Origin of the sequence: Niveibacterium sp. 24ML (assembly GCF_026586805.1) — a bacterium.
Lineage (GTDB): Bacteria > Pseudomonadota > Gammaproteobacteria > Burkholderiales > Rhodocyclaceae > Niveibacterium.
In genome coordinates this window covers 1-48,623 of the sequence record NZ_JAPFHA010000028.1, presented here as the reverse complement: position 1 = coordinate 48,623, position 48,623 = coordinate 1, and the positions used below count along the sequence as shown (strand labels likewise).

The 48,623-nt window shown below is 64.0% G+C and carries 50 protein-coding genes; 16 read left to right on the top strand and 34 right to left on the bottom strand.

What is annotated here, in order from left to right; translation table 11 throughout:
* Positions 1–313: 313 nt before the first annotated feature.
* On the bottom strand, positions 314–1,339 hold the full coding sequence (locus OPU71_RS18990) for a hypothetical protein (protein WP_267729641.1): 1,026 nt from the start codon (positions 1,337–1,339) through the stop codon (positions 314–316).
* A gap of 282 nt (positions 1,340–1,621) precedes the next feature.
* Entirely contained in the window at positions 1,622–2,446 is an 825-nt protein-coding gene (locus tag OPU71_RS18985) for a GNAT family N-acetyltransferase (protein ID WP_267729640.1), read from the bottom strand.
* A gap of 96 nt (positions 2,447–2,542) precedes the next feature.
* Here OPU71_RS18985 and OPU71_RS18980 point away from each other — a divergent pair, with 96 nt between their 5' ends.
* Positions 2,543–4,711, top strand: coding sequence for a UvrD-helicase domain-containing protein (locus tag OPU71_RS18980; protein ID WP_267729639.1), 2,169 nt, complete (start codon positions 2,543–2,545; stop codon positions 4,709–4,711).
* A gap of 53 nt (positions 4,712–4,764) precedes the next feature.
* Here the strand turns inward: OPU71_RS18980 and OPU71_RS18975 are convergent, their stop codons facing one another.
* The 6 genes from OPU71_RS18975 to OPU71_RS18950 all read right to left on the bottom strand — a co-directional run bounded on the left by OPU71_RS18975 (position 4,765) and on the right by OPU71_RS18950 (position 8,283).
* Positions 4,765–5,094: a hypothetical protein gene (locus OPU71_RS18975; protein ID WP_267729638.1), complete on the bottom strand. Its 330-nt coding sequence runs from the start codon at positions 5,092–5,094 to the stop codon at positions 4,765–4,767.
* A gap of 110 nt (positions 5,095–5,204) precedes the next feature.
* A complete protein-coding gene (locus OPU71_RS18970; RefSeq protein ID WP_267729637.1) occupies positions 5,205–5,837 on the bottom strand; it encodes a helix-turn-helix transcriptional regulator in 633 nt (210 codons plus the stop codon).
* 321 nt (positions 5,838–6,158) lie between these two features.
* Entirely contained in the window at positions 6,159–6,638 is a 480-nt protein-coding gene (gene bfr / locus OPU71_RS18965) for a bacterioferritin (RefSeq protein ID WP_267729636.1), read from the bottom strand.
* A complete protein-coding gene (locus OPU71_RS18960; RefSeq protein WP_267729635.1) occupies positions 6,592–6,843 on the bottom strand; it encodes a (2Fe-2S)-binding protein in 252 nt (83 codons plus the stop codon). Before OPU71_RS18960 ends, bfr begins: the two co-directional genes overlap by 47 nt.
* Positions 6,844–7,054: 211 nt before the next feature.
* Positions 7,055–7,693, bottom strand: coding sequence for a BON domain-containing protein (locus OPU71_RS18955; RefSeq protein WP_267729634.1), 639 nt, complete (start codon positions 7,691–7,693; stop codon positions 7,055–7,057).
* Positions 7,690–8,283 carry a phosphoheptose isomerase gene (locus OPU71_RS18950; protein WP_267729633.1) on the bottom strand — a complete coding sequence of 198 codons (594 nt, stop codon included), beginning with the start codon at positions 8,281–8,283 and terminating at the stop codon, positions 7,690–7,692. Before OPU71_RS18950 ends, OPU71_RS18955 begins: the two co-directional genes overlap by 4 nt.
* Positions 8,284–8,417: 134 nt before the next feature.
* Between OPU71_RS18950 and OPU71_RS18945 the strand changes: the two genes are divergently transcribed.
* Genes OPU71_RS18945 through ubiD form a run of 3 tightly spaced genes read left to right on the top strand, consistent with a single transcriptional unit; the run spans position 8,418 to position 11,375 of the window.
* Entirely contained in the window at positions 8,418–8,981 is a 564-nt protein-coding gene (locus OPU71_RS18945; protein WP_267729632.1) for a chorismate--pyruvate lyase family protein, read from the top strand.
* The gene (ubiA, locus tag OPU71_RS18940) at positions 8,978–9,859 is read left to right on the top strand and encodes a 4-hydroxybenzoate octaprenyltransferase (protein ID WP_267729631.1); all 882 of its coding nucleotides are present in this window, start codon (positions 8,978–8,980) and stop codon (positions 9,857–9,859) included. The genes OPU71_RS18945 and ubiA overlap by 4 nt, the downstream gene beginning before the upstream one ends.
* Positions 9,860–9,893: 34 nt before the next feature.
* Entirely contained in the window at positions 9,894–11,375 is a 1,482-nt protein-coding gene (gene ubiD, locus OPU71_RS18935; protein WP_267729630.1) for a 4-hydroxy-3-polyprenylbenzoate decarboxylase, read from the top strand.
* Positions 11,376–11,503: 128 nt separating this feature from the next.
* Here the strand turns inward: ubiD and OPU71_RS18930 are convergent, their stop codons facing one another.
* A complete protein-coding gene (locus OPU71_RS18930; protein WP_267729629.1) occupies positions 11,504–11,968 on the bottom strand; it encodes a thioredoxin family protein in 465 nt (154 codons plus the stop codon).
* An 82-nt stretch (positions 11,969–12,050) separates the two neighbouring features.
* Between OPU71_RS18930 and OPU71_RS18925 the strand changes: the two genes are divergently transcribed.
* Complete coding sequence (locus OPU71_RS18925; protein ID WP_267729628.1) at positions 12,051–13,016, top strand: potassium channel beta subunit family protein; 966 nt, start codon at positions 12,051–12,053, stop codon at positions 13,014–13,016.
* A 6-nt stretch (positions 13,017–13,022) separates the two neighbouring features.
* Here the strand turns inward: OPU71_RS18925 and OPU71_RS18920 are convergent, their stop codons facing one another.
* The 4 genes from OPU71_RS18920 to OPU71_RS18905 form a co-directional block, all read right to left on the bottom strand.
* Positions 13,023–14,045, bottom strand: coding sequence for a CobW family GTP-binding protein (locus OPU71_RS18920; RefSeq protein WP_267729627.1), 1,023 nt, complete (start codon positions 14,043–14,045; stop codon positions 13,023–13,025).
* Positions 14,046–14,126: 81 nt separating this feature from the next.
* The gene (locus tag OPU71_RS18915; RefSeq protein WP_267729626.1) at positions 14,127–14,324 is read right to left on the bottom strand and encodes a YbdD/YjiX family protein; all 198 of its coding nucleotides are present in this window, start codon (positions 14,322–14,324) and stop codon (positions 14,127–14,129) included.
* A 16-nt stretch (positions 14,325–14,340) separates the two neighbouring features.
* The gene (locus tag OPU71_RS18910; RefSeq protein WP_267729625.1) at positions 14,341–16,404 is read right to left on the bottom strand and encodes a carbon starvation CstA family protein; all 2,064 of its coding nucleotides are present in this window, start codon (positions 16,402–16,404) and stop codon (positions 14,341–14,343) included.
* A 343-nt stretch (positions 16,405–16,747) separates the two neighbouring features.
* On the bottom strand, positions 16,748–17,278 hold the full coding sequence (locus tag OPU71_RS18905; protein WP_267729624.1) for a PEP-CTERM sorting domain-containing protein: 531 nt from the start codon (positions 17,276–17,278) through the stop codon (positions 16,748–16,750).
* A 237-nt stretch (positions 17,279–17,515) separates the two neighbouring features.
* On the opposite strand from OPU71_RS18905, the gene OPU71_RS18900 reads away from it, so the two are divergent.
* Positions 17,516–18,880: a cache domain-containing protein gene (locus tag OPU71_RS18900; protein WP_267729623.1), complete on the top strand. Its 1,365-nt coding sequence runs from the start codon at positions 17,516–17,518 to the stop codon at positions 18,878–18,880.
* Between the two features lie 4 nt (positions 18,881–18,884).
* Positions 18,885–19,526 (top strand): response regulator, encoded by a 642-nt coding sequence (locus tag OPU71_RS18895; protein WP_267729622.1) that lies wholly within the window; start codon positions 18,885–18,887, stop codon positions 19,524–19,526.
* A 33-nt stretch (positions 19,527–19,559) separates the two neighbouring features.
* On the opposite strand, the gene dacB is transcribed toward OPU71_RS18895, so the two are convergent.
* Complete coding sequence (dacB, locus tag OPU71_RS18890) at positions 19,560–20,984, bottom strand: D-alanyl-D-alanine carboxypeptidase/D-alanyl-D-alanine-endopeptidase (RefSeq protein ID WP_267729621.1); 1,425 nt, start codon at positions 20,982–20,984, stop codon at positions 19,560–19,562.
* Between the two features lie 164 nt (positions 20,985–21,148).
* Between dacB and OPU71_RS18885 the strand changes: the two genes are divergently transcribed.
* The gene (locus OPU71_RS18885; RefSeq protein WP_267729620.1) at positions 21,149–21,730 is read left to right on the top strand and encodes a hypothetical protein; all 582 of its coding nucleotides are present in this window, start codon (positions 21,149–21,151) and stop codon (positions 21,728–21,730) included.
* A gap of 138 nt (positions 21,731–21,868) precedes the next feature.
* Here OPU71_RS18885 and OPU71_RS18880 read toward each other — a convergent pair whose 3' ends face one another.
* The 10 genes from OPU71_RS18880 to OPU71_RS18835 form a co-directional block, all read right to left on the bottom strand.
* Positions 21,869–22,309, bottom strand: a complete 441-nt coding sequence (locus tag OPU71_RS18880; RefSeq protein WP_267729644.1) for an NnrS family protein — start codon at positions 22,307–22,309, stop codon at positions 21,869–21,871.
* A gap of 87 nt (positions 22,310–22,396) precedes the next feature.
* A complete protein-coding gene (locus tag OPU71_RS18875; protein WP_267729619.1) occupies positions 22,397–23,230 on the bottom strand; it encodes a caspase family protein in 834 nt (277 codons plus the stop codon).
* 116 nt (positions 23,231–23,346) lie between these two features.
* Positions 23,347–23,793 carry a phosphate-starvation-inducible protein PsiE gene (locus tag OPU71_RS18870; RefSeq protein WP_267729618.1) on the bottom strand — a complete coding sequence of 149 codons (447 nt, stop codon included), beginning with the start codon at positions 23,791–23,793 and terminating at the stop codon, positions 23,347–23,349.
* Positions 23,794–23,912: 119 nt separating this feature from the next.
* On the bottom strand, positions 23,913–24,977 hold the full coding sequence (gene fba / locus OPU71_RS18865; RefSeq protein ID WP_267729617.1) for a class II fructose-bisphosphate aldolase: 1,065 nt from the start codon (positions 24,975–24,977) through the stop codon (positions 23,913–23,915).
* Between the two features lie 238 nt (positions 24,978–25,215).
* Positions 25,216–26,292 carry a class II fructose-bisphosphate aldolase gene (fbaA, locus tag OPU71_RS18860; protein WP_267729616.1) on the bottom strand — a complete coding sequence of 359 codons (1,077 nt, stop codon included), beginning with the start codon at positions 26,290–26,292 and terminating at the stop codon, positions 25,216–25,218.
* 39 nt (positions 26,293–26,331) lie between these two features.
* Positions 26,332–27,768, bottom strand: a complete 1,437-nt coding sequence (gene pyk / locus OPU71_RS18855) for a pyruvate kinase (RefSeq protein ID WP_267729615.1) — start codon at positions 27,766–27,768, stop codon at positions 26,332–26,334.
* 170 nt (positions 27,769–27,938) lie between these two features.
* The gene (locus OPU71_RS18850) at positions 27,939–29,123 is read right to left on the bottom strand and encodes a phosphoglycerate kinase (protein WP_267729614.1); all 1,185 of its coding nucleotides are present in this window, start codon (positions 29,121–29,123) and stop codon (positions 27,939–27,941) included.
* Between the two features lie 228 nt (positions 29,124–29,351).
* On the bottom strand, positions 29,352–30,350 hold the full coding sequence (gap, locus tag OPU71_RS18845; RefSeq protein WP_267729613.1) for a type I glyceraldehyde-3-phosphate dehydrogenase: 999 nt from the start codon (positions 30,348–30,350) through the stop codon (positions 29,352–29,354).
* Positions 30,351–30,465: 115 nt separating this feature from the next.
* On the bottom strand, positions 30,466–32,469 hold the full coding sequence (gene tkt, locus OPU71_RS18840; protein ID WP_267729612.1) for a transketolase: 2,004 nt from the start codon (positions 32,467–32,469) through the stop codon (positions 30,466–30,468).
* Positions 32,470–32,651: 182 nt separating this feature from the next.
* Positions 32,652–33,527 (bottom strand): phosphoribulokinase, encoded by an 876-nt coding sequence (locus OPU71_RS18835; protein WP_267729611.1) that lies wholly within the window; start codon positions 33,525–33,527, stop codon positions 32,652–32,654.
* A 110-nt stretch (positions 33,528–33,637) separates the two neighbouring features.
* Here OPU71_RS18835 and OPU71_RS18830 point away from each other — a divergent pair, with 110 nt between their 5' ends.
* The gene (locus tag OPU71_RS18830; RefSeq protein WP_267729610.1) at positions 33,638–33,877 is read left to right on the top strand and encodes a hypothetical protein; all 240 of its coding nucleotides are present in this window, start codon (positions 33,638–33,640) and stop codon (positions 33,875–33,877) included.
* Between the two features lie 14 nt (positions 33,878–33,891).
* Here OPU71_RS18830 and OPU71_RS18825 read toward each other — a convergent pair whose 3' ends face one another.
* Positions 33,892–34,692: an inositol monophosphatase family protein gene (locus OPU71_RS18825; RefSeq protein WP_267729609.1), complete on the bottom strand. Its 801-nt coding sequence runs from the start codon at positions 34,690–34,692 to the stop codon at positions 33,892–33,894.
* Positions 34,693–35,334, bottom strand: coding sequence for a thioredoxin family protein (locus tag OPU71_RS18820; protein ID WP_267729608.1), 642 nt, complete (start codon positions 35,332–35,334; stop codon positions 34,693–34,695).
* Here OPU71_RS18820 and OPU71_RS18815 point away from each other — a divergent pair.
* The 5 genes from OPU71_RS18815 to OPU71_RS18795 all read left to right on the top strand — a co-directional run bounded on the left by OPU71_RS18815 (position 35,290) and on the right by OPU71_RS18795 (position 39,200).
* Positions 35,290–36,012 carry a 16S rRNA (uracil(1498)-N(3))-methyltransferase gene (locus tag OPU71_RS18815; RefSeq protein ID WP_267729607.1) on the top strand — a complete coding sequence of 241 codons (723 nt, stop codon included), beginning with the start codon at positions 35,290–35,292 and terminating at the stop codon, positions 36,010–36,012. The two genes, OPU71_RS18820 and OPU71_RS18815, sit on opposite strands and share 45 nt — an antisense overlap.
* 119 nt (positions 36,013–36,131) lie before the next feature.
* Positions 36,132–37,451, top strand: a complete 1,320-nt coding sequence (argA, locus tag OPU71_RS18810) for an amino-acid N-acetyltransferase (protein WP_267729643.1) — start codon at positions 36,132–36,134, stop codon at positions 37,449–37,451.
* 102 nt (positions 37,452–37,553) lie between these two features.
* On the top strand, positions 37,554–37,826 hold the full coding sequence (locus OPU71_RS18805) for an oxidative damage protection protein (RefSeq protein ID WP_267729606.1): 273 nt from the start codon (positions 37,554–37,556) through the stop codon (positions 37,824–37,826).
* Positions 37,827–37,851: 25 nt separating this feature from the next.
* On the top strand, positions 37,852–38,868 hold the full coding sequence (locus OPU71_RS18800; RefSeq protein WP_267729605.1) for a phospholipase A: 1,017 nt from the start codon (positions 37,852–37,854) through the stop codon (positions 38,866–38,868).
* A 71-nt stretch (positions 38,869–38,939) separates the two neighbouring features.
* Positions 38,940–39,200: a hypothetical protein gene (locus OPU71_RS18795; protein ID WP_267729604.1), complete on the top strand. Its 261-nt coding sequence runs from the start codon at positions 38,940–38,942 to the stop codon at positions 39,198–39,200.
* A 167-nt stretch (positions 39,201–39,367) separates the two neighbouring features.
* Here OPU71_RS18795 and OPU71_RS18790 read toward each other — a convergent pair whose 3' ends face one another.
* The 8 genes from OPU71_RS18790 to OPU71_RS18755 all read right to left on the bottom strand — a co-directional run bounded on the left by OPU71_RS18790 (position 39,368) and on the right by OPU71_RS18755 (position 47,019).
* Complete coding sequence (locus OPU71_RS18790; protein WP_267729603.1) at positions 39,368–40,159, bottom strand: sugar nucleotide-binding protein; 792 nt, start codon at positions 40,157–40,159, stop codon at positions 39,368–39,370.
* A 20-nt stretch (positions 40,160–40,179) separates the two neighbouring features.
* Complete coding sequence (locus OPU71_RS18785; RefSeq protein WP_267729602.1) at positions 40,180–41,106, bottom strand: sugar phosphate isomerase/epimerase family protein; 927 nt, start codon at positions 41,104–41,106, stop codon at positions 40,180–40,182.
* Positions 41,103–42,917 carry a putative bifunctional diguanylate cyclase/phosphodiesterase gene (locus OPU71_RS18780; protein WP_267729601.1) on the bottom strand — a complete coding sequence of 605 codons (1,815 nt, stop codon included), beginning with the start codon at positions 42,915–42,917 and terminating at the stop codon, positions 41,103–41,105. Before OPU71_RS18780 ends, OPU71_RS18785 begins: the two co-directional genes overlap by 4 nt.
* A 154-nt stretch (positions 42,918–43,071) precedes the next feature.
* Positions 43,072–43,470: a YidB family protein gene (locus OPU71_RS18775; protein WP_267729600.1), complete on the bottom strand. Its 399-nt coding sequence runs from the start codon at positions 43,468–43,470 to the stop codon at positions 43,072–43,074.
* A 31-nt stretch (positions 43,471–43,501) separates the two neighbouring features.
* Positions 43,502–44,683, bottom strand: a complete 1,182-nt coding sequence (locus OPU71_RS18770; RefSeq protein WP_267729599.1) for a glycosyltransferase family 4 protein — start codon at positions 44,681–44,683, stop codon at positions 43,502–43,504.
* A gap of 9 nt (positions 44,684–44,692) precedes the next feature.
* Complete coding sequence (locus OPU71_RS18765) at positions 44,693–45,061, bottom strand: diacylglycerol kinase (protein WP_267729598.1); 369 nt, start codon at positions 45,059–45,061, stop codon at positions 44,693–44,695.
* Positions 45,028–46,236, bottom strand: a complete 1,209-nt coding sequence (locus OPU71_RS18760) for a glycosyltransferase (RefSeq protein ID WP_267729642.1) — start codon at positions 46,234–46,236, stop codon at positions 45,028–45,030. Before OPU71_RS18760 ends, OPU71_RS18765 begins: the two co-directional genes overlap by 34 nt.
* A gap of 3 nt (positions 46,237–46,239) precedes the next feature.
* Positions 46,240–47,019 carry a UDP-2,3-diacylglucosamine diphosphatase gene (locus tag OPU71_RS18755; RefSeq protein WP_267729597.1) on the bottom strand — a complete coding sequence of 260 codons (780 nt, stop codon included), beginning with the start codon at positions 47,017–47,019 and terminating at the stop codon, positions 46,240–46,242.
* A 93-nt stretch (positions 47,020–47,112) separates the two neighbouring features.
* Here OPU71_RS18755 and rpiA point away from each other — a divergent pair, with 93 nt between their 5' ends.
* Positions 47,113–47,787, top strand: a complete 675-nt coding sequence (gene rpiA, locus OPU71_RS18750; protein ID WP_267729596.1) for a ribose-5-phosphate isomerase RpiA — start codon at positions 47,113–47,115, stop codon at positions 47,785–47,787.
* A 48-nt stretch (positions 47,788–47,835) separates the two neighbouring features.
* On the top strand, positions 47,836–48,513 hold the full coding sequence (phoU, locus tag OPU71_RS18745) for a phosphate signaling complex protein PhoU (protein WP_267729595.1): 678 nt from the start codon (positions 47,836–47,838) through the stop codon (positions 48,511–48,513).
* Positions 48,514–48,623 lie beyond the last annotated feature (110 nt).

The window sequence follows — 48,623 nt, the reverse complement described above, 5'->3', positions numbered from 1 at the left end:
ACGGCGAGGACTGTCTGAGGCCCGCAGGGCCGAGTTCCGCAGCCGCCCGACTGCGCGAGCACGCGAGGGAAGTCAGGTGCGCAGCGCCTGACCGCGAACGCCGGGTCGTCTTTTTTTGGTTACTTCTTTTGACGAAGCAAAAGAAGTAACACGCCCGCCGGGGCGGGACCCGGCTTGAACGGGAAGGCCGGAGTAATGCGTCGCGGCCCTTCGCACGCCGACGCGTTGGGTTTCGTTGGGCTCAGCCCAATGACTGCCAATCTGTTAGAAGAGAAAGTTTGGGGGCGCCAACTTGCGCGCCGTTATAGAAGGTTCAGGACTTCTCGGTGACGCGTTCGAAGAAAAACCGAAGCATGTCCCATTGCCCTTGTTCCGAGGAGGCTTCTTTGGCTTTAGGGCAGACGGCCTGCCTATCCAGTATCGACTGAAAGCCGACGTACTCTGCCAGCACGTCGGACGTTCTGGCATCACTTAATCGCATGCGTCCGCGTGCCACCCAGTGCTGGCGGTCATCCATAGTAGAAATGTCGTCTACTTCGAATACGTACTGCGCGAGCGCCTCCCAAATTGGGATAGGCATCACAATTTTGTTGTCGGGCCAATTCTCAAACTTGCGCTCGTCGATATGAGTCTCGGTGAAACCTTTTGCGTGGAAGCTATCACCGTCTTTGTCCCACCGCTGCTTGGTGGCGAATCGAAGGTACTTCCAGTTACCGGATGGGTCCCAGTTGTTGGTTTCAACAAGATCTGAGTGAAGAATCTCGGCAATGTACTCAGGCCGATCAGCATTGCCGATCCAGATGATTGGGTTGACATACTGCTTACGGTTGTCGCTGGGCGGAAACGATTCGCCGAACCTCTTCTGTTGCGACTTCATAGCCTCGGTTGGGGTAACCGTTGGTGCTTCAATCGCTGTGGGTGATTTCTGCTCCGGGTTGACGTTGACGAATACGCTGGAGCCTACCTTGATGGGTTTGAATACTTCGAAGCGCTCTTGAGCTTCACACTGTTTCTGCACTTCTGCGACACTCTTTTCTGCAGCAGTCTTCCGGTCAGCGCGCATTGCATTGAGCTCGCGTTCATGTTTGTCGCCAGAAAAGATGATCAGCACAAGCATGGTCACCATGAGCCCAAGAAACAAGACTACGCCAAACAAAGCTCCCTTCGCTCGGCCCGCAGCGGCCCAGCCAAGTCCCGCGAAAACAAGCCCGACTCCTCCGATTAGCGACCAGATCAATTCAACGACGCCGTAGTCGGGCGCCATAGCGTTGCAATTAGAAGAGCACCCGAAAAGGAGGATGCCTGCAACGAGGCTTCGTGTATTGCTTAGGCGATGCATGATCTGTGAGTTCTTTCAGGCGATCTAGGCTTTGGGTCTCCGGGCATCTTAAAGGGGGCCAATGAATACTCGTGTGACCTTTCGCTTTTCCGTCCGACAAATTGCTCGGGTTGATGCGTGGCCCAACAAATTGCCAATGCCACCGCGTATGGTTGCCGATGCCCCGCAGGGCGGGTACGTCGACGGCGCGTCCGCGCGAATCTGGCGATGGAGCGGGCTTAGTTCCCTGAAATGTGGGTTACGCGTGTGGCTAACCCGCCCAACCGCAACCGCGTGATGCAATCACCGCACGCTCCAGCGCATTTCCCGCTGCGCATTTGCGACCGCAAGCCCGCCCGCGCACAGTGCGTCGGCCAGCGGCCCTTCGGGTTCGTTGACCACCCGCAGGCGGCGCCCCTCCGCCGCCGCGGCGAGGGCGGCGAGCAGGGCGTCGGTCGCGTGCGGCGTGCTGGCGATGTCGATGATGCGCAGCCATTCGCCGTCGACGCGGGTGAGGGCGACGCCGGTTGGGGAGGTTTCCGGGCCGACGCACACCGGCACCAGGTCGGACTGTGCGCGCAGTGCCGGCAGGTCGCGCTGCCAGCAGGCGGGGGCGCGTGGCAGGGTGGCGAGTGCCTGCAGGGCGGCGTCGAACGAGAGGGTGTGGCCGGTGACATGCGTGCAGGTCATCGCCCCTTCGAGCACCAGCAGGCGCCGGGTATCGACGAAGCCGGCGGCGGCATAGGTGCGCAGCGCCCAGTTCTGTTCGAGCGCTTCGAGGGCGATTTCGCGTGCGCCGGCGGCAACTTGCGCCTGCATGAAGTCGCGCACCAGCGGCAGCGAATGCCGTTTGCCCCGCCAGTCCGGCGCGATGCCCCAGCCACCGAGCCAGGCGCGCTCGCCGCGCACGCCGGCCAGCGCAACGGCCATCGGTGTGTCGCTGTCGTACCAGACGCAGGAGCGATCGAGGTCGATGCTGCCGAGCGCGATGTGACGCTGCAGCATCGCTGCATCGAACTGGAAGGGGATGAAGTAGCCGCGGTAGGCCTCGTTCCAGATCGCGAGAAGTGCCTCGGCGCTGAGCGTGCTGGCGGCGGCCCGCGTGAAGGGGTGATCGGTCGTGTGCATGGTGCGAAAGGCTAGCGTCGACGGCGCGCCTTGTCCCGGCACAGTCGGGCGGGGGCGGGCCGGTACAATGTCGGCTTTCCTGCCCGGCCGTGCCTCATGACTTCGCTTCTCGACAACCTCAACCCCGAACAGCTCGCCGCCGTGACGCTGCCGCCGCAGCCGGCGCTGATCCTGGCTGGCGCGGGATCGGGCAAGACGCGGGTACTGACGACACGCATCGCCTGGCTGATCTCCACCGGGCAGACCACGCCGCATGGCTTGCTGGCGGTGACCTTCACCAACAAGGCGGCGAAGGAAATGCTCGCGCGCTTGTCCGCGATGCTGCCGATCAACACGCGCGGCATGTGGATCGGCACCTTCCACGGTTTGTGCAACCGGCTGCTACGTGCGCACTACCGCGATGCCGGCCTGCCGGAAACCTTCCAGATCCTCGATTCGGCCGATCAGCTTTCGGCGATCAAGCGCCTGCTCAAGGCGCTGAACGTGGATGACGAGAAATTCCCGCCGCGCGACATGCAGCACTTCATCAACGGCAACAAGGAAGCGGGTCTGCGTGCGAACGCCGCCGAGGCATGGGACGACTGGACGCGCAAGAAGGTCGCGATCTACGCCGAGTACGAGCGCCAGTGTCAGAAGGAGGGCGTGGTCGATTTCGCCGAATTGCTGCTGCGCGCCTACGAGCTGTTGACGCGCAACGAGCCGCTGCGCGCGCACTACCAGAGCCGCTTCCGTCATGTGCTGGTGGACGAATTCCAGGATACGAACCGCTTGCAGTACCTGTGGCTCAAGCTGCTGGCCGGTCATGGCGGCGCCGAGCCGGCGGCGGTGTTCGCGGTGGGGGATGACGATCAGTCGATCTACGCCTTCCGCGGTGCGGACGTGGGCAATATGCGCGACTTCGAGCGCGAGTTCGCGGTCAAGAGCGTGATCCGGCTGGAGCAGAACTACCGCTCGCACGGCAACATCCTCGATGCGGCCAACGCGATCATCGCCAACAACAGCCGCCGCCTGGGCAAGAACTTGTGGACTGATGCCGGCTCGGGCGAACCGATCCGCGTGTTCGAAGCGCTCAGCGACAACGACGAGGCGCGTTGGATCGTTGAAGAGATCCAGCAGTTGATCCGCGATGGCGCGTCGCGTTCGGACATCGCGCTGCTCTACCGCAGCAACGCGCAGTCGCGTGTGCTGGAGCACCAGCTGTTTTCAACCGGTATTCCGTATCGGGTGTACGGTGGCCTGCGCTTTTTCGAGCGGCAGGAAATCAAGCATGCGCTTGCCTACCTGCGCCTGATCGCCAACCCGGATGACGACACCGCCTTCTCGCGCGTGGTCAATTTTCCGACCCGCGGCATCGGCGCCCGCTCGCTCGAAGCGCTGGCTGATTCGGCGCGCACCTACAACACCAGCCTCTACGCGACGGTGCCGCATCTGGCCGGCCGGCCGGGGCTATCGCTCGCGGTGTTCGTCCGCCTGATCGAAGAGATGCGCAAGGCGACGCGCGAATTGCCGCTGCCCGAGGTGATCGACCATGTGCTCGACCATTCCGGCCTGCGCGCGCACTACCGTGCCGAGCGCGAGGGCGAAGAGCGCTTGGCCAACCTGGATGAATTGCTCAACGCCGGCGCCAACTTCATTTCGGAAGCGGAAGACCCGTCGCTCGCGGGCTTCCTCGCGCATGCCTCGCTGGAGGCCGGCGATCATCAGGCCGATGCCGGGCAGGACGCGATCCAGCTGATGACGGTGCACGCCGCCAAGGGGCTGGAGTTCGACGCGGTGTTCCTGTCGGGCGTGGAGGAGGGCCTCTTCCCGCACGAGAACAGCATCCAGGAGCAGGACGGGCTGGAGGAAGAGCGCCGCCTGATGTACGTGGCGGTGACGCGGGCGCGCCAGCGGCTTTATCTGTCTCTCGCGCAAAGCCGCATGCTGCACGGCCAGACGCGCTACTCGATGAAGTCGCGCTTCATCGACGAGATCCCGCCGCAACTGATCAAGTGGCTCACGCCGCGCGTGCAGGCGTCTCAGCCGCGGTACTACGATCCGGCGCCTTCAAGCGCCGCCCGCCCGACGCCGCGCTCGGCCGCCGCGCAGGTGCGTGATCTGGGCGGCTTTCGCATCGGCCAACTGGTGCGTCACGCAAAGTTTGGCGAGGGCGTGATTGTGTCGGCCGAAGGGGCCGGCAGCGACGCCAAGGTGCAGATCAACTTTGGCGGTGGGCACGGCATCAAGTGGTTGATGCTGGGAATGGCGAAGCTGGAGGGGGTCTAGCCGCAAAAAAGCCGCCCGCGGGCGGCTTCTTCGTTGTCTTAGATGTGTTGAGGTCAGTTGTTCTTGTCTTCCTCTGCCTTCATCTTCGCGACCCACTCGTTGAATGCCTTGATCGCGACGTTGCCCGCTTCGATCTCGACCTTGTGCAATTCGCTGATGCGCGCGGCGGCATCCTGGCGATCCTTGATATAGGTTTGCATACACTGCTTGTAAGTGGAGATGCCCTTGTTATAGGCCTTGATCTGGGTGTTTGACGGCTGAAGGCCCAGCATGTCGGGCTGGACACACTCAATTTTCGGCGGCGGATTGATCGTGACGGGTTCTGCGTGGGCGATGGTGGCTGAAAGTGCCAGCGTGGTCGCGGCGATCAGGCGGATTTTCACGGACTGTCTCCTCGTGAGAGCGAAAAACCGCATGCTACTCCTCGTGAAGTGTGTCGCACTTGCGCCAAGTCGGCAGTTGATTGCTTGCAGGCGACTTGCTCAAGGCCGGTTCAGTGCTTGATCGCGCATGCGGCCGGCGTGGTGCCGTACCTGTCGCGGAAGGCGTGGTTGAAAGAACTTTGCTCGCGATAGCCGAGCAGGAACGCCACTTCGCTCATCGTCAGCCCGGGCTCGCGCAGATATTGCTCGGCCAGTTCGCGGCGGGTGGCGTCCAGCACGGCCTGGTAGTGGGTGCCTGCTTCGGCCAGTTTGCGTTGCAGGGTGCGGGGAGTGCAATCGAGCCCGGCGGCGACTTCTGCCAGACGCGCGTTGCCGTGCGCCAGCAGCGCAACGATCTGGCGGCGCACCGTGTTGAGGATGGCCGCCTGGTGCGATTCGCGCTCTCGCGCAGCGAGCAACTGCTCGGCATGCCGTTCTAGTGCCGGGAACAGGCTTACGTCGGCGTTTGGTGCCGGCAAATCGAGAATCGCGCTGGGGAATCGCGCGCAGTTTTGCGGGGCGTTGAAGCGTACCGGTGCGCCGAAAGACTGCTCGTAAGGCGGCAGCATCTGCGGTTCCGGCTGCGCATTGGCAGAGCGTACCTCCTGCAGCGGCATGCGGGCGTGCGCCAGCCAGTTGGCAAAACTCAGGAAGCCCGCCATCACGATTTCTGGCCGGTGCCGGCAGGGCAGGGGTTCAAGCATGGGCGACACCCAGATGTAGTGGGCGGCCGCGCCGACCTTCCTCCGGTCTCATTCTTGCGCGACGTCTGGACTTCGTGCGCGGGGGGACTACGTGGCGCGGCTGGGCCAGCATCCCGACTTCAACACGGCCGCGGCCACGATGACCCGCGTGGCGCGCAGCTTCGCGCGAATTTCAATCTCTGCGAGATGCGTATACGCGCGTCTATCGGCACATCTAGCAGCGTTTCGCGCCGCCGATACACCGGCTGTCTCACGCTGGATTGAGCGCCCAAACAAAAACGCCCCGCAGCAAGCGGGGCGTTCGATGCGGCGTCGGGCAGCTCAGGAGTCTGCCGGTTTCATCTGCGACTGCAGGTAGTTCTGCAGGCCAACCTTCTCGACCAGTTCGAGCTGGGTTTCGAGGTGGTCGATGTGTTCTTCGGTGTCGTCGAGGATTTCTTGCAAGATGTCGCGCGAGACAAAATCGCGGACCGATTCGCAGTGCGCAATCGCTTCCTTCAGGTCACCATGCGCGCCGGTTTCCAGCTTCAGGTCGCCCTGCAGGCATTCGACGACGTTTTCGCCAATCATCAGCTTGCCCAGATCCTGCAGATTCGGCAGGCCTTCGATCATCAGGATGCGTTCGATCAGCTTGTCGGCGTGCTTCATTTCCTCGATCGACTCGTGATACTCGTGCGAGCCGAGGCGGTCAAAGCCCCAGTTCTTGTAGATCCGGGCGTGGAGAAAGTACTGATTGATTGCGGTGAGTTCGTGCTTAAGCTGCTTGTTGAGCAGTTGGATGACTTTCTTGTCGCCTTTCATGGGGGGCTCTCCGTTCGTTGGTGCCGCTCTGGGCATTGGGGCAGGCATCACAGCTGCGCAAGCAAGTCAGCGCATGCGACGCGCAACGGCCGCACTGCGTCGCAACGCCGAGCGTATCGCTCAGATCGCGCAAGCGCCGGGCGCCATTGCTCGCGGCTTGCCGAACCTGACGTTCGGTTACTGCATGGCAAACGCAGACATACATAGCCTAGCCCTTCGGAGTGCCTTGCCACAAGCGCATTGTTACATCGCGCCTCGGCATGGCAACGACAATAAGAATGGTTCGCATTCTGCTATGGGGGGCCAGTGGCGTCAAGCCCGGATCGCATTGCCGTCCGCTGCAGTCAAAACAAAAGGGCCGCATGACGCGGCCCTTGTTCCTCTTGTTCGATGGGTACCCGGTCAGACTGGGCTGCTCAGGGTGCCTTGCTTGCGCTGTTGGCAGCGCTTGAACTTTGCAGGATGTCAATCTGCTTGATCTGCTCCGGCGACATTACCTCGAACAGGCGAACCACCTTTCGCACGCCGCTGGTAGTGGTTGCAACATAGGTCGCCACTTCCTGTTCGCGCGGCGAGACGATGCCCATCAGGTAAGCGGTGCCGGTTTCGGTCACCACCTTGACCTGCACCGATGAAACTTCCTTCATCTCGACCAGGCGGCTCTTGATCGCCGAGGTCGTGAAGGCGTCGGTGCTTTGCTGCGAGAACGATGCGCGCGCGCCAACCGTCAGTTCATTGTGGATGCCGCGAAAGCCGTTGGGAATCGTCGCAACCTGGCGTTCCGCTTCTGCTTTGGCCGCTTCGGTCGGGACTTCGCCGGTCAGCAGGATCACACGGTTGTAGCTGGTGACCGATACGCGTGCCTCGGGCCCCAGCTTGGCCGATATCGCCGATGCGGCTTTTGTTTCGATGGTTGAGTCTTCAATCTGCACGCCGTAGGAGCGGCGATCAAGCGTTGCGGATACGCCAACCGCCGCGCCGGTCGCGATGATCGGCACACAGGCGGGCAAGCCGCTTGCGATGGCGGCAAGCAGGATCAGGCTGCGCAGCGTCATGCCTCGGACCCCAGCAGCAGGCAGTCGATGCCGTCGCAGATGCAATGGATAGTGAGCAGATGCACTTCCTGGATCCGCGCCGTGCGGTCGTGCGGAACACACAGGTGTACGTCGCTATCGCGCAGCAACCCGCCAATCTTGCCGCCGCCCTTGCCGGTCAGTGCGATCACGCGGATGTCGCGCTGATGCGCTGCCTCGATCGCGGCGATGACGTTGCCCGAGTTGCCGGAAGTGGAGATCGCAAGCAGTACATCGCCGGCCTGACCCAGCCCCCGCACCTGCTTGGCGAAGATCTGCTCGTACGAGTAATCATTGGCGATGGCGGTAATCGCCGAGGTATCGGTGGTGAGCGCAATCGCGGCCAGCTCCGGGCGCTCGCGTTCGAAACGGCCGATCAGCTCCGCGGCAAAATGCTGGCAGTCCGCGGCCGAACCGCCGTTGCCGCAGGCGAGGATCTTGCCGCCGTTCATCAGCGCGTGAGTCATCGCTTCGATGGCGCCGGCAATCGGCGCGGCCATTGAGTCGACAGCCGTGATCTTCGCGTTGGCACTGTCTTCAAATTGTTGGGAGATGTGCGCGATAAGGTCCATCGGGGGCCTCTCATTCCTGACGTTCGGGGCGTGCGCCCAAGATATCCGACCAGTTTACCACGCGGTCGAAAGCCCCTTTCCCGCAACTGCAACAGGATGAAAACGGCGCGGGCGGGTATCATCCCGCGCCTGTCATGACGATCCGAAACATGCACAGCCCGCGCCACGAACGCTGGCTGCCCCACCCCGCCTTGGCCGAGCGTGCGTTGATCCGCCCCTGGCTGACCGATCGTGGTTCACTCACCGCGCGAATCCGCGCGCGCTGCGATCGCTTCGAGGTGCAAGTGCTTCAGCAAAGGCTCGCGCTGCCCCTGGTTGACGAGCGCGCCTTGCTCGGGCGCGTACGCCCGTCTTCGGCGCTGGTGCGTGAAGTGCTGCTGTGCGCCGATGGGGTGCCGGTGGTCTTTGCGCATTCGGTGGTGCTGCCGCGCCACCTGCGCGGCGCGTGGCACCTGGTCGCCGGGCTTGGGGCCCGTCCGCTGGGTGCCGTTCTGTTTGCGGACGCCTCGGTCAAGCGCGGGCGATTACACTTCAAACGCCTGGGCCCGCGCGATCCGCGCTGGCAACGCGCCATCGGCAGTGCGGCGCTCTCGTCCCCAGGCCCGCTCTGGGCGCGCCGCAGCGTCTTCTTGCGACGTGACCTGCCGCTGCTGGTGACTGAAGTGTTCTTGCCGACCATTGCGAGCCTCAAAAGATGAGCTTGATCGAACGACTCGGGATTTACGAGAAGCTGATGCGGCTCGACAAGCCGATCGGCATTCTCTTGTTGTTGTGGCCAACCCTGTGGGGCTTGTGGTTTGCCGGCTATGGCAAGCCGAGTCTTTGGGTGGTCTGGATCTTCGTGCTCGGGACGGTGCTGATGCGCTCGGCCGGCTGCGTGATCAACGATTACGCCGACCGTGATTTCGATGGCAAGGTGGAGCGCACGAAAGACAGGCCGCTCGCGACCGGTGCCGTCAGCGGGCGTGAGGCGCTCTTGCTGGCGGCCGCGTTGGCTTTGATGAGCTTTGTCCTGATTCTGCCGCTGGATCGACTGGTTTGGGCGATGTCGGTGCCTGCGGTGCTGCTGGCGGCGAGCTATCCCTTCACCAAGCGCTTCTTCGCACTGCCTCAGGCTTACCTTGGCGTGGCCTTCGGTTTTGGCATCCCGATGGCTTTCGCCGCCTTGTGGGGCGAGGTGCCGACGGTTGCATGGATTTTGCTGCTGGCCAACATGTTCTGGTCGATCGCCTACGACACCGAATATGCGATGGTCGACCGGCCGGACGACCTGAAGATTGGCATCAAGACTTCTGCGATCACCTTTGGCCGCTTTGATGTGGCGGCAGTGATGATCTGCTATGCGGTGTCACTGGGGCTGCTGGCCTGGGTGGGCGTGCAGTTTGCGCGCGGTTGGTTTTACTTTTGTGGTTTGGCGCTTGCGGCCTTGCTTGCGGGTTACCACTACACGCTGATTCGCGGCCGCGATCGGGCGCTCTGCTTCAAGGCCTTCCTGCACAACAACTGGCTTGGGGCTGCGGTGTTTGCGGGCCTTGCGCTGGATTACTGGATCTACCCCGGACTGTTCGGGCGCTGAGGCCTAGGCGGCCTGCCGTTGAAAGAGGGATTGGATGCGTTACAAGGATCTACGTGAATTCGTCGCGCAACTCGAAGCCCGTGGCGAACTCAAGCGCATTGCGGTGCCGGTGGATACCCACCTAGAGATGACCGAGATCGCCGATCGCGTGTTGCGCGCAGGCGGCCCGGCGCTGCTGTTCGAGAAGCCGACGACTGGGGGCAAGCTCTGCGACATCCCGGTGCTCGCCAACCTGTTCGGCACACCTCAACGCGTGGCCTACGGCATGGGCGAGGAGGGCAACTGGCAGACCACGCTGCGCGAGGTCGGCAAGCTGCTGGCCTTTTTGAAGGAGCCTGAGCCGCCCAAGGGGCTCAAGGATGCGTGGGAGAAGCTGCCGATCCTCAAGCAGGTGATGAACATGTCGCCCAAAGTGGTGAGCTCGGCGCCGTGTCAGGAAGTGGTGTGGCAAGGCGCCGATGTGGATCTCGCGCGGCTGCCGATTCAGCACTGCTGGCCGGGCGATGCCGCGCCGCTGATCACCTGGGGCCTCGTCGTGACGCGTGGCCCGCACAAGCAGCGGCAGAATCTGGGCATCTACCGCCAGCAGGTGCTCGGGCCCAATCGCGTGATCATGCGCTGGCTCGCCCACCGTGGCGGCGCGCTGGACTTCCGTGAACATCAGCAGGCCAATCCCGGCCAGCCTTTCCCGGTTGCGGTGGTGCTGGGTTGCGACCCGGCCACGATTCTCGGCGCGGTGACGCCGGTGCCGGATAGCCTTTCGGAATACCAGTTCGCCGGGCTACTGCGCGGCGGGAAGACTGAGCTGGTGAAGTGCATCGGCTGCGATCTGCAGGTGCCTGCGTCGGCCGAAATCGTGCTCGAAGGCGTGATCCACCCCGACGACATGGCACCCGAGGGTCCCTACGGCGACCACACCGGTTACTACAACGAGGTGTCGGACTTCCCTGTGTTCACGATCGAACGCATCACGATGCGCCGTAACCCGATCTACCACAGCACCTACACCGGCAAGCCACCAGATGAACCCGCGATGCTCGGCGTGGCGCTCAACGAAGTGTTCGTGCCGCTGTTGCAGAAGCAGTTTCCCGAAATCACCGATTTCTATCTGCCGCCCGAAGGCTGCTCCTACCGCCTCGCGGTGGTCAGTATCAAGAAGGCCTACCCGGGCCACGCCAAGCGGGTGATGTTCGGCATCTGGAGCTTCCTGCGCCAGTTCATGTACACCAAGTTCATCATCGTGGTGGATGACGATGTCGACATCCGCGACTGGAAGGAAGTGATCTGGGCGATGACCACGCGGGTCGACGCCACGCGCGACACCACGCTGGTCGACAACACCCCGATCGACTACCTCGACTTCGCCTCGCCGGTGGCGGGCTTGGGCAGCAAGATGGGCCTGGATGCGACCAACAAGTGGCCGGGCGAAACCCAGCGCGAATGGGGTACGCCCATCGTCATGGACGCGGCGGTCAAGCAGCGGGTCGACGAGATGTGGAGCACGCTGGGCTTGTAGGCCGCCGGGGGCGGGCCGGTCGATTGCGCCGTGCCGGGTTTCCCCCTGCAGGAACAAACCCCCAACCGAACTTGCCTGCTCGATCAATCCGAAGCGCACGCCAATCTAGCGCGGTGCGGGCGCGTACCTCACTTCGCCAGCTGTTCAAACACGGCCATCAACTCTGCCTCGCCCATGTCGCGCGCCGAGGCCAGCTCGCCGGCCGAGGTCGCTTTGCGGAGTTTGCCGTCGGCGCCGAGCACGGCAACGGCGGGGATGCCCTTCTTGCTCGGGTTGCCGCAGTCGGCGGCGATGTCCTGGTTGCGGTCCCAGTTGCCGATGTCGACCTTGGTGACGACGTATTGCTTCGCGACATGCTGGGCGACTGTGCCTTCGGCCATTTTTCGGGCAAGTTCGCGGCAGTCCTTGCACCAGTTGGCGCCGAATACCACCAGCACGTGTTTCTTCTGCGACTTGGCCTGCGCAATCGCGGCCTTGAGCTCGGCGCGCGCGTCGGCGGATTCGTTGTAGGGCAGGGGCTCGGCCGCGAAGGCGGATGCGGTGAGCGTTGCGAGGATCAGGGCATTCAGGGCGGGGCGAAGGGCGCGTAGCATGGTGTGTTTCCGTTGATCGGGTAAGCCGGCAATCTAGCATTGCGGCGAGGCCCGTGCTGCTTTGCACAGGGGGGTGTGAAACATGGAATACCGTCGTCTGGGCCGCTCTGGCTTGCAAGTGAGCCAGCTTTCGCTCGGCTCCTGGGTGACTTACCACAACCAGGTTGATACCCGCGCCGCGCGCGAGCTGATGGCTGCGGCCTTCGATCAGGGCGTGAACTTCTTCGACAATGCCGAGGCCTACGCGGGCGGGCAGTCGGAGACCATCATGGGCGCCGCACTGCGCGAACTGGGCTGGTCGCGCAGCAAGTACGTGGTTTCGACCAAGTTCTACTGGGGGCTGTCAGAAGGGCCGAACCAGCGCAACACGCTCAACCGCAAGTACCTGCGGCAGGCGATCGATGGCTCGCTGCAGCGCTTCGGTCTCGAATACGTTGATCTGGCCTACTGCCACCGTGCCGACCCGAACACGCCAATCGAAGAGACGGTATGGGCGATGCACGACATGGTCGAGCAGGGCAAGGCGCTGTACTGGGGCACCTCGGAGTGGGCGGCCGACGAGATCCGCGCCGCGTGGGAAGTTGCCGAACGCCACCACCTGCACAAGCCGGTGGTTGAACAGCCGCAGTACAACCTGTTCCACCGCACACGGGTGGAGAAGGAATATGCGCGCCTCTACGAGGACATCGGCCTTGGACTGACGACCTGGAGCCCGCTCGCTTCCGGGCTGCTGACCGGCAAATACCGCAGTGGCGTGCCGGAAGGCAGCCGTGGCGCGCTCGAAAGCATGGCCTGGTTGCGCGATGCGCTGACCGACCCGGCGAAGAACGCAATCGTCGGCCGTTTCGTGGAGATCGCTGCGGCGCTGGGCTGCACGCCGGCGCAACTGGCGATTGCGTGGTGCAGCGCCAATCTGCACGTATCGAGCGTGATCACCGGCGCCTCGTCGGTCGCGCAACTGAGCGACAACCTCGGAGCGCTGGCGGTGATCCCGAAACTCGACGCGGTGGTGATGAAGCAACTTGCCGAGCTGTTCGGCGCGGGCTGAGCGTGGTCAGGCGCTGGCGGTTTCGGCGGCCAGCGCCGCGAAGCGATCCTGAAGCGCCGCGAAGGGTAAGTTGCGCCCGATCAGCACGATGCGGTTGTCGCGCGTTTCGTCCCGCGCCCACTCGCGGCCGAAGTTGAACCCTGCAATGCGATGCACCCCCTGGAAGATCAGTCGCCGCGCTTCACCTGCGATCGACAGGATGCCCTTGTAGCGCAGCAGGTCGTTGGCATGCGCTTCGATCAGCGATTCGACAAAGTCGGATACCGCATCCAGGTCAAGCGCGCCGTCGGCCTCGAGCACCACCGAGCCGATCGCAGCGTCGTGACGCGGCGCCTGAATCCCCTCCGTACTGGCGGCGCTGTGCACGAAACGAGGTGCCGGCTTGCGTGGCGGCAGGCCGCGTTCGTCGAGCGAGAAGCCGCCGATGTTCAGCAGATCGCGCCAGTCCTCGTCGGCCGAGTTCGCCTCTAGCAAGGGCGCGCGGGCGTTGATGGCGCGCAGCCGCGGCAGCAGGGCCTCGTGCGCCGCCGCATCGGCGCAATCGTGCTTGGTCAGCAGCAAGCGATCGGCGTAAGCCACCTGCGCACTCGCGACGCGCTCGCGATCAAGCTGCGTGAGGGCGTGGCAGGCATCAACGAGGGTAATCACGCCATCCAGCGCGTAGACCTCGCGCAGCGCCTCGTCCCAGAAGAAGTTCTGGATCACCGGGCCGGGGTCGGCGAGGCCGGTGGTTTCGATGATCAGCTGGTCGAATGCGATCAGGCCGGATTCGCGCCGCGTTGCCAGATCCAGCAGCGCAGCGGCGAGTTCGCCCTGCACGCTGCAGCAGATGCAGCCGTTGGAAAGCTCCACCACGGTGGTCGCTCCGGGGCCGACCAGGTCGCCATCGATGCTCTCGGCGCCGAACTCGTTCTCCACCACGGCAATGCGCTGCCCGTGTGGCGCCGCAAGCAGGCGGTTGAGCAAGGTGGTCTTGCCGGCACCGAGGAAGCCGGTGAGCAGGGTGACGGGGATGGGCTGGGTGGTCATGGCGGGGTCCTTCACGGAGTGCGCGTGGGCTTGCATCGCAGCCGGTGCAGGCCCCCGAGCACTCGGGGGGTGTTCAGCGGATCAGCAACACTTGCCGTTGCTTTTCGCGCCAAAGCGGGCGTCCTGACGTTCGCGGAAGAATTCCTCGTAGCTCATCGGCGTCTGCTCAGGATGCGTCAGACGCATGTGCTGAACGTAGGTGTCGTAATCGGGCTGACCCACCATCAGGCGGGCTGCCTGACGGAGGGTCTGACCCATGCGAGCGAGGTCGCGGAACATCGTTTGCCCGGTTCGCTCAGGCGGCGCTGGCCGGCAGCGGCTGGTAGGCCGTTTCCTGCGCTGTGGGGTGGCTGACGCGGTAGGCCCGCAGTGCGGCGCGCGTGCCGTAGACCAGCACGGTCAGCAGCACGAAGATGAACAGCGCGCACAGCCCGGCGTCCAGATAGTCGTTGAAGATCACGCGTTGCATCTGGTCGATGCTCTTGGCCGGCGCCAGCACTTCACCGCGATCCGCCGCGTTGCTGAACTTGGCCGCGTGGGCGAGGAAGCCCACTTTCGGGTTCTCGCTGAAGATCTTCAGCCAGCCGGCGGTGAGTGTGCAGGCCAGCAGCCAGACTGTGGGGACCACGGTGACCCAGACGTAACGCTCGCGCTTCATCTTCACCAGCACCACCGTCGCCAGGATCAGTGCCACCGCAGCGAGCATCTGGTTCGCCACACCGAACAGCGGCCACAAGGTGTTGATGCCGCCGAGCGGATCGACCACGCCCTGGTACAGGAAGTAACCCCAAGCGCTGACACACAGGCCAGTGGCCAGCAGGTTCGCAAGCAGCGACTCGGTGCGCTTCATCGACGGCACGAAGGTGCCCATCAGGTCTTGCAGCATGAAGCGTCCGGCGCGGGTGCCGGCATCAACCGCGGTGAGGATGAAGAGCGCCTCGAAGAGGATCGCGAAGTGGTACCAGAAGGCCATCATCGCCTGGCCGCCGATTGCGCCAGAGAGAATCTGCGCCATACCGACAGCAAGCGTCGGTGCGCCGCCAGCGCGCGAGATGATGGTGTTCTCGCCCACATCTTTTGCCACCTGGGTCAGCATTTCAGGCGTAACCACGAAACCCCACTGCGAGATCGCCACGGCGGCGGTTTCGGCTGTCTTGCCCAGCACCGCGGCCGGGCTGTTCATGGCGAAGTACACGCCCGGTTCAACGCAGGCGGCGGCCACCAGCGCCATGATCGCGACGAAGGATTCCATCAGCATGCCGCCGTATCCAATGAAGGGGGCGTGCGTCTCATTTTCGAGCAGCTTGGGCGTCGTGCCCGACGAGATCAGCGCATGGAAGCCGGACACCGCGCCGCAGGCGATGGTGATGAAGAGGAAGGGGAACAGCGGCCCCGCCCAGACCGGCCCGGTGCCATCGACGAACTGCGTCAGCGCCGGCATCTTCAGCGTTGGGGCGACGAAGGCAATGCCGACCGCCAACCCCATGATCGTGCCGATCTTAAGGAAGGTCGAAAGATAGTCGCGCGGCGCCAGCAGCAGCCACACCGGCAGCACCGAGGCGACGAAGCCGTAGCCGATCAGCATCCAGGTGAGGGCTTTGCCGTCGAAGTTGAACATCGGCCCCCAGGTGGGGCTGGCCGCCACATCGCCGCCAAAGACAATTGCCGCCATCAGCAGCACGAAGCCGATGATCGATATCTCACCGATCCGGCCCGGGCGGATGAAGCGCAGATAGATGCCCATGAAGATCGCGATCGGGATCGTTGCGGCCACCGTGAAGGTGCCCCAGGGCGAGTCGGTCAGGGCCTTCACCACGATCAGCGCGAGCACCGCGAGGATGATCACCATGATCATGAAGGTGCCGAACAGCGCCACCACGCCGGGGATCGGCCCGAGTTCGGACTTGATCAGGTCGCCGAGCGAACGGCCGTCGCGGCGCGTGGAGATGAACAGCACCATGAAGTCCTGCACCGCGCCCGCGAAGATCACGCCGGCGAGAATCCACAGCATGCCCGGCAGGTAGCCCATCTGCGCTGCGAGCACCGGGCCCACCAGCGGGCCAGCGCCGGCAATCGCCGCGAAGTGGTGGCCGTAGAGCACGTACTTGTTGGTCGGTACGTAGTCCAGACCGTCGTTGTGCCGCCAGGCGGGTGTCATGCGGGTGCCGTCAACCTGCAAGACCTTGTGGGCGATGAACAGGCCGTAGTAGCGGTAGCCGATCAAGTACACCGAGATCGCGGCGACGACGACCCAGAGGGCATTGATGGATTCGCCGCGACTGAGCGCAACAACGGCGAGGGCAGTGGCGCCCAGCAAGGCGAGGGCCGCCCAGCCAAGATGTGGAAGCAAGCGTTTCATGGTCTCCTCCAACGCTGGCCGGGTCAGCGGCCGCATGGGTTATCGATATCGGACGACGTCTGCGCTAGAACTGCGACGTTGCGTGAAGTATCGATAAGCGGATTTGATCGCACATCCGCGGGACTACCGAGAATCGCTCCGTGGTACTACGTAAGGAATTACCCGCACAAGATTCGAACTGAGCTGGCGGTGATTGCGCGAATCGGATGGCGTTCGACCTTGTGCGCACGCCAGCCGAACCCGGCGCAGGCGCGGCGCTGCGTTCGCTGTGGATCATGGGCGCCGCAGGCCCAGAAGCAAAAGAGGCGCCCTAAGGCGCCTCTTCATGCCGCTGTTTCCGGCGTCAGGCTTGCTTGCGACGGCGGCGGGCGGCCATCGCGGTGATGCCCAGACCCGCAAGCATCATTGCGTAGGTTTCGGGTTCGGGCACGGCAGGGGTGATGCCTGCGCCGGTCACATCCAGCACGTAAAGCGTTGACAGTTCATGCGAGTACGCTGAACTCCAAGTGACAAGGTCGAGGTTGGTCCAGTTGAGTGTCGCTGTTCTGATTTCCCCGTATTTGATGTCGCGAGTGTCAATCGACTTGACTCGGAGTCCGTTCCGAAAGGCGTAGATCGTGTAGGGCGCGTCGGTCTCGTCAACGCTGGTCAATGGATTGTCGGCCAGGGGCGACCCGAACCATTCGATCCAGAAGGTGGTTGAGGTGAGGTCAAAAGGCGTTGCGGGGTCGGACCACAGCGCACCGTCCACCTGCCCAACCCAAACACCATTGACATATTCCTGGTAAGGCGAACCGAAGGTCGTTCCTGCGTGTGCGCTGCCGACGAATGCGCTGGCCACGGCCAGCGCGATTGCACCAAGTTTGGCTTTCATGGGGGGTACTCATATTGGATCAGGGAAGCCCGGATTCTATCCCGATAGCATCGTGGGCCTTCTTGACCCGCGTTGCGGCGCTGCCAAACTTTGCACAGTGCATCCGCAAATGGGCGTCGCAAGCACACGCCGCGGGTCACGCAGGCGGGCCCTGAGTTGCCTGGCCTGAACAATTGATTTGCTGGCGCGCTGTGCGTACCGTTGTGAGCTCGTGCTCCAGCGGTGTTGACGCGTCAGATGCAGCTTCGCCTGAAAGTCCTGATCCTCGCGGTTGCGCCGCTGTTGCTCGCCATCGCAGCGGTGGCGGCGGTGGTGCGTATCGAGTCGCGTGCGCTGGCTGAGGCGGAGCTCGCTGCGGTCGAACCCGTCCTGATCGCCGCCCGCAAAGCGGAGTTGCAGCACTACGTGCAGCTTGCGCTAGGCGCTGTCGAGCGCCTGCATCGTCAAGGCGACGATGGGGCGGCACGTGCCGAAGCCTTGGCCACGCTGGCAAAGCTTGACTATGGCCGTGACGGCTACTTCTTCGTCTACGACCTGGGCGGCCGTAACCTCATGCACCCACGCCAGCCAGAATTGGTGGGGCAGGATTTGTGGAATCTGCGTGATCCACAGGGTACGCCGACGATTCAGCGCCTGATCGCGCAGGCCAGATCAGGCGGTGGCTTCGTTGAGTTCATGTGGCAACGCCCATCCACCGGCAAGCTCGAACGCAAACTGGGTTTTGTTGCACTGGAACCCAAATGGGGCTGGATGATCGGTACCGGGATCTATCTGGACGACCTTGCCGAGGCGCGGGCGCGGATCGATCGTGAGGCCTCCCACGCCATCAATGCAACGCTGGGCCTGATCGCGGCGATCGCAGTGGTGGCGGCAATGCTGGTTGCGATGGGCGGTTTGGCGCTCAACCTGTCTGATCAGCGCGATGCCGAAGCGCGGATGCGGGCGCTGGCGCAGCAGGTGGTGCGCTCGCAGGAGACCGAACGTGCGAGGGTGGCCCGCGAGCTGCACGACGGCGTCAGCCAATGGCTGGTCTCGGTGAAGTACATGTTCGAATCGGTACAGGTGCGGCTGGAGGCGCTCCGGCACGACGATCTGGGGCCGGCCGCTGAATCGCTGGCGCGCGGCATCACGCGAATGAACGAAGTGCTGCGCGAGATCCGCCGCATCTCGCATGGTTTGCGCCCGGCCCTGCTTGACGATCTGGGCCTCGCCCCCGCGCTGGAACAAATGGCTGGCGAATTCTCTGCGCGCACGCAGATCGCAGCCCTGGTTGAAGCCGATCGCAGCATCGACTTCCCTGAAGTGCTCGCAACGGCGCTTTACCGCGTGGCGCAGGAAGCCCTGGCAAACGTCGAGCGCCATGCCGGCGCCCACTCTGTTTCGATATGCCTTGAAAAGCATGGTGCAGGTATCCGCATGCGCATCCGCGATGACGGCCACGGTTTTGATCCCGCGCTGGCGCAGGACCAGCCGCGCGGCGGGCTGGGGCTCTCAAGCATGCGCGAGCGGGTTGAAACCTTGGGCGGGCGCTTCGACTTGCGTTCCGGAGCGCAGGGCACCACGATTGAAGCCCAATTTACCGACGCTGCCCTGCGGCGATAGCGCGATGATGCACAGCCCGGTTTCTTCAAACGTCCGGATCATGCTGGTGGACGATCACCCCTTGGTGCGCGACGGCGTTCGTGCGCGGCTTGAGGCGGTGCCAGGTTTCCGCGTGGTTGCTGAGGCCGGTTCGGCGGCCGAGGCGCTGGCGGCCATTGCGCAGCACGCGCCCGATGTTGCGCTGATGGACATCGGCCTGCCGGGGACTAGCGGCGTCGAGCTTGCGCGGCAGTGCCACGAGCGCTTTCCCGCGGTTCGCATCGTGATGCTGACGATGCACGATCAGCCTCAGGTGGTGCTCGAATCGTTCCGGGTCGGCGCTCGCGCCTATGTCCTGAAGGATTGCCCGGCGCAGGAGATCGTTGCCGCGATCGAATCGGTGATGGCCGGCCGGCGCTACTACTCGGCCGGCGTTGCCGACGCGCTGGCGCAGGCCAGCGTGCCCGAGGAGCAGTTGTCGGTACGCGAAAAGGAAGTGCTGGGCTTCATCGCGGATGGGCTCTCAAGCAAGGAGATCGCCCAGCGGCTTGATCTTTCGGTGCGCACAGTTGAAACCCATCGCCTCAACATCAAACGCAAACTTGATCTGGATGGCCCCGCCGCGCTGGCGCGATTTGCGGTGGAGCGCAAGTGGGCGGGCAGTTGAGCGGCGGGCGTCCGGGCATGGCGCGCTGATCGGCTACTCGTTTTCGTAAAGACTGCGGAGCAGTGCTTCAAGTGCGCTGTCCGTCCCGTCCGCATTGGCGTGGTTGACCAGCCAGGCGAAGGCGATCCAGCGCCCACGGGTATCGAGCAGGTAGCCCGCTGCGGCCCGCACGCCATCGAGCGTGCCTGTCTTGACGTAGCCGCGGCCGGCGATCGGTGTGCCGGGCAGGCGCCGCTTCATCGTGCCGTCGATACCCACGATCGGCTGCGCGGCCACAAACTCGGGCATGCGCGGGCTTGTCCAGGCCGCACGTAGCAAGGCCCCCAGTTGCGACGCGGTGCTGCGCTCCTGGCGCGAGAGGCCGGAGCCGTTTTCAAAGGTCCACTGTTTCGGATCGAGGCCGCGCTCGCTCATCCAGTCGCGTGCCCGCTCGGCGGCCAGCTCGGGTGTGACCGGCGTGCCGCTGCCATCGAGGGCCAGGCTCAGGAAGATCTGCCGAGCCATCAGGTTGTTCGAGTACTTGTCGGTTTCGCGCAGGACCTCACCCAGCGGTGCCGACGCCCAGCTGGTAAGCAGCGTGGCGTTTGCGGGCACCGCTGCGCTGCGGACCCGGCCGGTGAACTGGCCACCCAGTTCCGCCCAGAGCGCGCGGAACACCCCGCCGGCCATGATGGCAGGGTCGGGCACCGCAAGGTTGAGGTGCTTCTCGCCACACGCCAGCGGAAAGCGGCCGGGGAGCCGGACGGCAAGCGTCTCGCCGGTGACAGCAATCTCGGGCGCGGCCATGTCGCGCCAGCTCGGGCAGGTGTCGCCGGGCAGCGCGCGCAGTTTGTTGTCGATGCTCAGGCCGCTGAATGGCACGGTCGGGGTGATCGTGATGCGGCCATCGGCGGTGGGCGCGATGCGCAGGGTGATGGCATTGAAGTTCACTGCCAGCGCATCGGGCGCCGCGTTGTAAGCGCGCGCGGCACGCCCATCGAAGGCCGCGGCGTCATGCGGTGGCAGCGCGAACAGGCTGCGATCGAGCAGCAAGTCGCCTTCAATCTTGGTCACGCCCCGCGCGCGTATGTCTCGCAGCAGGGCGCCGAAGCGATCCCATGTCAGGAAGGGGTCGCCGCCGCCGCGCAGGATCAAGTTGCCCTTGAGGGTGCCGCCTTCGATCGTGCCATCGGCGTAGACCTCGGTCTTCCATGTCCAGGCCGGTCCCAGGGTTTCGAGCGCGGCCAGGCTGGTCAGCAGCTTCATCACCGAAGCCGGGTTGCGCGCAGTGTCCGCATGGTGTTGCCAGCGTGGCTGGGGCGCGTCCAGCGGTGCAGCCCACAGTGATACGGCAGACTCCGGCACGGCGGCGGACTTGAGCGCGCGGGCGACGTCGTCTGGCATGGCGGCGATGGCGGCAGCGCAGAAGAGCTTGGACGTGCACAGCAGGGCGAGGATTCGGAGGGTTTGACGAGTCATGCGGCGAAACCTACCACGATGCTTACAAACCGTTGCAATGGCTCACGCGTGCGATACGCCTCGGGCACGCCGCTGCGGCAGAGTGCAGCTCAAGCGATGGCCGGCACGAAGCGGGCTGTGCCAGCGAAGACGAACCGGCTTCGCCCAGGGCTCTGGAGGAACAGATGAACACCACGATTCGGAACATGGCTGCGATCCTGATGGGCTTGCCCGCCGTCGCCATGGCAGCGGAAACGACGGCGCGGGACCGCAACGTCAATCAGCAAACGCGCATCGAGCAAGGTTTGGAGCGCGGCACGCTGAATGTGCGCGAGGCAGCGCGTCTTGAGAACATGCAGAGCAATGTCGAGCGCATGCAGGCGCATGCCGCGCGTGATGGCTTGGTCACCGGCAAAGAGGCTGCCCGCATCGACCAGGCGCAGGATGCAGCCAGCAATTCGATCTACACGCAGAAGCACGACGCGCAGCGTGGCAACCCGAACACCGCATCGAGCCAGCGCATGCAGGCGAGCGTTGAGCGCAACATCAATCAGCAAACACGGATTCGTAACGGCGTGGCCGACGGCAGCATGACGCTGCATGAAGCGAGCCGTATGCAGGGCCAGCAGGCGCACGGCAATCGCGTGCTTGCTCGCACCGGGGCCGATGGGCATCTTGGTCGATACGAGCAGCAGCGTGTCGCGAGTATCGACGATCGGCAATCTCGGCATATCTGGCGCCAGCGCCACGACGCACAGGGCAAGTAAACGGGCGTGCCGCCCCGGGGTGGGCCTTGCCAAGTCGCAGCACAGCGCTTTGGCAAGGCTTGCCCGCAGCGGCGCAGAGTGACTCTCCAATCCTTTGACGGGGGAAGGGTTCGGCTCCTCGCCCAACCCCCGATTTTTTCAGCCCTTGCGTCCGTCTATTCTTGGCCGGACCAGCATCGGGGCGTACTTCCACAGATACAGCGCAAACGCGCCGCTCCAGCGAAGCGCGGCGAGGCCGAGCACCACGTGGGGATGCGCGGGCAGCGCCAGGCTGCCGAACACGCGTAGCAAGGCGCCCCCCAGTATCAGCGCATAAGCCAGGGGTTCGAGGCGGGCTGCCTGCAGCAGGCGCCCGGTGTGGCCCAAGGCGGTGCGTGTCATCATCCCGAGAATCAGGCTACCCATTGCGCCCACGGCAAAGGCGTGCCAGGCGAGTGTCGGCGCCGTCAAACCCAGCGCGGCGAGCGCAAGCAAGACAAGCCCGACGATGATCCAGGCGTGCCCGAGGTGAAGTACCCACAACAGCGGCATTGATCGGGTTGCCCAAGGGTTCCAGCCCCAGGTGCGGGCCGCTTGCAGGGCCGCTGCGAGCTTCCCCGAACGGCGTGCTGGGCGCCTTGCCTGCCATCAAGCGGCGGGACGCCGGCGGTGGCGCCCCGGGGCTGTTCAGCCGCCGATGGCCTTTGCTTTCTGGCCGCGCTCGGCGTTCAGTTGTGGGATCTGCGTGTAGCGGTTTGCTTTCAGATCGTCGCGCACCAGCTTGAGCAATTCGCTGCGCTTGATCTGGCCTTTGGCGGCCTTGACCCGTGCGGTGAGGTAGTAAGTGAATGCGCCGGCCCATGCTTTGCCGATCTTCGCATCGGCGCTGGTCTGGTTTGCCTTGCAACCGGCCCAGAGAATCGCGTGCTCGACGCCGGCGTCGTCCAGACGCTTCTGCAGGCCCGGGGCGCTGCGTCCGGTCATGTTGTCGATCGCGATCGGCGTGGGCGGCGGCAGCCAGCGTGGCTTGCGCGTCAGCAGCATGTCGATCGCCTTGAGGCCGGTGCCGCTGTGGCAGGTGTCGAAGAAGCACTCGATCAGCACGGTCTTGGGTACCTTCTGGAAGAGCTTGCGCAGTTCATCGTCGATGATCAGCCGGTCGCGATCCCACTCGCCGTTTTTTTCGGCGAGGTCGTGCATGCAGAAGGCCTCGTCGGCGTTGTCGGCCTCGTCGTCATCCAGATCCGGCACCTGCGTGCCATGGGTCGAGAGACTGAACACGAGATGGCTCACCTTGCCTGCGACGGCGGCATCGACAAGCTTGCTCAGCGTGCTGAACACCTTGGCCTTGGTCGCCTGCGCTTCGGTGAGGGTCTGGATGTCCTCTGCGGCAAAACCAAACTGCTTGATGAGCATGTCCTGCATGCTCGCCACGTCGTTCAGGCAGCCGTTCAGTTGTGCGCCCGGGTAGTTCTTGAAGGTATTGATGCCGACACAAAGTGCACGTTTGGCGCCTGCCATGGAAAGCTCCTCAGTTCGGTGGTTGTTTGGCATGCGCGTGGCGCATCCCATTCGTATAGCACGTGTGCGCGCGAGCGCAAGGCCCGCGGCGCCAGGGCGACGTGTTGCGACGGGTGTCATTCCCTCACATAGGGTTTCTTGGGCGGCGTGTCGCGATCCTCGTTATAGGGGTAGCGAACATGGCCATAGCGGATCACCAGCACGCCAATTGCGAGCAGGAGGATCGCGCCCGACACGGCGAGCATGCGCAGTTCGTTGAGTTCTTTCAGATCCAGGATCAGGTAGCGTGCGAGCGCCACCATGCCGATGTAGAGCGGAAAGCGCACAGGCAACTGCCCGCTCTTGAAGTACTGCGCAATCATCGTCAGCACTTCGAGGAAGAGGAACATCAACAGCAGATCGGTGAGGGTGACGCGGCCGTTGTTCCACATGAGGGCGACTTCTTCCCACATGGCGAGCGCGGTTGCGACGGCGACCACCGCAAGGCCGAAGAATTCAACCCACTCGAGGGCGTACTTGAAAACCGCGCGGGCGCGGTGCAGAGGGGTGCCGTTAGGTGTCATGGTGTGCCCGGGGGGAGGCAGCGCGGATTGCGCGCCCCGACTATACCTGGCACCGCTGCATGACGACAGCTGCATCTGCCCCTGGGGGCGGCATTGCGCCGGCCCCAGGGCGATGGAGATTACGCGATCTTCTGAGCCAGCTCGCCCGACTTGTAGCGGGCTGCCATGCTGTCGAGCGACAGGGCGCGGATCTTCTGCGCCTGGCCTGCTGCGCCGAATGCTTCGAAGCGTGCCTTGCAGATCGCCTTCATGGCGTTCTTCGCTTCAAGCAGGTACTTGCGTGGGTCGAAGTTCTTGCCGTCTTTCGCCAGGTGGCGACGGATCGCGCCGGTTGAGGCCATGCGCAGATCGGTGTCGATGTTCACCTTGCGCACACCATGGCGAATGCCTTCAACGATTTCCTCAACCGGCACGCCGTAGGTGCTGCCCATGTCGCCACCAAATTCATTGATGATCGCCAACCAGTCCTGGGGCACCGACGAGGAGCCGTGCATCACCAGATGCGTGTTCGGGATGCGGGCGTGGATCTCTTTGATGCGGTCGATGCGTAGCACCGCGCCGGTGGGCGGGCGGGTGAACTTGTAGGCGCCGTGCGAGGTGCCGATGGCGATCGCGAGCGCATCGACGCCGGTGGCGCGGACGAATTCGGCGGCTTCGTTGGCGTCCGTCAGCAACTGATCGTGTGAGAGGGCGCCTTCGGCGCCATGGCCGTCTTCCGCCTCGCCGTGACCAGTTTCGAGCGAACCAAGGCAGCCCAACTCGCCCTCCACCGATACGCCCACGGCGTGCGCGAGTTCGACGACCTTGCGCGTCGTCGCAACGTTGTAGTCAAAGCTCGACGGGGTCTTGGCATCTTCGAGCAGAGAGCCATCCATCATCACGCTTGAAAAACCGGAGCGGATTGCCTGGATGCAGACGGCAGGGCTTGCGCCGTGGTCCTGGTGCATTACCACCGGGATGTCCGGATGGGTTTCGAGCGCGGCCAGGATCAGGTGCCGCAAGTAGGCCTCCCCCGCGTATTTCCGCGCGCCGGCAGAGCCCTGCATGATCACCGGGCTACCGGTTTCTTGCGCGGCTTCCATGATCGCCTGCACCTGTTCAAGGTTGTTCACGTTGAAGGCGGGCAGACCATAGTCGTGTTCCGCAGCATGGTCCAGCAGCTGGCGCATCGAGACGAGAGGCATCTGGGTTACTCCATTTCAGGGTGGAATTGCCGCGAAACGGGGGGCTGTCGCAGGCGAAATCGATGGGTCAGGCTCTGAGGCGCCCATCGCGAGGCCGGCATTCTCGCTGATTTGGCCGTCGAAGGGGCGTCAGGAGTTTCCATAAGTCGGCCGCGGCAGCGATTCGTCACCCGCCAGCGCGTCAACGAAAAAAGGCGCCGCCCTTGCGGGACGGCGCCTTTCGCTGAACGGCTAGTGCTTACAGCACGTCGATCGCGTTCAGTTCCTTGAAGGCCTGCTCAAGGCGGGCAATCATGGTTTCCTGGCCCTTGCGCAGCCACACGCGCGGGTCGTAGTACTTCTTGTTCGGGCTGTCCGGGCCTTCCGGGTTGCCCAACTGGCCCTGGAGGTAGGCTTCCTTGGCCTTGTAGTAGTTCAGGATGCCTTCCCAGCATGCCCACTGCGTGTCGGTGTCGATGTTCATCTTGACGACGCCGTAGGAAACCGAATCCTGGATTTCCTGCGCGGTCGAACCCGAACCACCGTGGAACACGAAGTCGAGGGTCTTGGCCGGCACGCCGAACTTCTCCGACACGTACTTCTGCGAGTTGTCGAGGATCGACGGGGTCAGCTTGACGTTGCCCGGCTTGTACACGCCGTGCACGTTGCCGAACGAAGCCGCGATGGTGAAACGCGGGCTGATCTTGATCAGCTTCTCGTAGGCGTAGGCGACGTCTTCCGGCTGGGTGTACAGCGAGGACTGGTCCATGTGGCTGTTGTCGACACCGTCTTCTTCACCGCCGGTGCAGCCGAGTTCGAGCTCCAGCGTCATGCCCATCTTGGCCATGCGTGCGAGGTACTTTTCGCAGATCTCGATGTTCTCTTCGAGCGACTCTTCCGACAGGTCGAGCATGTGCGACGAGAACAGCGGCTTGCCGGTCTCGGCGAAGTGCTTTTCACCTGCGTCCAGCAGACCGTCGATCCACGGCAGCAACTTCTTGGCTGCGTGGTCGGTGTGCACGATGACCGGCACGCCATAGGCGGCAGCGACGGCGTGGACATGCTTGGCGCCGGAAATGGCACCGATGATCGCGGCTTGCTGGCCTTCGAGCTTGAGGCCCTTGCCAGCGATGAACTGTGCGCCACCGTTCGAGAACTGCACGATGACCGGTGCCTTCGCCTTGGCGGCGGCTTCCAGCACGGCGTTGATCGAGTCGGTGCCAACGCAGTTGACGGCCGGCAGTGCGAACTTGTTGGCCTTCGCAACAGCGAAGACCTTCTGCACGTCGTCGCCGGTGATGACGCCCGGCTTCACGAAATCAAAAATCTTGGACATGGCTTCTTCCAATCTCTGGTTTGTACGGGGAGGTTCGAGTCAGCCGTTTTCGCCGATACGAACGATCTTCAGGCTGTTCGTGCCGCCAGACTGGCCGACCGGATCACCGACGGTGAACACAACGATGTCACCGGGTTGCACAACCTTGTTCTTGAGCAGGATCTTTTCTGCGTCGCGGAGCAGGCGTTCGCGATCGATATTGTCTTGCGGCGGGGTCATGATCGGATAGACCTCGCGCATCAGCGCGCACTTGCGCACCGTGACCGGATCCGGCGTCAGCGCGTAAACCGGCAGGCCCACGTTCAGACGGCTCATCCACAGCGCGGTCGAACCGGACTGCGTCAGCGCTGCGATGGCCTTGGCGCCCATGTGGTGCGCGGTGAACAGCGCGGCCATGGCGATCGATTGGTCAATACGGCTGAAGGTGCGATCGAGGAAGTGCTGGTCGAGCTGGATCGGGTTGAACTTCTCGGCTTCGGTCGCAACGCGCGCCATCACCTGAACAGTTTCAACCGGGAACTTGCCGGCAGCGGTTTCGGCAGACAGCATGACCGCGTCGGTGCCGTCGAGCACCGCGTTCGCGACGTCGGACACTTCGGCACGGGTGGGAACCGGGCTGGAGATCATCGATTCCATCATCTGGGTCGCGGTGATCGTCAGCTTGTTCATTTCGCGAGCGATGCGGATCATGCGCTTTTGCAGCGCCGGCACCGCAGCTTCACCCACTTCAACCGCCAGGTCACCACGGGCAACCATGATGCCGTCGGAGGAGTTCAGGATCTCTTCCAGTGCCTTGAGCTCAACCGCTTCGGTACGCTCGATCTTGGCGATCGTCAGAGCGTGGCCGCCGGCTGCGCGCATCAGCGTCTTGGCCATGTACATGTCCGCAGCGCTCTTCGGGAAGGACACAGCGAGGAAGTCCACACCCATCAGGGCTGCGGTCTTGATGTCTTCCATGTCCTTGGCGGTCAGCGCCGGTGCGGTCAGGCCGCCACCCTTGCGGTTGATACCCTTGTTGTTCGACAGTTCGCCGCCTTGAACTACCTTGGTGTGGATCTCGGTGCCCTTGACCTTCTCGACTTCAAGGGTGATCTTGCCGTCGTCCAGCAGCAGGATGGTGCCGTTCGACACGTCGCGCGGCAGCTCTTTGTAGTCAAGACCGACGCGTTCCTGGTTGCCCATCGTGCAGGTTGCGTCGAGGATGAACTTGGCGCCGTTTTCCAGCGTGATCTTGTTCTTCTCGAACTTGCCGACGCGGATCTTCGGGCCTTGCAGGTCGGCGAGGATGCCGACGTTGCGACCAACCTTGGCAGCCGCTGCGCGGACCATGTTGCCGCGATTGATGTGGTCTTCGGCCGTGCCGTGCGAGAAGTTCATGCGCACGACGTCAACGCCTGCAGCGATCATGCGCTCAAGCGTTTCTGGGTCTGACGATGCCGGTCCGAGGGTGGCGACGATTTTAGTATGGCGTTGCATCCGAGCTCCTTTTTGGGGGGATGTCGTGACGGTCATGCCGTCACCAGGGGGAGATGATTCGGGGTGCAGCGGGTGCATCCTGGCGCCCGCCGCGTGCCCTGAATTGTAGTAAGCAGCTTTGCTACATGCCGAGTAAGCGCGTGACCCGGACAGGCGCCGCGCGCTTGAGTTCAGCCTTCGGCGCGCTTCATCAGCGCATCGACTGCCGGCAGGGTCTTGCCTTCGAGGAACTCGAGGAAAGCGCCGCCACCGGTTGAGATGTAGCTGACTTTGTCCGTGATGCCGAACTTGCCGATGGCAGCGACTGTGTCGCCACCACCCGCAATCGAGAAGCCTGCCGAGCTTGCGATCGCATCAGCGATCGCTTTGGTGCCACCGGCAAACTGTTCGAATTCAAAAACGCCCACCGGGCCGTTCCACACGATGGTACCGGCCGCCTTGAGCTGGTCGGCAAGCACCGCCGCGGTTTGCGGGCCGATGTCGAGGATCATTTCGTTCTCGGCAACGTCGGCTGCGGCCTTGGTTGTCGCCACCGCGTCGGCCTTGAACTCGGTCGCGACCACGACGTCGGTCGGGATCGGCACGCCAGCGCCACGCGCGGCCATCTTGTCGATGATGCGCTTGGCTTCCGGCACCAGATCGGCTTCCATCAGCGATTTGCCAACCGGCAGGCCCATCGCGGCCATGAAGGTGTTGGCGATGCCGCCACCGACGATCAGTTGGTCAACCTTGTCGGCGAGGCTGTCGAGAATCGTGAGTTTGGTCGAAACCTTCGAGCCGGCAACGATCGCAACTAGCGGACGAGCGGGGTTGCCCAGTGCGCGGCCGATGGCGTCAAGTTCAGCGGCCATCAGCGGGCCGGCGCAGGCAATCGGCGCGGCCATCGCCAGTGCGTGGGTCGTTGCTTCGGCGCGGTGCGCGGTGCCGAATGCATCATTGGCATACACATCGCAGAGCTTGGCCATCTTGGCGGCCAGGTCTTCGTTGTTCTTCTTTTCGCCCTTGTTGACGCGGCAGTTTTCCAGCACCACCACATCACCCGGCTTGACGTCGAAACCGCCATCGACCCAGTTCTGCACCAGGCGAACCGGCTGGTTCAACAGCTCGGAAAGGCGCTGGGCGCAAGGGGCGAGGGAGTCGTCGGGCTTGAATTCGCCTTCGGTCGGGCGACCCAGGTGCGAGGTCACCATGACACCAGCGCCTTTTTCGAGCGCCAGCTTGATGCCGGCCACGGAGGCACGGATGCGGGTGTCGTCGGTGATCTTGCCGGCGTCGTCCTGCGGGACATTCATGTCGGCGCGAATAAACACGCGCTTGCCCGCTAGATCCAGGTCGGACAGTTTCTTGAATTGCATGGCGATTTTCTCGATTTCAAGGGAGTGAAATTCCGTGGCCACTCGCCGATCTTTAGTGTCGGCGCTGGACCAACGATCAGTTTGCCGCTAATCGTGCTCTTGCACGTTGCGCAAACGCAAACCGGTCGAAGGGGGGGCGTTCGGAAAGGTCGAGGCCAAATAAAAACACGGAGGTCCCGGCCTTGGTTTGCACCGGGAGCTCCGTGTCAGTTCATGCGTTCAGTCCGATCACTTGGAAACGACGCGAACCATCTCCAGAACCTTGTTCGAATAGCCCCACTCGTTGTCGTACCAAGAGACAACCTTGACGAAGGTGCCATCAAGCGCCAGACCAGCTTCTGCATCGAACACCGAGGTGCAGGGTTCGCCGCGGAAGTCGGTTGCGACAACCTTGTCTTCGGTGTAGCCCAGAACACCCTTCATCGGGCCTTCCGACGCGGCCTTCATGGCAGCGCAGATTTCCTTGTAGGTGGTTTCCTTGTTCAGTTCGACCGTCAGGTCAACCACCGACACGTCAGAGGTCGGCACGCGGAAGGCCATACCGGTGAGTTTCTTGTTCAGCTCGGGGATCACGACGCCGACTGCCTTGGCTGCACCGGTCGAGGACGGGATGATGTTCTCGAGGATGCCGCGGCCGCCGCGCCAGTCTTTGTTCGACGGGCCGTCAACGGTCTTCTGGGTGGCGGTGGCAGCGTGCACCGTGGTCATCAGGCCGCGCTTGATACCGAACGTGTCGTTCAGGACCTTGGCAACCGGAGCCAGGCAGTTGGTGGTGCAGGACGCGTTCGAGACGATCGCCTGACCTGCGTAGGTCTGGTGGTTCACGCCGTACACGAACATCGGGGTGTCGTCTTTCGACGGAGCCGACATGACGACCTTCTTGGCGCCAGCGGCCAGGTGCATTTCGCCGGTTTCCTTGGTCAGGAACAGGCCGGTCGATTCGACGACGACGTCAGCGCCGACTTCGTCCCACTTCAGTTCAGCCGGGTTCTTGATGGCCGTCAGGCGGATCTTCTTGCCGTTGACGATCAGGGTGTTGCCTTCGACCGAGACGTCGCCTTTGAAGCGGCCGTGCACCGAGTCGTACTTCAGCATGTATGCGAGGTAGTCGGGCTCAAGCAGGTCGTTGATGCCGACGATCTCGATATCGGAAAAATTCTGGACGGCAGCGCGGAAAACCATACGGCCGATACGGCCAAAACCATTGATACCAACCTTGATCGTCATTTTTTTCTCCTGGTTAAGGGGGGGCAAACGTGAATACCACCTGAACGACTGTCGCGGGTTGCGCGACCGGCACCTGACCGGGGCAATCAGGTGCGCTGAGTTAATCAAAGCTACTTTACAGCAGTGATTCGACTGCGTTTTTGACGTAATCGGGGGTGAACCCGAAATGTTTGAACAATTCGCCGGCCGGTGCGGACTCGCCAAAGGTGTCGATACCGACAACTGCACCGTTTCCGCCTACGTAGCGATACCAATGTGCGGTGACTCCGGCTTCGACCGCGACTTTCGGCAGCGCTGGCGGCAGCACCGAGGCCTTGTAGGCGGCATCCTGCTTGTCGAACAGGTTGGTGCTTGGCATCGACACGATGCGCACCGGCACGCCCGCTTCGGCGAGTTGCTTTTGTGCTGCGAGAGCCAAGGCGACTTCAGAGCCGGTGGCGATGATCACGGCCTTGGCGCCTTCGGCGTCTGACAGCACGTAGCCGCCGCGGCGGATGTCGGCGACTTGCTGTGCGCTGCGTGGCACGAAGGGCAGGTTCTGGCGCGAGAGGGCGAGCACGGTCGGGCCGTCGCTGCGTTCGATCGCGCTGGCCCAGCCGGCCGCCGTTTCGACGCTATCGCAAGGGCGCCAGACGTCCAGGTTCGGGATGATGCGCAGGCTTGCGACGTGTTCGACCGGTTGGTGCGTCGGGCCGTCTTCGCCGAGGCCGATCGAATCGTGTGTGTACACCATGATCTGGCGTTGCTTCATCAGCGCGGCCATGCGGATTGCGTTGCGCGCGTAGTCCGAGAACACCAGGAAGGTCGCGGTGTAGGGGATGAAGCCGCCGTGCAGTGCGAGGCCGTTGGCGATCGCCGTCATGCCGAACTCGCGCACGCCGTAGTTGATGTAGTTACCACCTGCGTCGCGTGTCACGCTCTTCGAGCCCGACCACAGCGTCAGGTTCGAGCCGGCGAGGTCCGCGGATCCACCCAGCAATTCAGGCAGCGCAGGTGCGAAGGCTTCGATTGCGTTCTGGCTGGCCTTGCGGGTGGCGATGGTCTCGCCCTTGTCGGCGATTTTTGCCAGCGCAGCGTCGCGCTTGGCCGACCAGTCGGCCGGCAGTTCGCCTGCCAAGCGGCGCACAAATTCGGCAGCCAGTTCGGGGAAGGCGGATTGGTAGGCCGCGAAGCGGGTGTTCCATTCGGCCTCGCTGGCTGCGCCGGCTTCCTTGGCGCTCCACTGGGCATACACCTCAGCCGGGATTTCGAAGGGCGCGTGGTTCCAGCCGATCGCCTTGCGGGTCGCCTCGATCTCAGCCACGCCAAGCGGGGCGCCGTGTGAGTCGTGGCTGTCGGCCTTGTTCGGCGAACCCATGCCGATGATGGTTTTGCAGATCACCAGCGTCGGTTTGGTGGTTTCAGCCTTGGCGGCGACGGTGGCGGCATCCAGTGCTGCGGCATCGTGGCCGTCGATCGGGCCGATCACCTGCCAGCCGTAGGCTTCGAAGCGCTTCTTGGTGTCGTCGGTGAACCAGCCCTCGACATGGCCGTCGATCGAGATGCCGTTGTCGTCGTAGTACGCAATCAGCTTGCCCAGACCCAGCGTGCCGGCGAGCGAGCAGGCTTCGTGTGAGACGCCTTCCATCAGGCAGCCGTCGCCGAGGAAGGTGTAGGTGTAGTGATCGACCACGGCATGGCCGGGGCGGTTGAATTCAGCTGCCAGCAGCTTTTCGGCCAGCGCGAAGCCGACGGCGTTGGTGATGCCCTGGCCAAGCGGGCCGGTGGTCGTCTCGACGCCGGCGGTGTAGCCCACTTCCGGGTGACCCGGCGTGCGCGAGTGGAACTGGCGGAAGTTCTTCAGGTCGTCGATCGTGACGTCGTAGCCCGTCAGATGCAGCAGTGCGTAGATCAGCATCGAGCCGTGGCCATTGCTGAGGATGAAGCGATCGCGATCAGCCCACTTCGGGTTGGCCGGGTTGTGGCGCAGGTGGCGGCGCCACACGACTTCGGCGATTTCGGCCATGCCCATCGGCATGCCGGGGTGGCCGGAGTTGGCCTTCTGGACGGCATCCATCGCGAGCGCACGGATGGCGCCTGTAAGTGCGTTGAATGCGGGAAGCGGGCGATTGGTCGACATCGTGAACACTCTGACTGTTGGTTCGGGATGGCCTGGCGCGGTCTTCGTGGCGGACGCGTCTCAGACGCTTCTTGCACCATTGCGGTGCAGCAAAGTCCACAATTATGAGCGAAAACCTAATCCGGGCGTTAGTCGGTTTTCTTTATGGCCCTCTGCCGCAGCAGGTGGGGCCGTGCGAGGCTTTAGAGCAGGGCGCGGCGACGCTCGATCAATTGCAGCACGAGCGGGGTCATGATCAGCTGGATCGCTAGATCCATCTTGCCGCCCGGCACCACGATGGTGTTCGGGCGGCTCATCCACGCGCCATCGAGCATCGCGAGCAGGTAGGGGAAATCCACGCTGCGCGGGTCGCGAAACCGGATCACGACCATCGATTCATCGAGTGTTGGAACGTCGCGCGCGATAAATGGATTTGAAGTGTCGACCAGCGGTACGCGCTGGAAATTGATATGCGTGCGCGAAAACTGCGGCACGATGTAGTGAACATAGTCCGGCATGCGACGCAGGATCGTGTCCTGCACCGCGTCGATCGAGTAGCCGCGCACCTTGGTATCGCGCAGCACCTTTTGCACCCATTCGAGGTTGATGATCGGGACAACGCCGATCAGCAGATCGACATGCTGCGCGAGGTTGATCGTGTCGGTGACGATGCCGCCATGCAGGCCCTCGTAGAACAGGCAGTCGGTGTCCGGCGGCAACGCTTCCCAGGGGCTGAAGGTGCCTGGGCGCTGTTTCCAGGGCGAGGCCTCGGTTTCGTCATGCAGATACCAGCGGCGTTGCCCGCCGCCACTTTCGGCATAGTGCCTGAAGCAGGCTTCGAGCTCGGGGAAGAGGTTTCCATCCGGGCCGAAGTGCGACAGCGGTGGCGCCCCCGCGCGCTCTGCCTTTGAGATGGCGCGTCGCATGCCCTCGCGATCGTACTTGTGGAAGGCGTCGCCGGCGACATGGGCGGCGTTGATCATCTCGCGCCGGAAGATCCATTCAAAGCTGCGCTGCACGGTGGTCGTGCCAGCGCCGGACGAGCCTGTTACCGCGATGATCGGGTGCTTCGCAGACACGATTGCTCCTTTGAAGGGCGTGGGCTGATGTTAGCGCAAGCTCCGCGCGTGCGGTCAGCGGCAGAGCCGGCGGCTAGAATGCAGACCTCACGACTCTGCGGGGGTTCGCAATGCGGCTGATCCTGATCCTGATTGTCCTGGCGCTCGTTGGCTGGCTCGCCGCCAGCAACCTGAAGTCGCAGTCCTCGGCGGTTGGCGACGCTGCGCGCAAAGCCGGCGTGGAGGTGCCGAAGGACGCGCCGCCGCGTGAGCAGGTGGAGGCGGTTGGAAAAGCGGTCGAGCAGATCCACGCGCAGGAGGCCGAGGCGCGCAAACGGCAGCTCGACGAGGCCGAGAGCGCAGCCAAGTAATTCGGCGCGCCCGCTCAGCCGCCCGCCTGCCGCAACCACGCAAGCCATTGCGCATGCAGCGCCGGGCTTGAGGCGACGACCACCGCCTGCTTGCCCTCCGGCTGGGCTTGCAGCGCCCGCCCTTCGAGGTCGCTTGCCATGCCGCCAGACTCCTCCACCAGCAGGCGGCCGGCCGCGTAATCCCACAGCATCTGTCCGCCATGCAGGTAGACATCAAGCCGGCCGGCTGCAATGAAGCACCACTCGAGGGCGCTGGAGCCGAAGTTACGCAAGGAAAAGCAGGGCGACTGCACGGCCAGATGCGCGGCCAGTGACGGCGGCACCCGCTTGAAGTCCACGCCCCCCACGCTGGCGGCGAGGGTTTTCGGGGGCGTACGCAAGGGGAGTCGCTGGCCGTTCAGCCACGCGCCGGCGCCTCGGCCGGCATAGAACGCTTCGTCGGCGATCGGGTTATACACAACACCGAATTCCGTCCGCCCATCTACCAGGAAACCGACCGAGAGCCCGAAGATCGGGATTCCGTTGGCAAAATTGGTGGTGCCGTCGATCGGATCGATCACCCAGATGCCGCGGTCGCCGTGCGCCCACACTTCGTGCTGCTGTTCCGCGCTCATCTCTTCGCCAAGAACCGGCGCGTCGATCACGTCACGCAGTCGTTCGGCCAGGGCGCGCTGGGTCGCGCCGTCTGCTTCTGTCAGAGAGGTGCCGTCAGCCTTCTGCTGCCGACTGGCTTTGAGGTAGCGCGGCATCGTGACTTCGCGCGCCACTTCGCGGACCACCGACTCCAGTGCGCGTGCGCGTGCAAGCATGGGCATTCAGGCCTCCCGCCATTTGATCGAACAGCCGATTGAGGGCACCTGCTCAGCGGGGCCGTGACCGCTGGTGGCGACAAGTTGCATCGCTTCGAACAGATCGCGACGCGCATCAGCCGGGGCAGCCTCCTTGCGCGAGGCGTCGAGGCGGCCGCGGTACTGCAGTTGGAGCGCGGCGTTGTAGCCGAAGAAGTCCGGCGTGCAGACGGCGCCGTAGGCCTTGGCAACCGCCTGTGTCTCGTCGAGCAGGTAGGGGAAAGGAAAGTCGTTCTCCCTGGCGACGCGCAGCATGTTGTCCCAACTGTCTTCGGGGTAGTCGCTCGGGTCGTTCGACATGATCGCAACGCAGCCGATGCCCAGCGCGGTCAGTTCGCGCGCGTCGCGCACGATGCGGTCAAGCACCGCCTTGACGTAGGGGCAGTGATTGCAGATGAACATCACAAGCAAGCCCTTGGGGCCGCGGCAGCTTGCAAGCGAGTGTCGCTTTCCGTCGGTGCCGGGAAGCTCGAAGTCGGGGGCCGGAAGGCCAAAGTCGCAGAGGGGCGTTGCGGTGCTGACCACAGTGCAGTTCCAAGGGGGGCGCCAACTTATAATAGTACGATGCACGCCCGATTCTTCTGCCCCGAGCTGCCCGCTGCCGGGCATGAATTCACGCTTCCGCCGGAAGTCGCCCACCATGCCGACCGCGTACTGCGCCTGCGCGCGGGCGAGCAGGTCACGCTGTTTGATGGCGCCGGCAATGAGGCAGAGGCGACCCTGCTGCAACTGGGGCGCGACCCGCGTGCGCGCATCGATGCGCTGCACGAGACAGATCGTGAAGCGCCGCTGAAGGTGACGCTGGTGCAGGCGCTGGCGACCGGCGACAAGATGGACTGGATCGTGCAGAAGGCGGTTGAACTGGGTATCGCCGCCGTGCAGCCGGTTGCGGCGGAACGCAGCGTCCTGCGGCTCGATGGCGCGCGCGCTGAAAAGCGGGTCGAGCACTGGCAGCAAGTGGCGGTGTCGGCCTGCGAGCAAAGCGGGCGCAATTGCCTGATGCCGGTGGCGTCGATTCGCGCGCTGCCGCAGTGGCTGGCCGAGCCCTTCGCGGGCGAGCGCTGGGTGCTGGCGCCGGAGGGCGGCGAGCGTTTGAGCAAGCTCGGCGCGCCCACGCAGCCGGTGGCGCTGATGATCGGCCCCGAAGGGGGCTGGTCCGATCGCGAACTCGGGGCGGCCAAGGCCGCTGGCTGCCGGCCCGTGGCGCTGGGGCCACGCATTTTGCGCACCGAGACGGCTGGCATTGCTGCAATGGCGGCAATGCTGGCACTCTGGGGCGATTACTAAGCGGGCAAATCCCTTGCCCGCACTTTTCTGAGGAAGGACCAATGCCGCATTCGAAGTCGGATCAACAAGCGGACCCGGACGCACGGGTCATTAGCGACAAGGTGTCGGCGGGCACGATGATGCGTGACGCCGACGCGATCCGGTTCGTCGAATGGGTCCGAGGCGCCGCGCCTTACGTGCATGCGTTCCGAGGCAAGACCTTCGTGCTGGGCTTCGGCGGCGAAGTGGCCGAAGGCGATCTGCTCGAAAAGCTCTGCTACGACTGCAACCTGCTCGCTGCGATGGGCGTGCGGCTGGTGCTGGTGCACGGCACGCGGCCACAGATCGAAGAAGAACTCGCGCGGCGCAATCTGCCTTCGCGTCTGCACGAAGGTGTGCGCGTGACCGATGCCGAGGCGCTCGAATGCGTGAAAGCGGCGGTCGGGTCGAGCCGCATCGAAGTCGAGGCGCGGCTCTCACAAGGCTTGCCGAACACGCCGATGGCCGGCGCCCACATGCGCGTGACCGGCGGCAACTTCATCACCGCCAAGCCGGTCGGCGTAGTGGATGGCATTGATTACCAATACACCGGCGCGGTGCGCAAGGTGATTGCCGACGAAATTTCAGCCGACCTTGATCAGCAGAACGTGGTGCTGATCTCGCCGCTGGGCGTGTCGCCCTCCGGCGAGATTTTCAACCTCGCGATGGAGGAGGTGGCCGAGCAGGTGGCGATTGCGCTGGGCGCCGAGAAGCTGATTTACCTGTGCGACGCGCCGGGCTTGCTCGATGAGCAGGGCCGCTTGATCGAAACGATTACCGCCGACGAAGCCGAACGCATGTTCCGCGCCGACCGCGGGCTCACCGAAGATCTTCACTTGTTCCTGCCGCGCGCGATCCGTGCCGTGCGTTCGGGCGTGCATCGCGCGCACTTGCTTGATCGCGACAAGGACGGCGGCCTGCTGCTCGAATTCTTCACCCGTCAGGGTGTTGGCACGATGGTGTCGAAGGAGTCGCTCGCCCGCTTCCGCGAGGCGACGATCGAAGACGTCGGCGCGCTGCTCTCGATCATCGCGCCGCTGGAAGCGGACGGCACCCTGGTGCGGCGTTCGCGCGAGCTGATCGAAATGGAAGTGACCCGCTTCTCGGTGGTCGAGCACGACGGGGTGATGGTGGGCTGCGCGGCGCTGTATCCGTTCTCGGAAGAGCGTGCGGCCGAGATGGCCTGCCTTGCCGTGACCCAGCAGTTCCGCCGCAGCGGGCTGGGCGAGCGGCTGATGCAGCACATCGAAGCGCGCGCGCGGGCAAGCGGGCTGGAGCGATTGTTCGTGCTCACCACACGCACCGAGCACTGGTTCCGCGAGCGCGGCTTCCGCGAAGTGTCGCCGGATCAGCTGCCGCAAGAGAAACGCCAGCTCTACAACTTCGAGCGCCGCTCGAAGGTGCTGATGAAGCATCTGTGATTACGCGGGGCGGCTGAATCGGGGCCGCCCCGGCGCGTTAGAATGGCCGCCGTTTTCGGCGCGTGCCGTGCAGGATTCAACCTGTTTCAAGGACAGACTCAAATGACTCGAATGGTTCAGTGCATCAAGCTTGGCCGTGAAGCCGAAGGGCTCGACCGCCCGCCTTACCCCGGCGCGCTTGGCGCGAAGATTTATGAGCAGGTTTCCAAGGAGGCCTGGGCGGGCTGGATCAAGCACCAGACCATGCTGATCAATGAAAACCGCCTCAACCTGATGGATGCGCGCGCCCGCAAGTATCTGGCCGAGCAGATGGAACGCTACTTCTTTGCGGGCGGTGCCGATCAAGTACAGGGCTACGTGCCCCCTTCGGCCTGAAAACGCTGACCCGGAGCAGACCTCTATGCGACTGAGCAAACACCCTTTGCGGCTGCTGTGTGGTGCCGCGCTGATCCTGAGCGGTGCCGCCAACGCGGGCATTGCGGACTGCCTCGACCTGGCGGGCGACGACGAGCGCCTGGCCTGCTACGACCGCGAATCGGGCCGCAACACGCGCAAGGCGCTGGCGCCCAAGCCTGCCAGTGAGCCGGTTTCCTCGCGCTTGTCCGAGCGCTGGGAGCTCAACCCCGAACACAAGACCGGCACCTTCCAGTTCCGCTATCACCAGCCGATCTACTTTCTGGTGAACTGGAGCGACAACATCAATACCTCGCCCTCATCACCCACGCACAGCGTGAATCTGAAGGCGGCTGGCGATGAGTACAACGAGCTGCCGTGGATGGCGACCGAGGTCAAATTCCAGCTCTCCTTCAAGGTGAAGGCCTGGGAGAACATGATCGGCGACAACGGTGATCTGTGGCTGGCCTACACCCAGCGCTCGTTCTGGCAGTTGTTCAACAAGGATGTCTCGGCGCCCTTCCGCGAAACCAACTATTCGCCAGAGCTGATCAACACCTGGCGCACCGATCTGTCGGCCGGCGGGGTGTCGCTCAAGATGGTCAACCTGGGCCTGATTCACCAGTCCAACGGTCGCGCGGGGGAGTTTTCGCGCTCATGGAACCGGGTGTATGCGCAGTTCGGCGTTGAGGCCGGTAACCTGGCCGTGCTGGTGCGGCCATGGCACCGGCTTGAGGAAGAGATATCGAACGACGACAACCCGGACATCGAGGACTACATGGGGCGTGGCGATCTCACCGCCATCTATCTCCGTGGCAAGCACCAGTTCTCGCTGGTGGGCCGGCATAGCCTGCGCAGTGGCGACCGCAGCCACGGGAGTCTGGAATTCGACTGGGGATTCCCGATCCAGGGCAATCTGAAGGGCTACCTGCAAGTGTTCACTGGCTACGGCAGCTCGCTGATCGATTACAACCACAAGCAGACCACCATTGGCGCAGGCATCTCGCTGGCCGAATGGCTGTGAGGGGCGTCGCGGCGCTTGTCGCAGGGCTTTGCGTGTGCACGCAAGCCGCGTCGGCGGCGCCCGCGACGATAATGCTTTTGCCGGGCAAGGGGCATGAGGACTGCCGCTTGCTCGATGCCGGTCAGGGCATGGCCTACCGCTTCACGGCGGATGCGCCGCTTGAATTCAATGTCCATCGCCACGACGGCGAAACGGTGATCTCCCCCGTTCAGATCGCCCGCGCCAAGGCGCTCGACGCGATATTCGACGCCGATGTGCGTGCCGAGTGGTGCTGGATGTGGGTGAATCGTGGCCGCGAACCGGTCCGTCTTGAGGTCAAGGTCGGCGTCTGAGCGGCCTGTCTGCAACGGACAAACGCTTGGCCCGGACGGGCATGGTTGCCCCGGGGGGGCTTGCAGCACAATGAAGTCGTCAACCCGCCAGTGCTGGCGGTGCTGCAACTCTCCTCTAGTGGTTTATTTGCCCCGCCGTGCAATGCACCGCGGGGTTTTTCTTTGCGTCAGCGCGCGAGCGATGGCAGGTGTACCGCGAGCGCGGGCATGCCATGGCGTGGATCGATGAGGCGCTGGTCATACACGTAGTCTTCGTTCTCGGCGATCTGCCAGTGGTAGCCAAAAGTCTGGCTGAGCGCGCGCAGGATGTCGGCGAAGCTGGCGCCATCACGATTGGAATCAAGCATGTAGAGCCCTGGCGGGGCATCGATCAGTCGCAGCAAGGCGGTGGCGGTGTCATCCACAAAGGAGCAGGCGGGCTGCCAGCGCCGCGATGCGCCGATTGCGCCGTGCGCCGCCATTTCCCGATGGGCGTGCGCGACCATGTTGTTGCCGCTGCCTTGCGGATCGATCTGCCAGCCCAAGCGTGCGACGCGCGCGCCGCCGGGGTGGCGAAGCAGCACGCCATGCTCGGCGCAGCGTTTCTCGAAGCCATACCCTTCGCGCGCATTGGTGGCCGAAGCCAGTGTGAAGGGGCCGCTGAGGCTGTTGTCGAACACCAGCGCGGTGCTGGTGAATACCAGCGGCAGGCCGCGTTGCGCAGCGTAGTCCGCTAGGCCTAGAGACCAGTCAACCGTGGTGCGCCAGCCCTCGTTGTCGCGGCCGGTTGAGGTGGCGGCAACGGCCAGATGCAGGATCGCGTCCGGCGCGATGGCATCGATGTAGGCAGGGTGCGAAGCGGGCGTGAGCGGGTCGGCCGCCTGGCGATTCCAGCCAATGAACTGATGGCCGGCCGCAACTGCCGCGCGGTTGACGGCCGTGCCGAGCGTACCGCTGCTTCCCGTGACAAGGAGTTTCATGCGCGTTCCTGATCCTGATTTCAGTCGACCTGCTTGAGCCCGCGCATCCAGCGGGCGGTGGCGCCGATTGCTTCGCTCGCCGGGGCGTAGCCTTCGTGTTCGATCGACAGCGCGCCGCGATAGTCGATGGCCCTGAGCGCATCCAGAATGCCTTGCCAGCAGGCGGCGTCGTGGCCCTCGCCGGGCGGGGCGAAGTACCAGGCGCGCTCATCCATGCGGGCGTGCGGGGTGCAGTCGAGAATGCCCAGGTCGTCCAGCGCGCCGTCGCGGAAGCAGACGTCCTTCAGGTGGAAGTGAAACACCGCTGCGCCGAGTCGCGCGATGGCGCGTGCCGGGTCGATGCGCTGCCACCACAGGTGGCTCGGGTCGATGTTGGCGCCGATCGCCGGCCCGCATGCCTCGCGCAGGCGGCGCAGCGTGGCGGGTGAGTGCACCGCGAAGCCGCCGTGCAGCTCCAGCGCGATCTTCACGCCCAGTTCCTGCGCGCGCGCTGCGATCGGTTGCCAGTACGGGATCAGGTGTTCCTGCCATTGCCGTTCGTACTGGTCGGCGTATTCCTGCGGCCAGCCGATCACCGGCCAGTTGAGCACGCCGCCGGTGCCGGGTTGGCCGGAGAACCCCACCACCACCGGCACTTCGAGCGCGTTGGCGGCTTCCAGGGCGGCGCGAAAGTCGCGATCGTGGGCGGAGGCCAGTGCGTGGTCCGGGTGCAAGGGGTTGCCGTGGCACGACAGCGCCATGATCTCGATGCTCCGCGCGCGACAGGCGTCGAGCAAGGCGCTGCGGGCGCTTTCGCTGCTGGCCAGTTGCTGCGCGTTGGCATGGCGGGTGCCGGGGTATCCGCCAACGCCCAGTTCAAGGGCGTGGATCTGATGCGTGGCGAGGTAATCGAGCGCGCCCGCGAGGCTGTCGTGGGGCAGGCAGGCGGCAAAGGCGGCGAGCTTCACGATTCGCGGGGCGGGTCGAAAAACACTTCGAAGTCTGCGGCGCTGCGTGCCGGGCTGAAGTAGAAGCCTTGAACGGTCGGGCAGCCGGCCTCACGCAGGAATTCAAGCTGTTCGCGCGTTTCAACGCCTTCGGCGGTGACTTCGAAACCGAAGGTCTGCGCCAGGTGGAGGATCGAGCGGGTGATCGCGATATCGCCCGGATGCACCGGCAGGCCCTTGACGAAGCTGCGGTCGATCTTCAGGCGATGGATCGGCAACTGCTTGAGATAGGCGAGGCTTGAGTAGCCGGTGCCGAAATCGTCTACCGCCAGCGCAACGCCGAGCGCCGCGATCCGCGCCAGGGTCGAGATGTTGGCGTCGGCGTCGGCCATCAGCACGCCTTCGGTCAGCTCCAGTTCCAGCGCGCTGCCCGGCACGTTGGTTTCGCGCAGCCGTGCCGCCAGGCGTTCGACAAAGTGCGGGCTGGTGAAGTGGGTGCCGGAAATGTTGATCGCAAGGCGGAAGTTCAGGTGCCCCGCAGCGCGCCAGGCAGCGAGCTGCCGCAGCCCGGTATCGAGCACCCACTCGCCGACGGCTTCGATCAGGCCGGTCTGCTCGGCAACCGGGATGAAGCGGGCGGGCGGTATCGGCGCGCCGTGGCTATCGCGCAGGCGAAGCAGCGCCTCTGCTCCAACGATGCGCGCGGTCTGCGTGTCAGCCACCGGCTGGTAGTGCAGATCGAAAGCCTTCTCCTTGAGCGCCTCGCGAATGCGCAACTCGATCCGGCGTTGTTCAACCGTTTCGCTGGCGAGCGCTTCTTCGAACCAGCAGATGCGGTTGCGGCCTTTCTTCTTGGCCTCGTACATCGCGATGTCGGCATGCTTGATCAGTGTTTGCCGATCGTTGCCGTGCTCGGGATACACCGCGATGCCGATGCTGCTGGAAACCGTGTACTTCACGCTGCCGATTTCGTAAGGCGTGCCGATTGCGGTTTCGATACGGCCGGCGAGGTCGTCCAGCGCGTCCGGGCTGTCGGACCCAAGTGGCGAGAGCAGCAGGAACTCGTCGCCGCCCAGGCGCACGAGCAGATCGTTGCGGCCGGTTTCGCCCTTGAGGCGCGCGGCCAGTTGCCGCAGCAGTTCGTCGCCCACCGAATGGCCGTCGGTATCGTTGATCAGCTTGAAATTGTCCAGATCCAGGAAGAGCGCGGCAAAGCGCGTGTGGCTTGCGGCGAAGACTTCGAACTGGTCTTCGAGATGGCGGCGGTTGTAAAGCCCGGTCAGCGGATCGTGCTGCGCGAGGAACTCCACTTCGCGCTGGTAGCGTTTTTGCAGCGTGATGTCACGCGCAATGCCGGCGGTGCCGACGACTTCGCCGTTTTCGCCGAACACCGGCACCTTGATGGTTTCCGCCCAGCCGATCTCGCCGTTCTCGCGGTGAATCTCTTCTTCGTAGCGCGCAACTTGTCGGGTCTCCATCACCATGCGGTCATGCGCCTGGTAGTGGGCGGCCATCTCGGGGGGGGACAGGTCGTAATCGGTCTTGCCGACCAGCGATGCCGGTGCGCTCCCGAACACATCGGCGAATTTGCGGTTGACCAGTTTGAAGCGGCAGTCGCGATCCTTGAGCCAGGCCAGGTCGTCGATGCTGTCCATCAATGCCTGCTGGTGGGCCTGCAGCAGGCGCGTCTGGGCCAGCGCGGCGAGTGCCGAGGTGCGCGAATCTTCGGTTTCTTCACGTTCGCGCAGCATGGCCTTGTCGGCACGGCGCGCGCCCAGCCAGAACGCGATGGGCAGGCCGATGACGAAGGCAAGGAGCACCCAGCTTGTCATTGGAGCCGTCGCTCGAGTAAGCAGGGATGGGCGAGGTGGAATCCAGGGGCCATGACAGCGCAATAGGTCGTGAAGTAGCGAATACTACAGAAACGACAACTATCTGCTGCACTTGAGCGGCCTCTGCCTTGACAGAGGCCGGTACTGCAAGCGTTTAGCTGCGGAAGAGGGCGCTCAGCCCCTGCGCGAGCAGATCGCCGCTGCCATCGAGCGAACCGTTCGGCGTCAGCTTGTCTACCAGTTGCGGCAAGCCCTGGGCCAGTTGTTCCGAGACAGCGCCGGGATCAAGCCCCAGCGCGCCGGCGAGCTTGCCCAGCGTATCCGGCCCGAGAGCGGCAGCCAGTTGATCGCCTGAAACCGGCAGGTTGCTGCCGGTACCGACCCACGATTTCACCTGATCGGCGAGGCCCGCCTGGTTCAATTGGGCGAGCAGGCCGCCCAATCCGCCTTCGTGGTTCTGAAGCAGTTGCATTGCCATCTGCAGTAGTGGGCTTGAACCACCCTCTGCGCCGCCGCCCAGAAACTGCCCAGCCAGTTGATCGAGCAAGCCCATTGCGTACTCCTGTGAGGTGGAAAACCTTCAGTCAAGCCGAGGCGGCGGCTTTTGCCAAGCCCGATCGGTTCTGTGGATCGCCGTGGCGCAGGATCGTGGCGCGCAGGCTTGCTTCGAAGTCGGCCACCACCGCCTCCCAGGCGAGCGGCAAGACGCTGCGGCGGGCGGCTTCGCCAAGGCGTTCGCGCAGCGCCGAATCGCCCGCCATGCGGCAGGCTGTCTGGATGAAAGCCTGGGCGTCGTCTTCGGGGGCCACGCAACCGTTTTCGTCGTGGCGGATCAGCAATGCGGCGGCCGCGCAGTCGTAGGCCAGTACCGCCAGCCCGCTGGCCATCGCCTCTACGGTGACGTTGCCGTAGGTTTCGGTGAGGCTGGGGAAGAGGAACAGGTCGGCCGAGGCGTAGTGCGTGGCGAGATCGGCACCGTAGCGGGCGCCGGCGAAGTGATGGTCGGGGTGCGCGCGGGCCAGCGATGCGCGGGCCGGGCCGTCGCCCACCCACACCATGCGGGCCTTGGGCTCCTGCGCGCCGATGTGGCGAAACGCGGCCTCCACCAGCGCGAGGTTTTTCTCTGGCGCCAGGCGGCCGACGTTCATCACCACCAGCCCGTCGCTTGCGACGCCCCAGCGCGCGCGCAGGTTGTTGTCGCGCCGCATGGGCGAAAACAGCTCGGTATCAACCCCGCGCCCCACCACGCCGACGCCGGGGATGCCTTGCGCCCCCAGGCTGGCGGCCAGTTCGGGCGTGGGCACCAGGGTTGCGTCGGCGCTGCGGTGGAAGTGGCGCAGCCAGCGCCCGATGGCCGGTTTGAGCACGCCGGCGCCGTAGTGGCGCGAATAGCGGTCGAAGTTGGTGTGATAGCCCGAGCTCACCGGAATACCCAGCTTTCGCGCCGCCTGGATCGCCGACCAGCCGAGCGGGCCTTCGGTGACGACGTGAATGGCATCGGGCCGCAGTGCCTCCCAGCCGCGCTGCAGATAACCCCGCGCCGGCAGCCCGAAGCGCAGGCCAGGGTAGCCCGGCAGCGGCAGGCCGCCGACCAGCCACTCGTCGGCCAGCGGGGTTTCGCGGCGCTGCTGCCGCGGCCTCACCACGGTGATGCGGTGGCCGCGCGAGCGCATGCCGTTGATCAATCGTTGCACGGTCATCGCCACGCCGTTCACTTCAGGCGGGTGGGTTTCCGTGACGACGGCAATGCGCAGCGGGTGGGTCATGGCGGGGCCTCAGGCTAGCAGTACGCAAGTCCAGACAAGGACAACGTTCGTCAGGGCAACGAATACCGCGGCGCTGCCGATGTCCTTGGCGCGCTTGGAAAGCGTGTGGCTGTCGAGTGAAATCCGGTCGACCGCCGCTTCAATGGCGGAATTGAGCAGTTCCACGATCAGCACCAGCAGCACGCTGCCAATCATCAGCGCACGGCCGACCATGCCCACCGGCAGCAGCAGGGCGGCGGGGATCATCAAGGCGGCGAGCAGCACCTCTTGCCGGAAGGCGTCTTCATGCCGGTACGCGGCGCGGAAGCCTTCCATCGAGTAGTGCATTGCGTTCCACAGGCGTCTTAGGCCTGTTTTGCCTTTGAAGGGGCTTTCCATGTGTTTTCCTTGGTTGCGTGGGCGAGGCAGACGTCGCGGTAAAGCATGGCCATGCGCGCGGTGAGGGCATCGTCCGACCAGTCGCGGGCGAGTACCCGTGCCTGCTCGCCAAGCAGACTGCGCAATGCGCTGTCACTTGTGAGCCGCGCCATCGCATCGCCGAAGGCGCCCACATCGCACGGGGGCACCAACGCGCCCTGGTGCGCGCCGAGCAAGTCACAGGTCCCCATCTCGGCCAGCGCCACAACCGGCAGGCCGACGGCCATGGCTTCGATCAGCACCAGCCCCTGTGTTTCGGTGCGTGAGGCAAACGCAAACAGGTCGGCGGCGGCGTAGCAGTCGGGCAACTCGCGGGCGCGGTCAAGGTAGCCGATGAAGCGCACGTGATCAGCCTGCCCGAGCGCCTTCGCCCGTTCTTTCAGGGATTCGAGCGCGGGCCCCTCGCCGGCGACCACCAGCAGGAGTTCCGGCACCGTGCAGCGGGCGTGCGCAAGGGCTTCGATGAGGAAGCCGATGTTCTTCTCGTGTGCCGCGCGGCCGACAAACAGCGCCACCGGCTGATCGGGCGGAATGCGGTAACGCGCGCGGAATCGCGCGCGGTGGCTGGCGCGATCGCCGACCGAGAACTGCCCCACCGGTACGCCGGTTGGCAACACCTGAAGCGGTGCGGTGATGCCGTATTCGCGCAGGCGCTGGGCCATCGCGTGCGAGGGCACGATGGTTGCGTCAAGCGCGTTGCACTGGCTGCGCGAGAGCCTGCGCGCGAGGCCGCGCAGCCACGATTCGGGCAGCATCGGTGCGTAAAGATGGAGGTATTCCTCGAACAGCGTGTGGTAGGTGGCGACCACCGGCAGATTGAATCTGCGCGCTGCCGCCAGCCCGGCGTAGTGCGCGGCGAAGGGGGTCTGGATGTGGATCAGGTCGGCTTGTGCGGCGGCCTTCATGACCGCGCTGCGGACCCGGTGCGGGGCCACGAAGCGATCTTCCGGGTCACCCGGTACGCGCCAGCCGGGCAGGCGGGTAATGCCGGGCTCGCCCGATTCATCTTCGTAGCGCGGCACCACCAGTTCGACTTCGACGCCATGTTGCGGCAGGCCGCGGCGGTGGGTGTCGATGGCGGTGGATACGCCGTTGACACGCGGAAAATACACGTCAGAAACCATCAGTACGCGCATCACTCAGGCTTTCTCCAGTAAGTCGGGGCTTGGCAGCGCGTTGGTGGCTGGCCTTTGCCAGGTCACCAGTTCAAGTCGGCCGTCCAGGTGTTCGACGATGCCGGTGCAGGAGTCGACCCAATCGCCGCAGTTCACATAGGTCAGGCCGTCGACTTGCCGGATCGCTGCCCAGTGGATGTGGCCGCAGATCACGCCATCCAGATTGCGTTCGCGCGCGGCGTGGATCACCGACTCTTCAAAATCGAAGATGAACTGCAGCGCCGTCTTGACGCGCCGCTTCGCGTATCCGGCCAGCGACCAGTAACCGGATATGCCCAGTTTGCGGCGGATGTATGACAGCGCGATGTTGAGCCGTACCAGGAGCGTGTAGGACATGTCACCGAGCACGGCGACCCACTTGTGGTAACGCGTGACCTGGTCGAACTCGTCGCCGTGCACCAGCAGGAAGCGGCGGCCGTCGGCGGTGGTGTGCACATGTTCGTGTTCCACCCTGACATCGCCGAACACCGTGCCGCAGTAATCGCGCAGGGCTTCGTCGTGATTGCCGGGGATGAAGATGATCTCTTCCCCGTGGCGGGCGCGTCGCAGCAGTTTTTGCACCACCGTGTTCTGCGCGGCGCTCCAGTGAATGCTGCGGCTCATCGCCCAGAAGTCAATGATGTCGCCGATCAGAAACACCTTGTCGGCGGGGTGTTCGCGCAGGAAGTCGAGCAATTGCTCGGCCTGGCAGGCGCGGGTTCCGAGGTGGATATCGGAGAGGAAGAGGGTTCGCACGCGCGGCATGGCGGCGGATCATCCGGGCCGCGTGTTGCAGGGGCATGACGATGTGACTTCGCTACAATTACGCTCCGATCGCAGTCTTACTCAAGCCAGACCATGAACCAGGATCAGCTCAAACAACTCGTTGCTCAGGCTGCGGCCGACTATGTCGCTGCCCATGCCCCCGCCGGCTGCGTGCTCGGTGTTGGCACCGGATCGACCGCCAACCTTTTCATTGACGCCCTCGCGCCGATCAAGTCGCGCTTTGTCGGTGCCGTTTCCAGCTCTGAAGCGAGCAGCAGGCGGCTGGAGTCGATCGGCATTCCGGTGCTCGATCTCAATACCGTGAGTGAGATCCCGATCTATGTCGACGGCGCGGACGAAGTCGATGGTGGCCTGCACGCCATCAAGGGGGGCGGGGCGGCCCTGACGCGCGAGAAGATCGTTGCTGCAGTGGCACGCGAATTCGTCTGCATTGCCGATGCCAGCAAGAAAGTGCCGGTGCTCGGCAAGTTTCCGCTTCCGGTCGAAGTCATTCCGATGGCACGCGAGCAAGTGGCGCGTGCCTTGCGTGCGCTAGGTGGCGAGCCGCGCTGGCGTGAGGGCGTGATAACCGATAACGGTAATGTCATCCTGGACGTGCATGGTTTGGCTATCGTTGACCCGGTAGCCCTCGAAAGCGAGATCGACCACATCACCGGCGTGGTGACCAGCGGACTGTTTGCGCGTCGTCGCGTCGATCTGCTGTTGATCGGCGGCCCCGATGGTGTCGAACGACTGTCACGTACTTGAAATGAACTGCGCGTAACCTCTGCGGGTTAGGCTTGAAAGGATTGAGGCATGAGCGAACACACATCCAAGCAGTTCGACGTCGAACTCGAAAGCATTCGCACCCATGTGATGGAGATGGGCGGGCTTGTCGAACAGCAGATTACCCGTGCAATCGAGGGCCTGGTCGAAGGTGACCAGAACCTGATCGAGCGCGTGATTGAAGACGACCACCGCGTCAATGCACTCGAAATGGCGCTGGACGAACTGTGTACCCAGGTGATCGCCAAGCGTCAGCCTGCCGCAATCGACCTCCGCCTCATTTCCGCAGTGCTCAAAGCGATCACCGACCTTGAGCGGATCGGCGACGAAGCCAAGAAAATCGCCAAGATGGCAAAGGCCATCCACGGCGGTGCGCTGGCTGTGCCGCGTGTTCAGCTCTCGCACATGGCTGAAATGGCCATTGCGGAAGTGCGCAACGCGCTGGACGCCTTCGCTCGCATGGACACCGATGCCGCCGATGCCGTGGTGCGCGCTGACAAGCAGATCGATGCCGAATTCAAGGGCGTCATGCGACAGGTCATCACCTTCATGATGGAAGACCCGCGCACGATCTCCGGCGGCATCGACATCATCTTCGTGGCCAAGGCGCTCGAGCGCATCGGCGACCACGCCAAGAACATGGCCCAGTATGTGTACTACATGGCGCGTGGCGAAGATGTTCGCCACAACAAAACGCCAAAAGCCTGAAGCAAGGCATCAGAAAAAAGGGCGGCCTGGAGCCCAATGCCAGTCAGTTAACCGCTGTCTGGCATTTTTTTCGTCGGAAATTTGTGTGCTCGGTTCTTGACGACTCTGGG

Bases quoted from the DNA above. Each gene is read 5' to 3' on its own strand.
- OPU71_RS18990 (WP_267729641.1), bottom strand. From the start codon at position 1,339: ATGCATCGCCTAAGCAATACACGAAGCCTCGTTGCAGGCATCCTCCTT.
- OPU71_RS18985 (WP_267729640.1), bottom strand. From the start codon at position 2,446: ATGCACACGACCGATCACCCCTTCACGCGGGCCGCCGCCAGCACGCTC.
- OPU71_RS18980 (WP_267729639.1), top strand. From the start codon at position 2,543: ATGACTTCGCTTCTCGACAACCTCAACCCCGAACAGCTCGCCGCCGTG.
- OPU71_RS18970 (WP_267729637.1), bottom strand. From the start codon at position 5,837: ATGCTTGAACCCCTGCCCTGCCGGCACCGGCCAGAAATCGTGATGGCG.
- bfr (WP_267729636.1), bottom strand. From the start codon at position 6,638: ATGAAAGGCGACAAGAAAGTCATCCAACTGCTCAACAAGCAGCTTAAG.
- OPU71_RS18960 (WP_267729635.1), bottom strand. From the start codon at position 6,843: ATGTATGTCTGCGTTTGCCATGCAGTAACCGAACGTCAGGTTCGGCAA.
- OPU71_RS18955 (WP_267729634.1), bottom strand. From the start codon at position 7,693: ATGACGCTGCGCAGCCTGATCCTGCTTGCCGCCATCGCAAGCGGCTTG.
- OPU71_RS18950 (WP_267729633.1), bottom strand. From the start codon at position 8,283: ATGGACCTTATCGCGCACATCTCCCAACAATTTGAAGACAGTGCCAAC.
- OPU71_RS18945 (WP_267729632.1), top strand. From the start codon at position 8,418: ATGACGATCCGAAACATGCACAGCCCGCGCCACGAACGCTGGCTGCCC.
- ubiA (WP_267729631.1), top strand. From the start codon at position 8,978: ATGAGCTTGATCGAACGACTCGGGATTTACGAGAAGCTGATGCGGCTC.
- ubiD (WP_267729630.1), top strand. From the start codon at position 9,894: ATGCGTTACAAGGATCTACGTGAATTCGTCGCGCAACTCGAAGCCCGT.
- OPU71_RS18930 (WP_267729629.1), bottom strand. From the start codon at position 11,968: ATGCTACGCGCCCTTCGCCCCGCCCTGAATGCCCTGATCCTCGCAACG.
- OPU71_RS18925 (WP_267729628.1), top strand. From the start codon at position 12,051: ATGGAATACCGTCGTCTGGGCCGCTCTGGCTTGCAAGTGAGCCAGCTT.
- OPU71_RS18920 (WP_267729627.1), bottom strand. From the start codon at position 14,045: ATGACCACCCAGCCCATCCCCGTCACCCTGCTCACCGGCTTCCTCGGT.
- OPU71_RS18915 (WP_267729626.1), bottom strand. From the start codon at position 14,324: ATGTTCCGCGACCTCGCTCGCATGGGTCAGACCCTCCGTCAGGCAGCC.
- OPU71_RS18910 (WP_267729625.1), bottom strand. From the start codon at position 16,404: ATGAAACGCTTGCTTCCACATCTTGGCTGGGCGGCCCTCGCCTTGCTG.
- OPU71_RS18905 (WP_267729624.1), bottom strand. From the start codon at position 17,278: ATGAAAGCCAAACTTGGTGCAATCGCGCTGGCCGTGGCCAGCGCATTC.
- OPU71_RS18900 (WP_267729623.1), top strand. From the start codon at position 17,516: ATGCAGCTTCGCCTGAAAGTCCTGATCCTCGCGGTTGCGCCGCTGTTG.
- OPU71_RS18895 (WP_267729622.1), top strand. From the start codon at position 18,885: ATGATGCACAGCCCGGTTTCTTCAAACGTCCGGATCATGCTGGTGGAC.
- dacB (WP_267729621.1), bottom strand. From the start codon at position 20,984: ATGACTCGTCAAACCCTCCGAATCCTCGCCCTGCTGTGCACGTCCAAG.
- OPU71_RS18885 (WP_267729620.1), top strand. From the start codon at position 21,149: ATGAACACCACGATTCGGAACATGGCTGCGATCCTGATGGGCTTGCCC.
- OPU71_RS18875 (WP_267729619.1), bottom strand. From the start codon at position 23,230: ATGGCAGGCGCCAAACGTGCACTTTGTGTCGGCATCAATACCTTCAAG.
- OPU71_RS18870 (WP_267729618.1), bottom strand. From the start codon at position 23,793: ATGACACCTAACGGCACCCCTCTGCACCGCGCCCGCGCGGTTTTCAAG.
- fba (WP_267729617.1), bottom strand. From the start codon at position 24,977: ATGCCTCTCGTCTCGATGCGCCAGCTGCTGGACCATGCTGCGGAACAC.
- fbaA (WP_267729616.1), bottom strand. From the start codon at position 26,292: ATGTCCAAGATTTTTGATTTCGTGAAGCCGGGCGTCATCACCGGCGAC.
- pyk (WP_267729615.1), bottom strand. From the start codon at position 27,768: ATGCAACGCCATACTAAAATCGTCGCCACCCTCGGACCGGCATCGTCA.
- OPU71_RS18850 (WP_267729614.1), bottom strand. From the start codon at position 29,123: ATGCAATTCAAGAAACTGTCCGACCTGGATCTAGCGGGCAAGCGCGTG.
- gap (WP_267729613.1), bottom strand. From the start codon at position 30,350: ATGACGATCAAGGTTGGTATCAATGGTTTTGGCCGTATCGGCCGTATG.
- tkt (WP_267729612.1), bottom strand. From the start codon at position 32,469: ATGTCGACCAATCGCCCGCTTCCCGCATTCAACGCACTTACAGGCGCC.
- OPU71_RS18830 (WP_267729610.1), top strand. From the start codon at position 33,638: ATGCGGCTGATCCTGATCCTGATTGTCCTGGCGCTCGTTGGCTGGCTC.
- OPU71_RS18825 (WP_267729609.1), bottom strand. From the start codon at position 34,692: ATGCCCATGCTTGCACGCGCACGCGCACTGGAGTCGGTGGTCCGCGAA.
- OPU71_RS18815 (WP_267729607.1), top strand. From the start codon at position 35,290: ATGCACGCCCGATTCTTCTGCCCCGAGCTGCCCGCTGCCGGGCATGAA.
- OPU71_RS18820 (WP_267729608.1), bottom strand. From the start codon at position 35,334: ATGCCCGGCAGCGGGCAGCTCGGGGCAGAAGAATCGGGCGTGCATCGT.
- argA (WP_267729643.1), top strand. From the start codon at position 36,132: ATGCGTGACGCCGACGCGATCCGGTTCGTCGAATGGGTCCGAGGCGCC.
- OPU71_RS18805 (WP_267729606.1), top strand. From the start codon at position 37,554: ATGACTCGAATGGTTCAGTGCATCAAGCTTGGCCGTGAAGCCGAAGGG.
- OPU71_RS18800 (WP_267729605.1), top strand. From the start codon at position 37,852: ATGCGACTGAGCAAACACCCTTTGCGGCTGCTGTGTGGTGCCGCGCTG.
- OPU71_RS18795 (WP_267729604.1), top strand. From the start codon at position 38,940: ATGCTTTTGCCGGGCAAGGGGCATGAGGACTGCCGCTTGCTCGATGCC.
- OPU71_RS18790 (WP_267729603.1), bottom strand. From the start codon at position 40,159: ATGAAACTCCTTGTCACGGGAAGCAGCGGTACGCTCGGCACGGCCGTC.
- OPU71_RS18780 (WP_267729601.1), bottom strand. From the start codon at position 42,917: ATGACAAGCTGGGTGCTCCTTGCCTTCGTCATCGGCCTGCCCATCGCG.
- OPU71_RS18775 (WP_267729600.1), bottom strand. From the start codon at position 43,470: ATGGGCTTGCTCGATCAACTGGCTGGGCAGTTTCTGGGCGGCGGCGCA.
- OPU71_RS18770 (WP_267729599.1), bottom strand. From the start codon at position 44,683: ATGACCCACCCGCTGCGCATTGCCGTCGTCACGGAAACCCACCCGCCT.
- OPU71_RS18765 (WP_267729598.1), bottom strand. From the start codon at position 45,061: ATGGAAAGCCCCTTCAAAGGCAAAACAGGCCTAAGACGCCTGTGGAAC.
- OPU71_RS18760 (WP_267729642.1), bottom strand. From the start codon at position 46,236: ATGCGCGTACTGATGGTTTCTGACGTGTATTTTCCGCGTGTCAACGGC.
- OPU71_RS18755 (WP_267729597.1), bottom strand. From the start codon at position 47,019: ATGCCGCGCGTGCGAACCCTCTTCCTCTCCGATATCCACCTCGGAACC.
- rpiA (WP_267729596.1), top strand. From the start codon at position 47,113: ATGAACCAGGATCAGCTCAAACAACTCGTTGCTCAGGCTGCGGCCGAC.
- phoU (WP_267729595.1), top strand. From the start codon at position 47,836: ATGAGCGAACACACATCCAAGCAGTTCGACGTCGAACTCGAAAGCATT.